Source organism: Rhodoferax sp. (assembly GCF_030646845.1).
In the GTDB taxonomy this organism is placed as follows: Bacteria; Pseudomonadota; Gammaproteobacteria; order Burkholderiales; family Burkholderiaceae_C; genus Rhodoferax.
Window position 1 is genome coordinate 1 of the sequence record NZ_JAUSLE010000020.1, and the last position, 57,165, is coordinate 57,165.

At 61.8% G+C, this 57,165-nt stretch carries 49 protein-coding genes and 3 pseudogenes (1 of these 52 only partly in view); 18 read left to right on the top strand and 34 right to left on the bottom strand.

Annotated features, from left to right (window positions below):
• The 6 genes from Q7T10_RS04935 to Q7T10_RS04960 all read right to left on the bottom strand — a co-directional run.
• Positions 1-829, bottom strand: an 829-nt coding sequence (locus tag Q7T10_RS04935) for an AI-2E family transporter (protein ID WP_304746569.1), incomplete at its 3' end; no start/stop codon positions are given.
• A 30-nt stretch (positions 830-859) separates the two neighbouring features.
• Positions 860-1,813, bottom strand: a complete 954-nt coding sequence (locus Q7T10_RS04940; RefSeq protein ID WP_304746571.1) for an OmpA family protein — start codon at positions 1,811-1,813, stop codon at positions 860-862.
• A gap of 39 nt (positions 1,814-1,852) precedes the next feature.
• Positions 1,853-2,230: a DUF4398 domain-containing protein gene (locus Q7T10_RS04945; RefSeq protein WP_304746572.1), complete on the bottom strand. Its 378-nt coding sequence runs from the start codon at positions 2,228-2,230 to the stop codon at positions 1,853-1,855.
• A gap of 232 nt (positions 2,231-2,462) precedes the next feature.
• Positions 2,463-3,683 (bottom strand): EAL domain-containing protein, encoded by a 1,221-nt coding sequence (locus tag Q7T10_RS04950; protein WP_304746574.1) that lies wholly within the window; start codon positions 3,681-3,683, stop codon positions 2,463-2,465.
• On the bottom strand, positions 3,670-6,654 hold the full coding sequence (locus Q7T10_RS04955; RefSeq protein ID WP_304746576.1) for a PAS domain S-box protein: 2,985 nt from the start codon (positions 6,652-6,654) through the stop codon (positions 3,670-3,672). Before Q7T10_RS04955 ends, Q7T10_RS04950 begins: the two co-directional genes overlap by 14 nt.
• Before the next feature lie 280 nt (positions 6,655-6,934).
• Complete coding sequence (locus Q7T10_RS04960) at positions 6,935-7,654, bottom strand: Crp/Fnr family transcriptional regulator (RefSeq protein ID WP_304746578.1); 720 nt, start codon at positions 7,652-7,654, stop codon at positions 6,935-6,937.
• A gap of 182 nt (positions 7,655-7,836) precedes the next feature.
• Here Q7T10_RS04960 and htpG point away from each other — a divergent pair, with 182 nt between their 5' ends.
• Together htpG and Q7T10_RS04970 are read left to right on the top strand one after the other, a co-directional pair.
• Complete coding sequence (htpG, locus tag Q7T10_RS04965) at positions 7,837-9,825, top strand: molecular chaperone HtpG (protein ID WP_304746580.1); 1,989 nt, start codon at positions 7,837-7,839, stop codon at positions 9,823-9,825.
• 205 nt (positions 9,826-10,030) lie between these two features.
• The gene (locus tag Q7T10_RS04970) at positions 10,031-12,058 is read left to right on the top strand and encodes a penicillin-binding protein 1A (protein ID WP_304746582.1); all 2,028 of its coding nucleotides are present in this window, start codon (positions 10,031-10,033) and stop codon (positions 12,056-12,058) included.
• A gap of 66 nt (positions 12,059-12,124) precedes the next feature.
• Here the strand turns inward: Q7T10_RS04970 and Q7T10_RS04975 are convergent, their stop codons facing one another.
• Positions 12,125-13,633, bottom strand: a complete 1,509-nt coding sequence (locus Q7T10_RS04975) for a bifunctional aminoglycoside phosphotransferase/ATP-binding protein (protein WP_304746584.1) — start codon at positions 13,631-13,633, stop codon at positions 12,125-12,127.
• A 103-nt stretch (positions 13,634-13,736) separates the two neighbouring features.
• On the opposite strand from Q7T10_RS04975, the gene Q7T10_RS04980 reads away from it, so the two are divergent.
• Positions 13,737-14,180, top strand: a complete 444-nt coding sequence (locus tag Q7T10_RS04980; RefSeq protein ID WP_304746586.1) for an FKBP-type peptidyl-prolyl cis-trans isomerase — start codon at positions 13,737-13,739, stop codon at positions 14,178-14,180.
• Positions 14,181-14,228: 48 nt separating this feature from the next.
• Here the strand turns inward: Q7T10_RS04980 and Q7T10_RS04985 are convergent, their stop codons facing one another.
• Complete coding sequence (locus Q7T10_RS04985) at positions 14,229-15,197, bottom strand: tripartite tricarboxylate transporter substrate binding protein (RefSeq protein ID WP_304746588.1); 969 nt, start codon at positions 15,195-15,197, stop codon at positions 14,229-14,231.
• 182 nt (positions 15,198-15,379) lie between these two features.
• On the opposite strand from Q7T10_RS04985, the gene Q7T10_RS04990 reads away from it, so the two are divergent.
• Positions 15,380-16,252 carry a fumarylacetoacetate hydrolase family protein gene (locus tag Q7T10_RS04990; RefSeq protein ID WP_304746590.1) on the top strand — a complete coding sequence of 291 codons (873 nt, stop codon included), beginning with the start codon at positions 15,380-15,382 and terminating at the stop codon, positions 16,250-16,252.
• On the opposite strand, the gene Q7T10_RS04995 is transcribed toward Q7T10_RS04990, so the two are convergent.
• The 3 genes from Q7T10_RS04995 to Q7T10_RS05005 form a co-directional block, all read right to left on the bottom strand.
• On the bottom strand, positions 16,253-17,308 hold the full coding sequence (locus tag Q7T10_RS04995; RefSeq protein WP_304746592.1) for a serine/threonine protein kinase: 1,056 nt from the start codon (positions 17,306-17,308) through the stop codon (positions 16,253-16,255).
• Positions 17,309-17,392: 84 nt separating this feature from the next.
• On the bottom strand, positions 17,393-18,868 hold the full coding sequence (locus Q7T10_RS05000; RefSeq protein WP_304746594.1) for a bifunctional serine/threonine-protein kinase/universal stress protein: 1,476 nt from the start codon (positions 18,866-18,868) through the stop codon (positions 17,393-17,395).
• Positions 18,865-19,617: a metallophosphoesterase gene (locus Q7T10_RS05005; protein WP_304746596.1), complete on the bottom strand. Its 753-nt coding sequence runs from the start codon at positions 19,615-19,617 to the stop codon at positions 18,865-18,867. The genes Q7T10_RS05000 and Q7T10_RS05005 overlap by 4 nt, the downstream gene beginning before the upstream one ends.
• Before the next feature lie 130 nt (positions 19,618-19,747).
• Between Q7T10_RS05005 and Q7T10_RS05010 the strand changes: the two genes are divergently transcribed.
• Positions 19,748-20,155, top strand: coding sequence for a potassium channel family protein (locus Q7T10_RS05010; RefSeq protein ID WP_304746598.1), 408 nt, complete (start codon positions 19,748-19,750; stop codon positions 20,153-20,155).
• On the opposite strand, the gene Q7T10_RS05015 is transcribed toward Q7T10_RS05010, so the two are convergent.
• From Q7T10_RS05015 to Q7T10_RS05030, 4 genes are all read right to left on the bottom strand, one after another.
• Positions 20,152-21,288, bottom strand: a complete 1,137-nt coding sequence (locus Q7T10_RS05015; RefSeq protein WP_304746600.1) for a DUF2855 family protein — start codon at positions 21,286-21,288, stop codon at positions 20,152-20,154. The two genes, Q7T10_RS05010 and Q7T10_RS05015, sit on opposite strands and share 4 nt — an antisense overlap.
• An 87-nt stretch (positions 21,289-21,375) precedes the next feature.
• Positions 21,376-21,804, bottom strand: coding sequence for an organic hydroperoxide resistance protein (locus Q7T10_RS05020; protein ID WP_304746602.1), 429 nt, complete (start codon positions 21,802-21,804; stop codon positions 21,376-21,378).
• 81 nt (positions 21,805-21,885) lie between these two features.
• Positions 21,886-22,341, bottom strand: coding sequence for a MarR family winged helix-turn-helix transcriptional regulator (locus Q7T10_RS05025; protein WP_304746604.1), 456 nt, complete (start codon positions 22,339-22,341; stop codon positions 21,886-21,888).
• Between the two features lie 87 nt (positions 22,342-22,428).
• On the bottom strand, positions 22,429-23,238 hold the full coding sequence (locus Q7T10_RS05030) for a crotonase/enoyl-CoA hydratase family protein (protein WP_304746606.1): 810 nt from the start codon (positions 23,236-23,238) through the stop codon (positions 22,429-22,431).
• Between the two features lie 166 nt (positions 23,239-23,404).
• On the opposite strand from Q7T10_RS05030, the gene Q7T10_RS05035 reads away from it, so the two are divergent.
• Together Q7T10_RS05035 and Q7T10_RS05040 are read left to right on the top strand one after the other, a co-directional pair.
• Entirely contained in the window at positions 23,405-24,997 is a 1,593-nt protein-coding gene (locus tag Q7T10_RS05035) for a GMC family oxidoreductase (RefSeq protein WP_304746608.1), read from the top strand.
• A 219-nt stretch (positions 24,998-25,216) separates the two neighbouring features.
• Complete coding sequence (locus tag Q7T10_RS05040) at positions 25,217-25,957, top strand: hemerythrin domain-containing protein (protein WP_304746610.1); 741 nt, start codon at positions 25,217-25,219, stop codon at positions 25,955-25,957.
• A gap of 4 nt (positions 25,958-25,961) precedes the next feature.
• Here the strand turns inward: Q7T10_RS05040 and Q7T10_RS05045 are convergent, their stop codons facing one another.
• Both Q7T10_RS05045 and Q7T10_RS05050 read right to left on the bottom strand, forming a co-directional pair.
• Positions 25,962-27,308: a GAF domain-containing protein gene (locus Q7T10_RS05045; protein WP_304746612.1), complete on the bottom strand. Its 1,347-nt coding sequence runs from the start codon at positions 27,306-27,308 to the stop codon at positions 25,962-25,964.
• A complete protein-coding gene (locus tag Q7T10_RS05050; RefSeq protein ID WP_304746614.1) occupies positions 27,305-27,814 on the bottom strand; it encodes a pyridoxamine 5'-phosphate oxidase family protein in 510 nt (169 codons plus the stop codon). Before Q7T10_RS05050 ends, Q7T10_RS05045 begins: the two co-directional genes overlap by 4 nt.
• A gap of 337 nt (positions 27,815-28,151) precedes the next feature.
• Between Q7T10_RS05050 and Q7T10_RS05055 the strand changes: the two genes are divergently transcribed.
• A complete protein-coding gene (locus Q7T10_RS05055; protein ID WP_304746617.1) occupies positions 28,152-29,153 on the top strand; it encodes a PHB depolymerase family esterase in 1,002 nt (333 codons plus the stop codon).
• On the opposite strand, the gene Q7T10_RS05060 is transcribed toward Q7T10_RS05055, so the two are convergent.
• Positions 29,150-29,887, bottom strand: a complete 738-nt coding sequence (locus Q7T10_RS05060) for a Crp/Fnr family transcriptional regulator (RefSeq protein WP_304746619.1) — start codon at positions 29,885-29,887, stop codon at positions 29,150-29,152. The genes Q7T10_RS05055 and Q7T10_RS05060 overlap by 4 nt on opposite strands.
• Before the next feature lie 215 nt (positions 29,888-30,102).
• On the opposite strand from Q7T10_RS05060, the gene Q7T10_RS05065 reads away from it, so the two are divergent.
• The 7 genes from Q7T10_RS05065 (at position 30,103) to Q7T10_RS05095 (ending at position 37,388) form a co-directional block, all read left to right on the top strand.
• The gene (locus Q7T10_RS05065; RefSeq protein WP_304746621.1) at positions 30,103-31,164 is read left to right on the top strand and encodes a GGDEF domain-containing protein; all 1,062 of its coding nucleotides are present in this window, start codon (positions 30,103-30,105) and stop codon (positions 31,162-31,164) included.
• A gap of 13 nt (positions 31,165-31,177) precedes the next feature.
• Complete coding sequence (locus Q7T10_RS05070) at positions 31,178-31,915, top strand: Crp/Fnr family transcriptional regulator (protein ID WP_304746623.1); 738 nt, start codon at positions 31,178-31,180, stop codon at positions 31,913-31,915.
• 82 nt (positions 31,916-31,997) lie between these two features.
• Entirely contained in the window at positions 31,998-33,113 is a 1,116-nt protein-coding gene (locus Q7T10_RS05075; protein ID WP_304746625.1) for a phosphoserine transaminase, read from the top strand.
• A 49-nt stretch (positions 33,114-33,162) separates the two neighbouring features.
• Entirely contained in the window at positions 33,163-34,335 is a 1,173-nt protein-coding gene (locus Q7T10_RS05080) for a phosphoglycerate dehydrogenase (RefSeq protein WP_304746627.1), read from the top strand.
• Positions 34,336-34,397: 62 nt separating this feature from the next.
• Entirely contained in the window at positions 34,398-35,747 is a 1,350-nt protein-coding gene (locus Q7T10_RS05085; protein WP_304746629.1) for an NAD(P)/FAD-dependent oxidoreductase, read from the top strand.
• Positions 35,748-35,813: 66 nt separating this feature from the next.
• Complete coding sequence (locus tag Q7T10_RS05090) at positions 35,814-36,602, top strand: 1-acyl-sn-glycerol-3-phosphate acyltransferase (protein WP_304746631.1); 789 nt, start codon at positions 35,814-35,816, stop codon at positions 36,600-36,602.
• 18 nt (positions 36,603-36,620) lie between these two features.
• Positions 36,621-37,388 (top strand): glycosyltransferase family 2 protein, encoded by a 768-nt coding sequence (locus tag Q7T10_RS05095; protein ID WP_304746634.1) that lies wholly within the window; start codon positions 36,621-36,623, stop codon positions 37,386-37,388.
• On the opposite strand, the gene Q7T10_RS05100 is transcribed toward Q7T10_RS05095, so the two are convergent.
• From Q7T10_RS05100 to Q7T10_RS05170, 15 genes and pseudogenes are all read right to left on the bottom strand, one after another.
• Positions 37,341-38,663 (bottom strand): cation:proton antiporter, encoded by a 1,323-nt coding sequence (locus tag Q7T10_RS05100; protein WP_304746636.1) that lies wholly within the window; start codon positions 38,661-38,663, stop codon positions 37,341-37,343. The genes Q7T10_RS05095 and Q7T10_RS05100 overlap by 48 nt on opposite strands.
• Positions 38,664-38,681: 18 nt before the next feature.
• The gene (gene fabG / locus Q7T10_RS05105) at positions 38,682-39,401 is read right to left on the bottom strand and encodes a 3-oxoacyl-ACP reductase FabG (RefSeq protein WP_304746638.1); all 720 of its coding nucleotides are present in this window, start codon (positions 39,399-39,401) and stop codon (positions 38,682-38,684) included.
• On the bottom strand, positions 39,398-39,808 hold the full coding sequence (locus Q7T10_RS05110; protein ID WP_304746672.1) for a 3-hydroxylacyl-ACP dehydratase: 411 nt from the start codon (positions 39,806-39,808) through the stop codon (positions 39,398-39,400). The genes fabG and Q7T10_RS05110 overlap by 4 nt, the downstream gene beginning before the upstream one ends.
• Before the next feature lie 56 nt (positions 39,809-39,864).
• On the bottom strand, positions 39,865-40,683 hold the full coding sequence (locus Q7T10_RS05115; RefSeq protein ID WP_304746640.1) for a beta-ketoacyl synthase chain length factor: 819 nt from the start codon (positions 40,681-40,683) through the stop codon (positions 39,865-39,867).
• A gap of 3 nt (positions 40,684-40,686) precedes the next feature.
• Entirely contained in the window at positions 40,687-41,880 is a 1,194-nt protein-coding gene (locus Q7T10_RS05120) for a beta-ketoacyl-[acyl-carrier-protein] synthase family protein (RefSeq protein ID WP_370653730.1), read from the bottom strand.
• An 18-nt stretch (positions 41,881-41,898) separates the two neighbouring features.
• Complete coding sequence (locus Q7T10_RS05125; RefSeq protein WP_304746644.1) at positions 41,899-42,567, bottom strand: phosphatase PAP2 family protein; 669 nt, start codon at positions 42,565-42,567, stop codon at positions 41,899-41,901.
• A gap of 49 nt (positions 42,568-42,616) precedes the next feature.
• Entirely contained in the window at positions 42,617-43,414 is a 798-nt protein-coding gene (locus Q7T10_RS05130; protein ID WP_304746646.1) for a polysaccharide deacetylase family protein, read from the bottom strand.
• Positions 43,407-45,755 carry an MMPL family transporter gene (locus tag Q7T10_RS05135; protein WP_304746648.1) on the bottom strand — a complete coding sequence of 783 codons (2,349 nt, stop codon included), beginning with the start codon at positions 45,753-45,755 and terminating at the stop codon, positions 43,407-43,409. The genes Q7T10_RS05130 and Q7T10_RS05135 overlap by 8 nt, the downstream gene beginning before the upstream one ends.
• Positions 45,752-46,342, bottom strand: coding sequence for a LolA-related protein (locus Q7T10_RS05140; RefSeq protein ID WP_304746650.1), 591 nt, complete (start codon positions 46,340-46,342; stop codon positions 45,752-45,754). Before Q7T10_RS05140 ends, Q7T10_RS05135 begins: the two co-directional genes overlap by 4 nt.
• A 5-nt stretch (positions 46,343-46,347) precedes the next feature.
• Entirely contained in the window at positions 46,348-47,292 is a 945-nt protein-coding gene (locus tag Q7T10_RS05145; RefSeq protein ID WP_304746652.1) for an acyl-CoA synthetase, read from the bottom strand.
• Positions 47,289-48,934 (bottom strand): annotated as a pseudogene (locus Q7T10_RS05150) (AMP-binding protein). Before Q7T10_RS05150 ends, Q7T10_RS05145 begins: the two are co-directional and overlap by 4 nt.
• Before the next feature lie 5 nt (positions 48,935-48,939).
• Complete coding sequence (locus Q7T10_RS05155) at positions 48,940-49,602, bottom strand: hypothetical protein (protein ID WP_304746654.1); 663 nt, start codon at positions 49,600-49,602, stop codon at positions 48,940-48,942.
• Positions 49,602-49,892: a phosphopantetheine-binding protein gene (locus Q7T10_RS05160; RefSeq protein ID WP_304746656.1), complete on the bottom strand. Its 291-nt coding sequence runs from the start codon at positions 49,890-49,892 to the stop codon at positions 49,602-49,604. Before Q7T10_RS05160 ends, Q7T10_RS05155 begins: the two co-directional genes overlap by 1 nt.
• A gap of 107 nt (positions 49,893-49,999) precedes the next feature.
• Positions 50,000-50,821 carry an ABC transporter permease gene (locus Q7T10_RS05165; protein WP_304746658.1) on the bottom strand — a complete coding sequence of 274 codons (822 nt, stop codon included), beginning with the start codon at positions 50,819-50,821 and terminating at the stop codon, positions 50,000-50,002.
• 1 nt (position 50,822) lies between these two features.
• Complete coding sequence (locus tag Q7T10_RS05170) at positions 50,823-51,746, bottom strand: ATP-binding cassette domain-containing protein (RefSeq protein WP_304746674.1); 924 nt, start codon at positions 51,744-51,746, stop codon at positions 50,823-50,825.
• 88 nt (positions 51,747-51,834) lie between these two features.
• Here Q7T10_RS05170 and purT point away from each other — a divergent pair, with 88 nt between their 5' ends.
• The 3 genes and pseudogenes from purT to Q7T10_RS05180 form a co-directional block, all read left to right on the top strand.
• The gene (gene purT / locus Q7T10_RS05175; protein ID WP_304746660.1) at positions 51,835-53,049 is read left to right on the top strand and encodes a formate-dependent phosphoribosylglycinamide formyltransferase; all 1,215 of its coding nucleotides are present in this window, start codon (positions 51,835-51,837) and stop codon (positions 53,047-53,049) included.
• Between the two features lie 373 nt (positions 53,050-53,422).
• Positions 53,423-53,962: pseudogene (locus Q7T10_RS20790) on the top strand (diguanylate cyclase); the annotation flags it as partial.
• 27 nt (positions 53,963-53,989) lie between these two features.
• Positions 53,990-55,684 (top strand): annotated as a pseudogene (locus tag Q7T10_RS05180) (putative bifunctional diguanylate cyclase/phosphodiesterase); the annotation flags it as partial.
• Positions 55,685-55,728: 44 nt separating this feature from the next.
• Here Q7T10_RS05180 and Q7T10_RS05185 read toward each other — a convergent pair.
• Positions 55,729-57,165, bottom strand: partial view of an AMP nucleosidase gene (locus Q7T10_RS05185; protein WP_304746662.1) — the 3' portion only. Its footprint extends 57 nt past the window's final position; only the last 1,437 of its 1,494 coding nucleotides appear in the window; its start codon lies off the right edge, out of view; it ends in the stop codon at positions 55,729-55,731.

The window sequence follows — 57,165 nt, forward strand, 5'->3', positions numbered from 1 at the left end:
CCGCGTGCTCCAGACCGAGGGCCATGAAGCACAACCAGGTGGCCAGCCCGACCAGCACACTGGTGAACAACTGCACCAGCATGTAGCGCTGGATCTGGTCGTGAATCTGATTGAGGGCTTGCAAGGTGACTTTTTTCCGGCTCAGCGTGGGTCCCGCCAGCTTCACCATCTTGCGCCGGAAGCTGTCGCCCGAAGCCATCAGGAAGAAAGCAATCAAGGCCATGATCCCGAGCTGTCCCAGCATCCCCAACAAGCCCAGGGTGCCGCTCCAGAGATGATCCTTGACGTCGAATTTAGGTTTCTCTATCTGTACCCGTTGCACACCGCGCCCGGCCGGTGCCGTATGGTTGGTTTCTTCGGCCGCCTGCTCCAGTTGGGTGGCGGCTTTTTGTACCGTTGCCAGCGCACTGTCGGGCTTGCCCGGCGCGGCGCGCACCGAGTCGCGCAATTTTTCCGCCGCCGCCGGCAGCAACTCGACCAACTTGCTGGCGTCCTCGCTCAAGGAATAGGCGGCCACACCGGCACCGCTCAAAATGCCCAGAATCAACAAGGCAGCGCTCAAGGCGCGTGGAATATGGCGCAACTGCAGCCAGTCCACCAGCGGCGACAGCGCATAGCTGAAAAGCAGACCCACCATCACCGGAATAGCCACCGCGCTGGCCCAGCGCAGTGCGAACACACTGGCCAGCGTCGCCAGCAGCGCCAACGACACACTGCGCACATCCACCGGCATGTGCAGCAACACACGCGCCGGCTCGGTGGCTTCGAGGGCCGGGGCCAGTGGGTCGGCGCCAGGATGAAGCAGCGACGGCGAAGTGGGGTTCATCATCACCGGCTCCCATCACCTCTCATGCCGCCATCAACGCGGCACTACCCGGCCGCTGTCGTCCGAGAGAACAATTTCGACGCGCCGGTTCAACTGGCGTGTCTCGGCCCGGTCGTTGGACGCCACCGGGTAGGACTGGCCATAGCCACGCACCGCAACCCGCTCCCGGGCGATGCCCAGGTCCAGCAAGGCGGATTGCACGGCGCCAGCACGCCGCTCCGACAAATCCTGGTTGTGCGCAGCGGTCCCGGTGCTGTCGGTGAAACCTTCCACCAGCACCGTGCGCCGCGGATTTTGCTGCATGACATCCGCCAGCTTTTGCGCGGTGCTCATGCCTTGCGCATTCAGGCGCGCCAGATCGGTTCCGAACAACACGTCGCCCAAGGTGATGACGATGCCACGCTCCGTCTTCTTTGCCGCCAGATCAGCCAACTGGGCTTCCAGTTGCGTGGCGCGCGCTTGCGCTTCCTGCGTCTTGCGCTGGGCCTCGGCGGCCTGCCCCTGGGCAAGCTGCGCCTGACCCTGGGCAAGCTGCGCCTGGCGCTGGGCGTCGACAGCTTCGACCTTGGCTGCCTGGGCTGCCAGCCTGGACTGCTGGGCCCGGGTGGTGGCCAGATCGGCCTCCCGGGTGCGCTGATCCAGGCGCATTTGATCGCGCAGCTTGCCGGCATTGGCAACTTCTGCCTCGGCCGATTTCTGCTTCGCCACTTCCTGTGTCAGGGCAATCTTTTGCCGCGCCAGGTACGCCAGCTTGTCGACTTTTTCACCGCTCTCATTGTGACTGGCGGCCGCGTCGGCCTGCGCTAGGGCCTCGCCGGCTTGCTTGAATTCCAGGGCAGCGTAACTCGCGACGGCAGGGTTGCTTTGCGCGGCCCGGTAGTCGCTGCGCGTCTGATCCAGCATGGTGGTGCTGGTCGGTGTCGTGCCGCAAGCCGCAATGAGCGCGGCAACGGCCAATAGAACGGGTGTCAGGTAACTATTTTTCATGATGAAATCCTTGGTGAAACAGTGGCGTCGGAAGGGGGTTTATTTGCGGCTGCGTTCCAGCTCTTCACGCAAGACACGGATGTCGTCTTGCAAGACATTCGCCGCCGCTTGCGCCTTGGCCGAGTTGGCCTTGCCTTGCGCCAACTTCGCATCGGCTTGCGCCTGTGCCGCCAAATCAACGGCCAGTTTGTAGTTCTTGTCGGCCATGGCCTTGTTCGCCAACGCCATTTTTTCGCGCGCCGAATTCATCTCGACCGGCGCAAATTCGACACCGCCAGCGCCGGCGGCATTCTCCAGCGCGGCCTTGGAGACCGCCACATCGGCGGTCGCCGGGGTCTTCAGGCTGCTACAGCCGACAGTCAGGATAAGCGCTGCGCCGCACAGGACCGCCAAGCGCATCTTTGTAATTCTCGTCATTCTTTTTCTCCAGTAAGTTGTTGATCAAATCCAATCTTCTTGCGGGACAGACCGAATTCCTAGACTTTGCGGGACAGACCGCAGTTACGCGAAGCGAACCAGCTCTGTCCTCAACCGTCAAAAGAACCAGCTCTGTCCCCAACATTTCTAGCTTTTGATGAGAACGGTTATAGGCTTGGTATTTGGCTGCGTCTGTACGCTATCGAACGCTGCACTGGCGTTGTGCTGGCGCCTACTTGTGTGGTGCTAACTGAGCGCGACGCTCTTCCCAGTCAGCCAGCCATGCGGGAAGATCCTCGGCTGGCATCGGTTCGGCGATGAAGTAGCCCTGGGCCAGATCGCAGCCTCGTTGGCTGACAAAATTCCAGTCTGCCCGGTCCTCCACCCCTTCCGCCACCGATTCCATTTTGAGCTGCTTTGCCAGGCCCAGACTGGCGTCGAACATCGCACGTTGCCGCTCGTTGCCCCAAGCCCCATGGACAAAACTCTGATCGATCTTGAGTTCATCGAATGGAATATCGCGTAACTGGGCGAGAGAGGAATTGCCGGTGCCGAAATCGTCAATCGAGAGGCGAAAACGTTTCAGATGCAGGCGCGTCAAAATTTCAAGCGGTACCCGCTGGTCCAGCATCAGCCGGCTTTCCGTCACCTCCAGCACCAGTTCCTGAGGCGGCACGCCGGCCTTGCTCGTCAGGTCCACCACGTAGTCCAGAAAGCTCAAGGCAACCAGGTTGTCCATTGACAAATTGACTGCTACCCGCAACGACAGGCCGGCGTCCCGCCAGGCCCGGGCCTGCGCCAGCGCGCCGGTCAACACCACTTCGGTCAGTTGGTCAATCAGTCCGTGGCGCTCGGCGATGCCAATGAACTGGTCTGGGGAAACCATCCCGTCTTTCGGATGACGCCAACGCACCAGGGTCTCCACACCGACAACCTCACCGCTGGCCAGCGTCACTTTGGGCTGGTAATAATTGAGCAACTCGCCCCGGACCATGGCAGCCCGGAGTTGATCCGCACTGTAGCTAATTCTCGTGCTGCTGACAGCCCCCGGCAGCGGCGCCCGCCAGCGCTCCAGCACGGCCGCCAGTCGCTCCGGACTGACCGGTTTGCTCAGTCGGCCCAGTACCTTGATCTTGTGCGCCCGCACCAATTTCTCGACCGATTGCACGACACGCTCATCTTCGCCACTGACCAGAATTACAGCGCCCGCGTAATCATGTTCGACCAGATGCCGCACGAACTCAACACCGTCCATCTGAGGCATGTTGATGTCCAGCAAAATCAGATCCGGACGACATTCCGGACTATCGACCAACATCAGGGCGGCGCGTCCGTTGTCGCAGGTCCGGACCGAGGTAATTCCCAGGTTCGTCAGCATGCGCGCCAGCAGCTTGAGCATGAAGGGCTCGTCATCAAGCACCAAAATCTTGATTGCCGAATTATTCAATAGCACGGGAGACTCCCATTATTCGTTGCAGGAAACCGTCAACGCGGGCCCATTCTTGTTCAAATTGGGGCATTAGCTGGGCCATGTTTTGAACTTCGCCGGCCTTGCCCGAGCGCTCCATCGCTTCGCACAGTTCCCCCAGCGCGAGCGCCCCGACCGAGCGCGCAGCCGACTTGAGTTTGTGCGCCAGGGCGGCGCTGGCCGCGGGCTGGCCCGCCGCGCAGACTCCGCGCAACTCCGCGGCGATGTCTGCCGCGCTGGCGCGGAAGTCACCCAGGAACTCGCGCAGCACCGCCTCGTCGTTGCCGATCAGGGCTTTGAGAACACCCACATCAACGGCGGCAGAAGTCTCGGCAGAGGAAACGGCGGACGCCTGGGCTGCGTTCGATCCAGTCTCTTTGGCCACCGGTACCGAAGGAGCCACCGGCAGCCATTTCGCCAGCATTGCCTTCAAATTGACCAGTTGCACCGGTTTGCCCAGGTAGTCGTCCATGCCGATTGACAGGCAATGCTCGGCCTCGCCCTTGAGCGCATTGGCGGTGAAGGCAATGATCGGCATGCGTGTCTTGCCAGCCTCTTCGGTGCGAATGGTTGTGGTGAGCTCGTAGCCATCCATTTCCGGCATGTGCAGGTCGGCGAACAAGATGGCGTAATCGCCGCTGCGCCAGCGCTTGAGTGCCTCACGGCCATTGTTCGTGATGTCCGCGGTGTACCCCAGCAGCAGGAGCTGTTGCAGGATGACTTTCTGGTTGGTCTCGTTGTCTTCCGCGATCAGGATCAGCCGGCCCTGCTGGAGCGCCTTCTCACGCGACAGCGGCTTCGGTGCCGCCAGGGCAGCGTCGGGCAGGCTTTCCCGGTCCGGCACTTGAGCTCGACCGCTCGCAATCGCGATCGCCCCCAGCAGCGCCTTGTGCGTCAGTACATTGCCATCCACGAACACCAGATCGGCGCCCTCCAGGCGCGGACCACGACGCTGTCCACGCCCGATGACGACGAACCGGGCTTTTTGTTCCGGGCGCAGTCGGGCTGCACTGCGCAGACCATCGAGCAGCGGATGGGCGGCTTGCGAGTCAATGACGACTATCCACAGGCCCGAGGGTTGGCCGGCGGTCCATTGCAAGGCGGCCTCCAGATTCGATGCGCGTTGCACCTGTGCCCCGTCGTGGACCAGGTAGGCGGCAAGGTCGTCGCCCATTCCATCTTGCAGGCCCTCGTCCACCACCAGACAGGACAAACCGGCCACCAGTTGCCGGTCCGGATTCGATCCGGCACGGTTCGGCTCATTCTCGTCCGACTGATGCTGTTCCGGTACCAAGGCGAACGGTATGCGCACGGTGAACAACGAGCCCTGGCCCACGTCGCTGCGTACCGCGACCTCGCCGCCCATGATGTCGACCATGCGGCGCGAGATGGCAAGGCCCAGCCCAGTCCCGCCGAAATTTCGGGTCGTGGAAGCGTCGGCCTGAATAAAGGCCGAGAACAAGCGCGCCTGGGTTGCTTCATCAATGCCGATACCGTTATCGAGCACTCGAAACTCCAGCGTGACCTGCTCTGGCGTACTGGCAAGCACCACGGCACGAAGCGACACCTTGCCCGGGCGCTGCATCTTGGCCGAGAACTTGATGGCGTTGTTCGTCAGATTGATCAGAATCTGGCGCAGTCGCCCGGCATCGCCCATGACCAGGGCGGGGATGGCCGGATCGGTAAACAGGGTCAATTCGACCTTCTTTTCCAGCGCCATCCGATCCATGGCTTCGCAGACCCCGTCAACCACATCGGCAACGCTGATCGGCACGGAGTCAATCTCAAGCTTGCCGGCCTCGATCTTGGAGAAGTCGAGAATATCGTTGATGACGGCCAGCAGCGCAAACGCCGAGTCGTGAATGATATTGGCCATTTCCATCTGCGAAGCATTGAGGCTGCTCTGCTGTAGCACATCGATCATGCCAATCACGCCATTCATCGGCGTGCGGATCTCGTGGCTCATGGTGGCAAGGAATTCTGATTTGGCGAGGTTGGCCTTTTCCGCCGCGATCTTGGCCCTCTCCAGTTCCGCATTGGTTTCCTGTAGCGCCTGATCGAGGCGTTTGCGCTCCGTGACGTCGCGTGCGGCGGCGAACACGCCCTGGAGCCTGCGGTCCCGGTCGTAAAAAGTCATCGCGTTGTAGGAGACTACGGTTTCCTTGCCGTCGCGGGCACGCACAGTGAGTTCGTAGTTGGAGACTTTCTTTTCACTCAGCACCAGCTTGATGCTGGTCTCGGCCCGCTCCGGATCGGTGAAGTGGTCCTTGAACGGTGCGCCAATCAGCTCGTCGCGCGTGCAACCGGTCAGCGCCTCCATCTGCTTGTTGACGTCAGAAACGATGCCGGACGGATCGGTGGTCATGATCGCGTCCAAATTGAATTCAATCAGTGAGCGCGTGTAGAACTGTTGGTCCCGCAGCCTCTGATCGAGCAGTTTTTGCTCGGCTTCGATCTGCTTGCGCACGGTGTTGTCGGTGCCTATCAGCAGGTAGCCGATGATCAGGTCATGCGCGTCTCGCAGCGCGGTGACCGACACCACCGCCGGGAAGCGGCTGCCGTCCTTGCGGATGTAGGTCAGCTCGTAGATGTCCTCGATGCCGCGCGAGGCCTTGAACACCAGGGCCTCGAAGCCCGGCTCAATCGGCGTGCCGAGCTCCACGCTCAAGGCTTTGGCACGGGCGATTACTTCCTGCGGATCGGAAATGTCGGCCGGCGTGATCTTGTTCAGGACGTCGTCGGCCGCGTAGCCCAGCATGCGCTCGGCACCCACGTTGAAAATCTGGATGACACCCTTCTCGTCAGTGGCAATACTGGAGAAGTTGGCGCTGTTGAGAATGGCGTTCTGCAAAGCCCCAGTCTTGAGCAAGGCCTCCTGGCGCCGGAACTCGGTGATACCTTCTGCTGTGCCAGCGGCAAGACGGTGGTTGGCGGCATCGCGGAGTTTTTCTATCATGATGGATCTCTGTTATCGCGCGAAGGAGTCTGACGGACCGCGTGGCCGAAGGTGCGACTGGCGCCCCACCTGCTGCTTATACGCTCATCCTGCAAAAAAGCTGCCCGCTTTTGCCGGCAGACCTCTGAATGAGGTGAATTTGACCCGCCAATGGGTTCTTCAACGACCGCTATTCATGGTAGCGACCAAGCCTGCTGCTCTCCGTGCGCTATCGCACATAAGGGCAGTTTTTGCGCAAAAGGTACTCAGATAGATCAGCCGCAACTGACCGGGGGCAGCCCTACCGGGGCCGGACATCGCCCAGCAAACGTTCGCGTTCTTTCTTGACCACCCCATAGCATTCGCAGGCGCGGGACTCCAGCCCCGAGCGGTTCAGCACGGTGATGTGGCCGCGCCGGTAACTGATTACCCCTTTTTGCTGCAAATGCCCGGCGGCCTCGGTAATGCCTTCGCGCCGCACGCCGATCATGCTGGCAATCAGCTCCTGCGTCATGGTCAAGTCATTCGAGGACAGGCGATCGAGGGTGGACAACAGCCAGCGACTGAGCTGCTGCTCCACCGAATGATGCCGATTGCACACCGCAGTCTGGGATATCTGCGTGATGAATACCTGGGTGTAACGCAGCAGCAAACGCATCATCGGCCCGGCGCGATTGAATTCCTCCATCATCAGCCCGGCTTTCAGCCGGTAACCCTGGCCCCCGGTCTGCACTGTGGCCCGACTGGGCGTGGTATTGCCACCCATGAACAGGGATACGCCCAGCACACCCTCGTTGCCGACTCCCGCGACTTCCGCCGATGCGCCGCTCTCGGTCACGTAATGCAGCGACACAATAGCGGTCGTCGGAAAATAGACGTGCTGCATCTGGCTGCCAGATTCGTAGAGAACTTCGCCCAGCGGCATCGCGACCAGCTCCAGATGGGGCGCAATGCGCTCGAATTCTGCGCTGGGCAGGGCGGCGAGAAGGTAGTTTTGATGGGGGCTCTGCGGGTTATCCAAATGCGGTCTCCGAGTGATCGCCTGCGGGCAAGAGCATCTCGCGGCCAGCATACACGATTTGCACTGGGGCATCTCCCGGGCCTGTCTCCGGCCCTTGAAACCGGGGGACATCGCCCATAATTGAGGGTTGGCGGCGCCGGTTCCGGGACGCCGGTTTCATTTGTCAGACCCTCAAAACCAAAATGACCAAACAAACCCTTTCCTTCCAGGCCGAAGTGGCGCAGCTGCTGCACCTCGTGACCCACTCGCTGTATTCCAACAAGGAGATCTTCCTGCGCGAGCTGATTTCCAACGCCTCGGATGCCTGCGACAAGCTGCGTTATGAGGCCATCAACGACAGCGGCCTGTATGAAGATGCACCCGATCTCGAGGTGCGCGTGTCCTTTGACAAGGACGCCAGGACGCTGACCATCACCGACAACGGCATTGGCATGAGTGCGCAGGAAGCCATTGAGCACCTCGGCACCATTGCCAAGAGCGGCACCAAGGATTTTGTGAGCAAGCTCTCTGGCGACCAGAAGGCCGACTCCCAACTGATCGGCCAGTTTGGCGTGGGCTTTTACTCCGGCTTCATCGTCGCCGACAAGATCACGGTCGAGTCGCGTCGCGCTGGCATGAAGGAGACGGAGGGCGTGCGCTGGATCAGCGGTGGCGCGGGCAACTTCGAGGTCGAGACCATCACCCGCCCCCAGCGCGGCACCAGCGTCATCCTGCACCTGAACGACGACGCCCTGGACTATGCGTCAGCCTGGAAGCTCAAGGGCATCATCAACAAATACTCCGACCACATCAGCCTGCCCATCCTGATGGAAAAGGAAGAATGGAAAGACGGCGAACTGATCAACCCGGGTGATGAGGCCGGCGGGCGCCAGCCTGGTGGCATGGTCAAAACCGGCGAGTGGGAAGCGGTCAACAAGGGCAATGCCATCTGGGCGCGCGCCAAGAAGGACATCACATCCGAGCAGTACACCGAGTTCTACAAACAGATCAGCCACGATTTTGAAGCGCCGCTGGCCTACACGCACAACCGGGTGGAAGGCAGTACCGAGTACACCCAGCTGCTGTACATCCCGGGCAAGGCGCCGATGGACCTGTACAACCGCGAGAAATCAGCGGGCGTGAAACTGTATGTCAAACGCGTCTTCATCATGGAGGACGCAGAGGCGCTGTTGCCGACCTACCTGCGCTTCGTCAAGGGCGTGGTGGACTCGGCCGACCTGCCGCTCAACGTGAGCCGTGAGTTGCTGCAGGAAAGCCGCGACGTCAAAGCGATCCGCGAAGGCTGCACCAAGCGCGTGCTCGGCATGCTGGAAGACCTGGCCAAGCACGACAAGCTGCCCGAAGCCGAAACACCGGCCGATGGGGTGACCGATGTCGTCAGTGCCGAAGACAAGGCGGAAGCCGAGGCCAGCGCGGGCAAATACAGCAAGTTCTACGCTGAGTTTGGCGCGGTGCTGAAAGAAGGCTTGGGCGAAGACTTTGCCAACAAGGACCGCCTGGCCAAGCTCTTGCGCTTTGCCTCCAGCACCACCGACGCGGTCAGCGTGAGTTTTGCCGACTACAAGGCGCGCATGAAGGAAGGCCAGGAGGCCATCTACTACATCACCGCCGACACACTGGCCGCCGCCAGGAACAGCCCGCAGCTTGAAGTGTTCAAGAAGAAAGGCATCGAAGTGCTCTTGATGACCGATCGCGTGGACGAGTGGGCGCTGAACTACCTGCATGACTTTGACGGCACGCCGCTGCAAAGCGTGGCCAAGGGCGCGGTGGATTTGGGCAAACTGCAGGACGAAGCGGAAAAGAAAGCGGCTGAAGAAGCCGCAGAGACCTTCAAGCCGCTGCTGGCCAAGCTGAAGGAAGCACTGAAGGACAAGGCCGAAGACGTGCGCGTGACCACCCGCCTGGTCGACTCCCCGGCCTGTCTCGTGGTGCAGGACCACGGCATGAGTACGCAACTGGCGCGCATGCTCAAGCAGGCGGGGCAGGCCGCGCCGGATGTCAAGCCGGTGCTGGAAGTGAATGCCGAACACCCGCTGGTGAAAAAGCTGGATGGCTCGGTGCACTTCAACGACCTGGCCCACATCCTGTTCGACCAGGCCCTGCTGGCCGAAGGGGGCATGCCAGCCGACCCGGCCGCCTACGTGAAGCGGGTGAATGCGCTGCTGGCTTGATATCTATTGATCAAATCAGCCTCCAGCCCTCGCAGGTACTGCGCAAGCAGCTATTAATACGATAGCATCAGAACGCCACAGCGCCCCGCAGCCTCATCGGCTTGCCGGGCTCTTCTCTCTCATGCTGGCGCGCTGGAATGAGTCGCCGCCTCTGTGCGCTGCGTCCGTTTCATCGTTGCGCATCGCACGCACTTAAACTCCGCCCATGACCATGGCCTTCCACCGCGCCGCCACGTTCGCTGGCGTGCAGCTTCGCCGCCTCATGGGAGCCATCCGGCGACACCCGTTTCGCTCGGCTATGGTGCTTCCCACGCTGATGCTGCTCTACGGACTGGTGTTGCTGCCATTCACCCCCAGCATTGGCGGCCTGCGCAAAGCGAAGTCAGAAGCGCCGTCTGTGCTGCTGGCGTCCGACGGGACCGTGCTGGCCGAGTACAAGCGCATCAACCGCCAGTGGGTGACTCTGGAGAAGATTTCGCCCCACGTGGTGAATGCATTGATCGCCACCGAGGACCGCCGTTTCTACGAGCACCATGGCATTGACGTTCGCCGTACCGTCGGGGCGGTACTCAGCACCTTGACGGGTGATCTGCAGGGCGGCTCCACCCTTACCCAGCAACTGGCGCGCAACCTCTACCCCGAAGAAATCGGCCGCGCCACCAGCATCACGCGCAAGGCCAAGGAAGCCATTACGGCGCTGAAGATCGAGGCGGTGTATTCCAAGCGCGAAATTCTGGAGACTTACCTCAACACCGTGCCCTTTCTCTACAACGCCTTCGGCATCGAGATGGCGGCGCGCACCTACTTTGACAAGTCGGCCGACAAGCTCGATGAGCTGGAGAGCGCCACCCTGATCGGCATGCTCAAAGGCACGAGCTACTACAACCCGGTGCAAAACCCCGAACGCGCCTTGCAGCGCCGCAACTTGGTGCTGACGCAGATGGCCAAATACGGCAAGCTGGATCCGGCCCGGGTCGAGGTGCTGGCCAAGCGTCCGCTCAAGCTGGATTTTGAGCGGCAGGACGAGTCGCTGGGGCCGGCGCCGCACGTGGCCCAGCACCTGCGCAAATGGCTGATCGCCTGGGCCGACCCTAGGGGCTATGACATTCAGGCCGACGGACTGCGGGTGCACACGACCCTGGACGCCAGGCTCCAGAAGGCGGCCAACCAGGCGGTGGAACGGCAGATGGCGCAACTGCAGACCCTGGCCGACAGACGGCGCAAGGCGGGGCAGGAGCGCCCCGTGCTGCAGGCCGGCTTTGTGGCGATGGACCCGCGCAGCGGCGCGGTACGGGCCTGGGTCGGCAGCCGCGACTATGCCCAGGAGCAGTTTGACCATGTGAGCCAGGCGCGGCGCCAGCCCGGCTCGACCTTCAAGCCTTTTGTGTATGGCGCTGCGTTCATGCAGGGCTTCAGCCCGTCAGACACCTTGATGGACGAACCCGTCGTCATCACCTCGCCCGGCGGCGCGGTGTGGACGCCCAGCGATGCGACGCCACCCAGCTACCAGCCCACCACCCTGCGCGACGGGCTGGCGTATTCCAAGAACACCATCACCGCCCAGCTGATGCAGAAAGTGGGGCCCGCCCGCGTGGGGCAACTGGCGCAGGCCATGGGGGTGCGTCAAAGCAAGCTGGACCTGGTGCCCTCTCTGGCCCTGGGCACCAGCCCGGTCACACTGATCGAGATGGTCACAGCCTACGGGACCATCGCCAATGGCGGCAATTACATGGCGCCAGTGCTGGTGCTGCGGGTGGAAGACCGCAACGGCCGGTTGCTGGAACAATTTGAATCGGCGCCAGAGCGCGAGCCGGCCATGCCGCGCGCGCACGCGCTGACCCTGGTCAACGCCATGCGCGGTGTGATCGATGAGGGCACAGGCACAGCGATTCGCCAGCGCTACGGCATCCAGGCCGACCTGGCGGGCAAGACCGGCACCACCCAGGACAACACCGACGGCTGGTTCATCATGATGAATCCGCAACTGGTGGCGGGCGCCCGGGTCGGCTTCAACGACAACAGTGTCACCATGGGGTCCTGGGGCCAGGGCGCACGCAGCGCGCTGCCGATGGTGGGAGAGGTGTTTCAGCAGGCATTTCGCAGCCGCTGGCTGGACCCGAAGGCTGAATTCGCCATTCCCCGCCCACCACCGCCAGGACCGAAGATCGAGCCGCTGGCGGACATCGTGAACGATGTGCTGGAAAAATTCTGGCGAACGCTGCAGGGGAAGTGATCGCCGCCGACCGGCAGCATCTTGAACCCGGTCAGGGGTTGATGGCGTTCATGCGGTACTCCTCCGTCAAAAACGCCCTTCAAAAGACTCTTCATCCGGCCCCAGCGGCTCGACCGTGCGCATCTGTTGCGCCAGCACCTCCAGCGTGGCCTCGGACGCGTCGCGCCCGCTGGCACTGCGCGCCAGGATGCGTTCCCGCAGCTGCGCCGGCGTGGCCTGCGGCGCCAGGATGCCAAACGCCGCTCCGGCGTCTCGGGCCAGCGCACGAAAGTCATCCCGGTCAGCGCGTCTCAGAAAGGTGGCATCCACAATGACCGACCAGCCGGCGCGCAACAACATCTCGGCCAGCTCGCGCAGGCGGCCATAGGTCAGGGCATGGGCGTCGGGCGCGTAAATGCCGGCGTTCGTACTTGAGCCGCTGTGCGCGCCAGCGGCCAACCCAAACAGGCGCTTGCGCTCGACATCCGCGCGCAGGCGCAGGGTCGATGCATGGCGGTCGTGTTGCAGCAGTTCGCTCGAGACGACTGTCTTGCCGCAGCCCGACAGCCCGTGCGTGATCACGAGCCGCACCGGCGGTGGTGCCACCAGCCGTTCTGTCAGCGCGATATAGGCCTGCGCCTCGCTGTCGTCCGTCTGGGTCTGATGCTGTCGAATCGCCGCCACCTTGGCACGCACCATGGCCCGGTACACCGCATAAAAGCGCAGCAGCGGCGCCGCCTCGTAATCACCACTACGGCTCAGCACCTCGTCCACCCACCAGTCGGCCAATCCCGGCTGACCGTGCGCAAGCAGGTCCACATAGGTGAAGGCGATCTCGCTTGACACGTCAATCCAGCGCAGGTCTTCGTTGAACTCGAGGCAGTCGAACATTCTCACGCGGTGGTCGATCAAGACAAGATTGGCCAGATGCAGGTCGCCGTGGCATTCGCGCACGCGCCCTGCCCGCTTGCGCGCTTCCATCAGCGGTGCAAGATGCCTGAATTGCGCTTCGGTCCAGACCTGCAAGGCCTGAAGCCGGGTCCGCATGGCCGCCTCGGGCAGCAGCCGCAACAGGTCGTGAAAGTTGTCCTGTGCCGGCGCCAGCACGTGCTCAGGAGACCCGAAGCGCGACGCTACCGGTGCTGTCGCGGCGGCCGCATGAAAGGCGACCAGCGTGCCAGCCAGATCGGACAGGTGCATGGGTTGCAACTCGCCACGGTCGCAAACCCGGTCCAGTCGTCCGGCTTCATCGAAGCGCCGCATCTTGACGGCGTATTCGATCGGCGCACCCGGCCCGCCAAACTGCGGATCCTGCGGCGTGTTGAAGATTCCTACGACATCCAGGTAGATATCGGGCGCAAAGCGGCGGTTCAGGCGCAACTCGTCAAGACAGCAGGCCTGGCGTTGCGCCAGCGTGCTGAAGTCCAGAAAAGGCAACTGCAGTGACTTCTTGACCTTGTAGGCGAAATCGCCGGCCAGCAACACCCAGGAGATATGGGTCTGCACCAGCTCGACCCGCTGCACCGGATGCGGATAACGCTGCGGCTCCAGCAGGGCCTGGATGAGCGGTGGCAAGTCGGGGTCCATAAAGCTCATGATGCCAGACCCAGCCCGGGGAAGCCATGACAAGCAACAAGGTCCGCGTGGCGGCCCGGGCTGCGACAATGGCCGCTCTGCTTCAACTCAATGAAAAAATCTCATGAAAACTGTTTTGCGCATCGCCGCCCTCGCCGCCACGCTGGCCACCCTGCCCGCCGCTTGGTCCGCTGACGCAGTCAGCACAGCCGCCGCCAAGGAAGAAGGGGCCGTGGTCACCGCGACCGGTCTGGTCTACCGCTCACTCAAAGACGGCACCGGCCCCAGCCCCGCCGCCAGCGACAAAGTCAAGGTGCATTACCGCGGCACGTTTCCTGACGGCCGTGAATTTGACAGCTCCTACAAGCGCAATGAAGCGATTGAGTTTCCCTTGAGTGGCGTCATCAAATGCTGGACCGAAGGCGTGCAACGCATGAAAGTGGGCGGCAAAGCCAAGCTGACCTGCCCGGCATCCATCGCCTATGGCGAACGCGGCGCCGGCGGCCTGATCCCGCCCAACGCCACGCTGCTGTTTGAAGTCGAGTTGCTGGCGATCAACGGCAAGTAGGCCAGCCTGCCAAAACGCATGGCGGGTCTCTGAATTGAGAGGGGCTGATCAGTCCAGCTTGCCGATACGCTTGACCACATCGACCATGCGTTTGGCATCCGCCTGCACATATTTTTCAAAGTCAGCCGAGTCCTGGTACAGCACCGGGCTGCCGGCGTTCTGGATGACCTCCTTCACCCGCGCGTCCTGCGCGGCGAACCTGGCCGCAGCCCGCAGCCGCTGGGCCACAGGTTCAGGCGTGGCCTGCGGAATGAACATCCCGGACCACTGTGCGTACTCGGCGTTATAGCCGGTCTCTTTCATGCTGGGCACCTCCGGCATCGACGCCAGCCGCTCGTTGCCCCAATGGGCCAGCACGCGCAGCTTGCCCGCCTTGATGTGTTGCAGCACGGTCGCCGGACCGCTTGATACGGCGTCAATCTGGCCGCCCAGCAGCGCCACCACAGCGGGGCCGGCCCCGGTAAAAGGCACATGCGTCATCTTGACGCCAGCCACTTGGGACAGGATTTCCATCGGCACATGCATGGTGCCGTAGTTGCCGGATGAACCGTAGTTGATGGCCCCTGGCCGCGCTTTTGCATCGGCCATGAATGCCTGCAGCGTCTTCCATGGCGCATCGGCCCGAACGGCCAGAACGGTCGGGTCCGCCGTGAAGCGGGCGATCGGACGCAGGTCAGGCAGCGTGAACATTGGCGCACGGCCCAGCACGACGTCCGCTTCAGGAATAACCGTCAGTGAGGACAACGCCAGCAGGATGGTGTAGCCATCCGGCTTGGCTTTGGCCGCCGCGCCCATGCCAATGCCACCGCCCGCCCCCGCCCGGTTTTCAATGACCACCGGTTGTCCCAGGTCGCGCGACATGGCCTCAGCCACGGGGCGCGCCACCAGATCTGCCAGCCCACCCGGTGGAAACGGCACGATCATGGTGATAGAGCGGCTGGGCCAGGCCGCCTGCGCGGCACACCAGCTGCTGGCGGAAATGAGAATGCTGGCCACCAGGGCGGTACGGCGTTTCATATTGTGTCTCCTGATTTTTGTGAACGGTAGGGCATCATGCCGCGTCCACCGGGGCGCGGCATTTTGCCCGTGTCATGCTAGCATCCCGGCGCAAGTCGCGCATGCGTAAGACCCCTCATCCGGTCAATGCAAAACACAGGCTAAATTCGCAGGTCATCCACCGAACAATCCCCCACAAAATCATGAAAATAGTTGTCTACCGTCACAAGGGCCAAGCTGGCGTCGGCCTGGTATCAGGCGATCTGAAAACAGTCACGCCGTTCGATCTGCCTGCAAATGAGCGAGCGCTGGGTGCCCTGCCCATCATTGAAGCGCTGGCTGGCGGCGCCGCACTGCCCGCCGCACTGGCGCCCCTGGCCTTGAGCGATGTGCAGGTCGGCGCGCCCCTGCCCAAACCACGTCGCAATATATTTTGCGTGGGTAAAAACTACCACGCCCACGCCAAGGAGTTCGCAGGCAGCGGGTTTGACAGCAGCGCCGCAGCTGGCGACATTCCCAAGGCGCCGATCATCTTCTCCAAAGTGCCGGAGTCCGTGATCGGACCCACGGACACGATCGAACTCCCGGTCGGCGTCTCCGAGGCGATCGACTACGAAGGCGAACTCGCTGTCATCATCGGCAAGGGTGGTAAAGGCATCAAGGCGCAGGACGCGATGCAGCATGTCTGGGGCTACACGATCGTCAACGACGTGACCGCCCGCGACTGGCAAAGCCGTCACTCCCAGTGGCTGATGGGCAAGTCCTTCGACACCTTTTGCCCGATGGGGCCCTGGCTGGTCAGTGCCGACGAACTGGACGGCAACAACACCACCGTGCGCTGCTTCGTCAACGGCGAGCTGCGCCAGAACGCCAGCACCACCGACCTGATCTTCAGCATTCCGACCCTGATCGAAACCCTGTCTGCCGGCATCACCCTTTACCCCGGTGATGTGATCGCCACCGGCACGCCGGTCGGTGTGGGCATCGGCTTCAAGCCGCCCAAGTACCTGCAGTCAGGCGATGTGGTGCGGGTGGAGATCGACGGCATCGGCCACCTGGAAAACCCGGTACGCTGATCACACCACCAGCGGCTCTTCCTGCATCGCTTCCATCTGTTCTTCGAGCATCTGCACCTGGCCCTGCCAGTAGTCGCTGGAGCCAAACCAGGGGAAGTTGATCGGGAAGGCCGGGTCGTCCCAGCGCCGGGCCAGCCACGCGCTGTAGTGAATCAGGCGCAGGGTGCGCAACGGTTCGATCAGCGCCGTCTCGCGCCGGTCAAACTCGCGGAACTGCTCGTAGCCGTCCACCAGCGCGCCGAGTTGGCGCGTGCGCTGCTGGCGGTCGCCGCTGAGCAGCATCCACAGGTCTTGCACCGCAGGGCCGCTGCGGGCGTCATCCAGATCGACAAAATGCGGGCCGGGGCCGGCACTGGTCGGCGAATCCAGCGGCGTCCAGAGAATGTTGCCCGGATGGCAGTCGCCGTGCAGCCGCAACCGCCTGATCGGCTCACCTTCGGAGCCTTTTTGGCCCTTAGCCCCCGTCAAACATGCATAACCAGCTATCAAACCAATAGCATCCTGCGACGCCTTCGCCCAAGCCGACTGGACGTCCAGCGGCACCTTGTCGTTCTTGAGTAGCCATTCGCGCGACTCGATGCCAAAGCTCTGCAGGTCCAGCGCCGGCCGGCTGACAAAGGGCTTGGCGGCACCCACGGTGTGAATGCGCGCCAGAAAACGGCCAATCCACTCCAGCACATCCGGGTCGTCCAACTCCGGTGGACGCCCGCCGCGGCTGGGGCTGACGCTGAAGGCAAAGCCGCCAAAGTGATTCAGCGTGTTGCCGTTCAGGGTGAGCGGCCCCACCACCGGAATTTCGGCGGCCATCAGCTCGTCGGAAAAAGCGTGCTCTTCCAGAATTTGGGCCTCGCTCCAGCGCTCGGGGCGGTAGAACTTGGCCACCACCACCGGGCCGTCTTCCAGGTGCAACTGGTAGACGCGGTTCTCGTAGGAACTCAGCGCGAGTTGCCGCCCGTCGCCATAAAGGCCGACGCTGGCCAGCGCGTCCATGACCACGTCGGGCGTGAGCGCCTCGAATGGGTGACGGGCAGATGAAGTGGGAGAAAGTAAAACCATGCCCGCATTGTCGTGCCTGCACGCCCGAAGCGCAGGCGAGCGAGCTTGCGCAGTGGGTGACGCTGCGGTGTATCCCTCGGATGGCTAGAAAGGTGCGTCCAGTTCCGGGTCCCAGGCCGGTTTCAATTTCGCTGCCTCATCCACCAGCCGCTCAAACGGCAGGACCTGTTTCACCAGAATGACGGTGCAGGGCGCGTCCATTGCCACCTTGATGGGCACGGTGGCCACGAAGCGCTGCGTCTTCAGACCGTGCGTGGCCGCCCCCATGACGATGACACTCACATGGTTGCCCACCGCATAGCTCACCAGCGCCTGCGCCACATCACCCGACTCCAGCACGTGGTACGAGGTTTGGTGCCCCGCCAGATCCAGCGGTTGTGCCCACTGGCGCAGGCTGGCAAGGTAGCGGCGATGGACGCTGGTTTCGCTGGTGGCGTCACTGGAGGCACTGGTCTGCGCGGATGAAATAACCGTCACGCAGGCCAATCGGGCACCGGGGCGCGTTCCCAGCGTGCGCGCCACCGCCTGGCGCAGGGAATACAGCGTGGCGTCACTCACGTCCTTGTGCGGCAGGGCCACCATGACGATCGGCACCTCTTCAATCTGCTGGGCCGGCAGGGGGCTGGGCTGGTAGTGCATGCCGGCGGCCTTGACCCAGCGCTTGAAATGGGTGCCAAACCCGGTGCCTTGCGCGTTGCGGCCACGCTCGGTCACCGTGACCTGATCGGGGTGCCGCAAATCAAACGCCAGATGGGCCGCCGATGGATAGCGTCTCGCCGCCTCGGGCTCCAGGCAGCGCAGGATGATTTCCTGCAGCCATTCGGGCAGCTGCGGCTGCAGCTTGCGCGGAGGGGTCGGGTCCATCCACAGCCGTTGGCGCAGCCCACCTGCAGTCTGGGGGGCGCCAAACGGCAACTCTCCGGTGGCAAGCTCATACAGCATGACGCCAATGGCGAAAATGTCGCTGCGGGGATCTCCCCTGACGCCGACCACTTGTTCCGGTGCAATCCAGGTCGGCGACCCGACCGCTTTGCGCAACTGCTCGGCCAGCAGGTCGGGGTAGAGGGCATTGCAGGACAGGCCAAAGTCCAGCAACACCGCGCTGCCATCGGGCCGGATCAGCACATTGGCCGGTTTCAAATCCAGATGGACCGTGTTCTGCTGGTGCAGGCTGTGCACCGCCAGCGCCATGGCCGCGCCAAGGCGGGTCAACTCATCCACGCTGGGGCGCTGGGGGGCATCCAGCCAGTGCTGCAGCGTTTGCCCCTGGACGTACTCCATGACGAGATAGGGCACGTTTTCCAGGTCGCCCGCCGCCACAAAGCGCGGCACGTGCGGACCCGTCAGGACCTGCAGGATCTGGTGCTCCACCTCAAAGCTGACGATGTTCTCGGCGCCGTCGCCAGCCGTCATGCGGGGAATTTTCATGGCCATGGGAAAACCGGGATCGCTGGCCCCTTCGGTGTAGTGCACACGGTAAATGTGGGCCATGCCACCCGAATGGATGCACTCGTCGATCGTGAAACCGTCCAGCTGCGTACCCGGCTCCAGCAGCTTCATCGCCCCAGCTCCAGTCGGTCGGCAAAGAAGGCCGGCAAGCCCGCCTGCCGGATGGCCGTGGCAGCAGCCTGATGGTCGTAAGAAACCCGTTGAAAGGCCAGTTGCAATTTGTCAGTGTCAAACAGGGCGTACATGGCCTGCGGATTGCCATCCCGCGGCTGTCCGACCGAGCCGATCGTGGCCAGCCAGTGGCGATGCCTGGGCACTGGCACGGCGACACCGGGCGTCGGCATGAACTTCATCAAGCCCGCCCCCGCGCCCCGGTAATACAGACTCTGCATGTGCACATGGCCGCCAAAAACATAACGCACCTCCGGCAAGGTGGCGGCGGCGTCCAGACTCGCGGTGGCAGCACGCTGGTCATAGACGTAGCGCCAGAGCCCGGGGTCGTCCACGCTGGCGTGCACCAGCAAGATCGTGCGCTGCTGCAGAGTCAGAGGCAGGCCGTCCAGGAACTGCCGCTGGCTCGCATCGAGTTGCGCGTGGGTCCAGGCGGCGGTGCTTTCCCCCACCGTGTTGACATCCGCCGGCGGCAGGACGGCCATCGCGTCATGATTGCCCTTGATCAGCAACGCGCCGCCTTCGGCGAGATCCTGCGCCCGCTCGACCACCGCAGCGGGATCGGCACCGTAACCGACCAGGTCTCCCAACAAGGCGTACTGCTCGGCGCCCAGCGCACGGGCGTGCGCCAGACAGGCGTCAAATGCCTGAACGTTCGCGTGAATGTCTGACAGCAACGCCAGCTTCATGGTGCTCCTTGTGTGCGTGACCGGACATCATGCCCTATCGCGCTGACGACAGGTTTGCAGCGTATCAAGCGGACGCTCTTTGATGCAAGTCAAGCATCTCCGGCATCAAGGCCATGTACAGTCCCCGAGTATGAAATGGCAACAACGTAAACGATTCATTACCCGACGCGGCCTGATTTACTCGCTGGTTCTTTGTCTCTTCATCCTGGGCTTGGGCGGCGTTGGCTTCTGGATCCTGGAGCCCACCGCCATCACCCTGAGCGACGGACTGTGGCTGGCCTTCACCACGGCAGCCACCGTGGGCTATGGCGACATTGTGCCCAGCACCCACGCGTCGCGCGTGTTCTCGGTGCTCGTCGTGTTGCTTGGCCTGGCGGTGCTCTCGCTGGTCACAGCCTCGGTTGCTGCCATGTTCGTCGAAGTTGAAGAGCGGCAAATTGAGCGCGACCTGATGCACGAGATTGGCGCGCTGCGCGTTGAGGTGCGCAGCCTGCATGACGAATTGCGTGAATTCCAGGCCCTGCGCAACGCCCCCTAGCGATTGCCCTGGCCTGAGCTCAGCGACAGCATGTGGCCCCGGCGCGGGTCTCCCCGCCCACCCAGCACCTGACGGTAAGCCTCCTCGACTGCCACGGGCCCCTGATGCTGCTCGACCACCAGCCACGCACCGGCCGGATCACTGACTTTCGCGACAAAAGCCTGCCAGGCCTGGACCAGGCGCTGCCCCAGTCCCTCGGCACCCCAGTCCGAATTGCGCTTCTTGATCTGTGCCGGGGCAAAGAACAGGGTGGCCCGGGGACCGGGCAGGTCTTTGGCACCCCCGAGCTGGTCGACGTGCGTGCCGCCGATGGAGCTGCTGTACTTCAGGTTCGCAAACCGGCTGTGAATGGCACGGCGCAGGTCGGCGTTACCGGCAAAGTCGACGTAGAGGCATGCAGCGGCTGCGTCGAGCTGGTCGAGCTGGTCGTAGGTCAGCACGCGGTGGTAGCACCCCAGGCTTTCGCAAAACCCGACATTCGCCGCTGAGGTCAAACCCACCACGTCAATACCCGCGCGCTGCGCCAGCTGGAACGCGGTGCCATACGCAGTTTTGCTGGAGGCACTGGACAACAACATAAGCGCAGGTTGGCCGCCCGCCACGACGGCACCAAAGAAATCGTTGTCGGCGAGAAAGTCATCGATGAGCCACGAGGTGATGAACAGCGGTCGCAGCAGGGCCTGCGTGTCTTCGGTGTCGGCTGTGTAAAACGGGTCGGCGCTGCAGCGCAAATACTGGTTGTATACCGGGTGCAGACTGGCCCGGTGCGCGGCGCCATCCGAGAACCCGGCGGGCGACAGACGCGCTGGTTTTAACACCACACTGCTGGACATAGGGTAATAACCATAAAGCTTCTCGCCCACCGCCACACCGGGATGCAGTGACTGCATCACCGTCCCGAAACCCCAGACCGGGATACGTCCCCAATTGCCGTCGTCTGACGGGCTGGCCGGGAAGAAAGACCAATAGTTCATCGCGTCGCCAAAGGCAGCGTAGGTGATATTGTTGGATGTCAGCGCGAACTTGTCGATGCGCAGGCGGATCTCGCCGTCGCTCAAGGGCAGGTCCTGTGTCCAGCGAAGTTCGGTGGTGGCGAGCTGGTCTTTTCGAACCAGAAAATCAAGTGTGGTCATGGCGCCACCTTAAACGAAACGACCCGCGCCGACAATCGGGGCGGGCCACCAAGGTGACAGGGTGATTACGCCAGCACCACCTGGAAATTACGCCAGCGTAAGAGTCACTTCAATGTTGCCGCGCGTCGCGTTGGAGTAGGGGCAAACTTCGTGTGCCTTGCTGATCAGGGCCTGGGCGACTTCACGGTCCATGCCCGGCAGGTTCACCACCATTTGCACCTCAATGCCGAAGCCCGCAGGAATCTGGCCAATGCCCACTGTGGCATTGATGGACGCATCGGCGGGCATGGCGATCTTTTGCGCACCGGCGACGAATTTCATGGCTCCAATGAAGCAGGCGCTGTAGCCCGCCGCAAACAGCTGCTCGGGGTTGACGCCACCGCCCGCGCCGCCCATTTCCTTGGGCACCGTGAGCTTGAGGTCCAGCAATCCATCCGATGTTTTGGTGGTGCCGTCCCGACCGCCGGTGGAAGTGGCGTGGGCTTGGTAGATGACTTTTTCGACTTTGGTGACCATGGTGGTTCCTGAAAATAATGCTTCTTGAATTGAAGCGGTTGAGAAGAGAACGGTTGAGGGGATCAAGAGATCCGTGCGGCTTCAGACAGCCAAGTGGCGGCGCAGGGCCTGAACCTTTTGGGTGAGTGCCATCAGGTCAGGGATAGGACAGTGGGTGGCGCTGACCACGCAGCCCGGCACCCTGGCGGCCCGCGCCTTGAGCTTGCGGCCCACGGCGGTCAGGGATATATGCACCCGACGCTCGTCCTGCTTCGATCGGGTGCGTGCCAGCAGATCGGCCGCCTCCATGCGCTTGAGCAACGGCGTCAGCGTGCCGGAGTCCAGAAACAGGCGCTCGCCGAGTTCCGACACGGACACATCATCCTGCTCCCACAGCACCAGCATCACCAGGTACTGCGGGTAGGTGAGCCCCAGGGCTTCGAGCAGCGGCTTGTAGAGCTTGGTCATGGCCAGCGACGTGGAATACAGCGCAAAACACAACTGGTTGTCCAGCAGCAGGGCGGGATTGGGTTGGGAGGCTGGGTTTGGCGTTGACATGGCGTTAATGTATCACGCAATTAAATTGCGTGCAATTTAATTGCGTAAACCAGAAGATGCCGGCCACTGATTCGAGCTTGAAAAAAGTCAGCGCCCCGTAAACCGGGCGGCGCGCTTCTCGAGAAACGAGTTCACCCCCTCAGCCGCGTCGTCGCTGTTCGACAGCCTTTGCTGTACATCGATGAAGTCATGCATCGCCACCAGCGGGCCATGCTCGATGGCTTTGAGCACATTCAGCCGTGTCGCCACGACGGCCAGCGGCGCCTGCGCGGCAATCAGGTCCGCCAGGCGCAGCGCTTCGGCCAACTCGTCACCGGCGGGCACCACCTTCTGCACGAAGTTCAGACGCAGCGCCTCGGCGCTGCCAAACTCATCGCCGGTCAACAGGTGCAGCATGGCATTGCCCTGCCCTGCCCGCTCGGCCATGCGCAGCGTGGCGCCACCGGTGGCCATGATGCCGCGCTTTACCTCCAGCTGGGAAAACCGGCAGTCGTCGGCCGCGACCACGATATCGGCGGCCAGCATCAACTCGATGCCCAGTGTGTAGGTGATTCCCTTGACCGCCGCCACCATGGGCTTGGTACGGCGCCGATAGCCCGGCAAACCCAGATTGAGCGGGTCCACCAGGCCCAGCGGAATGGCCTTTTCGCCGCGGCGCATCAGGGGCGCAATGGTGGGCAGATCCAGCCCCGCCGTGAAGTGCGCGCCAAAAGCGTGAAGCACGCCGACGCGCAGTTCGGGGTCGTCGTCCAGTCGGGTATAGGCCTCGCCGAGTTCACGGAACATGGCGGGCGTAAAGCCATTGAGTTTGGCCGGGCGATTCATGCCGATCAGCAGCACATGGCCGCGCCGCTCGCAGGTGATACAACCTTCAAAAGGAACCGGAGTGTCATTCATGTTTGTCTTTCCTCAATGCGTACCGAGTTGGAAATCGTATCGTGATCTGCCGTCGTTCGTTCGTGCGTCGCCCCGGTGACAACCCTGTACATGCCTTCCCGGGTTTGCGGTAGCGTACATTTCCGACACACCGCCAGACGATCACCAAAGTGCCCTGGAGACACACATGTTTGACTACATCATCATCGGCGCAGGCTCGGCCGGCTGCGTGCTGGCCGCCCGGCTGAGCGAGAACCCTGACGTCACGGTGGCGCTGCTGGAAGCTGGCCCCGCCGACAGCAGCGTGCTGATTCACTGCCCGGCGGGGCTGGCCCTGATCGCCAAGAATGGCCAGGCCAACTGGAAATTTGACACCGTGCCGCAACCGGGCCTCAATGGCCGTCAGGGCTACCAACCCCGCGGCAAGGTGCTGGGTGGCTCCAGTTCGGTGAACGCCATGATCTACGCCCGCGGGCACCGCGCTGACTACGACCACTGGGCGGCCGAAGGCAACCCCGGCTGGGGGTATGAAGATGTGCTGCCCTACTTCAAACGCGCCGAGCACAACGAGCGCGGTGCCGACGCCTTTCACGGCACCGGCGGCCCACTCAATGTGATGGATTTGCGCAGCCCCAACCGCTTTGGCCCGGTGTTTGTGGAGGCCGGGCAACGGGCCGGCTTTGCCCGCAACCCCGACTTCAACGGCGCGGACCAGGAAGGGGTGGGCATGTTCCAGGTGACGCACAAAAATGGCGAACGCTTCAGCGCAGCCAAGGCCTACCTGACGCCCAACCGCTCCCGCCCCAATCTGCGCGTGTTCACCGGTGCCCACACCACCCGCATCCTGCTGGAGCGCAAGCGCGCGGTGGGGGTGGAATTCCATCACGAGGGCGAGGTGAAGCAGCTCAAAGCCAAACGAGAGGTCCTGCTGTGCGCGGGCGCCTTGCAGTCACCCCAGATCCTCATGCTGTCCGGCATTGGTCCGCATGACCACCTGCTGAAAAACGGCATTGCCACCCTGCACGACCTGCCCGGCGTGGGGCAAAACCTGCACGACCACGTCGATGTGGTGCTGGTGGCAGAGGCCCCGCAGGCGAAAGATTTGTTTGGCCTGTCACTGCCCGGCATGGTGCGCGCCATCAAGGGCATTTTCGAATGGCGCAAGTTGCGCAGCGGCATGCTCACCACCAATTTTGCCGAAGCGGGCGGCTTCATCAAGAGCCAGGCCAGCGAGCCCATCCCGGACCTGCAACTGCACTTTGTCATCGGCATGCTGGTCAACCACGGCCGCACCACCACCTTTGGCCACGGTTACTCCTGCCACGTGTGCCTGCTGCGCCCACGCAGCCGCGGCAGCGTCAGGCTGGACAGCAAGGACCCGCTGGCACCACCATTGATCGACCCCAATTTTCTGGGTGTGCGGGACGACATGGACCGCCTGATGCGCGGCTTCAAGCTGATGCGCCACATTCTGTCGCAGCCCGCACTGGCGACCATTCACGGCAAGGAACTGCCCGCCTCAGCAGCCGCGCAGAGCGACGCCCAGATCGAGCACTTCATCCGCGACCACGCCGACACCATCTACCACCCGGTCGGCAGTTGCCGCATGGGCAATGGCCCGCTGGACGTGGTGGATGCGCGCTTGTGTGTGCGCGGCATCGACGCCCTGCGCGTGGTGGACGCGTCCATCATGCCGCGTATCGTGGGCGGCAACACCAATGCGCCCGTGATCATGATTGCCGAGAAGGCGGCGGACATGATCAAGGCGGCGCAATACTGAGCCGTTTGAATCTGCAACAGAGCAAAAACGTGGGCAGTCATTGGCTCCCTGAGCGCGTGCCTTTGCTGTTTAAGATATTTTTAGGAAAACGGTAAGCAATTCTTAGCAGCGGCGCGGGTGGCATTTTTTTAGACTTCTTTTCAGGTTGACGGCACATGGGGTGTCGTCCGCCTCGAAACCACCGCCGGGCCTGCACCAGGCCGGGAAAAGAAGGAAACCATGAAAATTGACCCTAAAGAAATGACTGAACTGATGGCTGCGCAGGCCACTCCACGCCTGGATATCTATGTGGGTATTCACAAGGCGCTGCGGGCCTGCATGGCCGATGCACTGCTGAGCGCGGGGCGAATGGACCCCGACGATGAAAATGACGTCGCCCAGGTTAGCCAGCGTGTACTCGCACTGCTGGACTTTTGCGCAGCACACCTGCAGCACGAAAACGAGTTCATTCACACCGCCATCGAGGCCCGCGCTCCAGGCGGCAGTGCAGCTGTGACACATGAACACCAGGAACACGAGCAGACCATCACCGAACTCAGGGAGATGGTGGCAGAGCTGAACGGTCGACCCGGGACGGCACGCGCGTCTGCCGCGTTGGATCTTTACCGGCGGCTGGCTCTGTTCGTCGCCCATAACTTCCAGCACATGCACACGGAGGAGACCGCCCTCAGCGCCGTTCTCTGGTCACGCTACACCGATGCCGAACTGGAAAGCATCCACCAGGCGCTGGTCAGCTCAATTCCACCGGACGAGCTGATGCGCGAAGTGAGGTGGATCGTGCCCTTCATGAACCCGGCCGAGCGCACCGCAATGCTCTCCGACATGCAACGCCATGCGCCGGCGCCGGCTTTTGCCGCCGTCATCGACATGGTTCGACCGCACCTCAAAGACCCCGAGTGGCTCAAGCTGGCTCGCAGCCTGGCTTTGCCGCCGGTGCCGGGACTGGTTGGCTACCAGTAAAGCCTCAGGCGGGAATTTCAGCCAACTGCACCGGGCGATTCACCGACAGCCGAAAACGCCCCCGGCCGGTCTTTTCGATCCGGATGTGCAGACTGTGCTCAACCAGGCGGCGCTGCAGCAAAAGCAGGCGCGCCTCCAGGTTGTCCGTGACATCAGGCAGGTGAATGGAAGGATCCAGCCGCAACTCTCGATTGGAAAACTCGGTGCGGCCGTGCTGAGCGTAGTCAGTCAGCAACTTCCAGAAGATCGCGCCAGCCACACCCTTCACCAGATACGTGTCGTTGATGAAGACGCTGTCGTTGGCGTTGTAGCGGCGCAGCTGCAGAGGGATGCCGGGTGCGGACACTGCCGATGGCCCGACCGCCAGGGCGACCTCGGCCACGTCGCTCGTCGCCTGCAGCAAATCAATGGCCGCACCCAGATGGCCAGCCACGGCGACCAGCACGTCTTCGTCTTCAAAGCTGAACTGCAGGTCGTCAGGGCTTTCGACAAACAGGACCCCCAGCAAACGCCCGGCCGACATGATGGGGACGGCAAGCTGGCTGTGCGGCTCGCTCAGACCGGGGTAAGGAATGTCCACATCCAGCGGGAGTCCGGGGCTGTCGGCCCGCAGGCTGCTGCGCACCGCCCGGCTGTAGAGGTAGGCGCTGGTCACATGCATGATGCGCACCGGTGTGCGCTCGCGCGCCGCCACGCCAATCACACCGTCGCCCATGTCGATCTCCGAACCCACTCCCGACGTGGCATACCCGCAACTGGCCACGGTGTACAGGCGCTGGGTGACGGGGTCGAGCATCAGCACCATGGCATGACGCACCGCCATGAAATCAGTCAGTGTGGCCAGCGCCGCATTCAACAATTCGTCCAGGGCCGTGCAGTTCGACAACCGCTCGCTGCAGCGACGCACGACGCCGAGCATGCCGCAGCGCGCTGGCGGCGCGGGCAGCGGCTCACCTTCCAGGGCTTCAATGGCCTCCACTTCGTAGACGTCGGAGCCCCGCAACCGAAACACACTGGCCATCCCACTGTGCGACGCAATGCCCGCCAGTTGCGCCTTCATGCCTTCAAATAGCGGGCCCTCAGTTTCGGTACGCAGGTAACGGATACCGAGCCGGAAAAACTCCGCCGTGACCGGGTGCAGCACCAGCACGCTGGCATACGGGTTGGCCAGTATGTTCTGGCGCGTCTTGTTGAAGAACTGGAAGGACAGGGCCACGTGACGCTCATCCACGTAATACACCTGAGAAATATAGGCCACATTGGGCGTGCCATCGGCGGCGCAGGTGGCCATCATTGCCGGAATGGCCCCTTCCAGACAGGGCCGGATGGCGCCCAGCGCCGGGCCGCTCATTCAGCACTCCCGGTGGCAGCCGCAGACAGGGAAGCACCGGCCCTGGGGCCTGGCGTCTGGTCAAACGCCTGTGCAGGCTCGAAGCTGATGGCCACAAGGTCATCGAGCTGGCAGGCCAGCATGGCCCGCGTGAAAGCGTGGCCAAAGCCCACCTCGCTGATCTTCTCCTGCATCGCGGCCAGGTAACGTTGCAGCAGCGGCTGGTCCGATGGCAACGCACTGCGGGTGAGCACGCTGGCGGCCTTGACCTGCACGGTGCGGTGGCTGGATGGCTCGCTGAACACCACGGCAATGCGCCCGTTGGCGGCCACGTCCTGCAGCAGCTGGCGGGACTGCCGGCGCGACAGGTACACCGTGATCGACCGGCCGTCTGGCGTGATGGTGCTGCCGACCGCCCGCATGATGCTGGGGCGCAGCGCGGCATCGCATGAGCTGACGATAGCGGACACGCCCCCATCCACCAAGGCAATCAGGTCCGGCGACAGCAGGGAAGACGGCGGGCTCATAAGGGCGAAGTATAAAAGCAGCCACCCAGTCGTGAAACCGCACCCCTGAGCCGGCCCTCATCATGGCTGAGACGGCGGTGGACATGATCCATGCAGCACAGATTTGATGAAACCACAGGGTGCCAGCGCACATAAAAGGGCATTATCAAAGGCGGTTTGAATCAGCAAGGTCTGGACTAGACTTGTTCTGATTCACAGGGACTACAGCAGGCTGTCGCCGCTGGTCCATCGACCCTCAAAGACCCGCAGCACCAGGTCCGGACTGACACTGAAAGACATGGCAAGGCGCCAAGCAAACCCTTTTTTGAGTCGCTCATTCCAGCGCACACTGAGCGCGATGACGCGCACCGCTGTGCGCGCCGGCTCCAAGGCGCTCAAGCAGACGCTACGTGCTGCGCCGAGCGCGCGCAAATCCACCCTGGCGAAGCGGACACCCGCCGCAGGAACGAGCTGGAGCGCAGGCGTTGCCGTCGGCGCAGCAGGCGCGCGACGCTACTGGCTCTTCAAGCCGCCTGGCGTGCGGCGCACCGAGCGTCTGCCGCTGGTGGTCATGCTGCACGGCTGCGGCCAGGACGCCCAGGCGCTGGCCGCGAGCAGCCAGATGAACCGGATTGCCGCTCGCGAGCGTTTCTTCGTGCTCTATCCGGAGCAGGACCGCCTCTCCAACGGGCAAGGCTGCTGGAACTGGTACGACACGCGCACGGGCCGGGCCCAGCGCGAGGCCGACACGATTGACGCCGCGATCAGTCACGTTCGCCTGCTGCAACCGGTGGACCCGGAACGCATCGCGCTGGCTGGTCTTTCGGCGGGCGCCGGGATGGCCGCGCTGCTGGCGACACGCCATCCGGAGCGCTATCAGGCCATCGCCATGCACTCGGGCGTCGCACCGGGCGCCGCGCATTCTTCGGCGACGGCGCTCAGTGCGATGCGCGGACGCCGGGCCGCCAGCGTGCCGCTTGTGCCCCTGGCGACCGGTGCGCACCTGCCCGCGCTGCTGGTGATCCAGGGCAGCGCCGACCACGTCGTCGCGCCCAGCAACGGTGCCGCGGTAGCACGCTTGTGGGCCGCCCGGGAGGGCGCGCAACCGCGTGCGCCGCGTACCGTTCAACGCGGCGCACGCTACGCCGCCACGATTACCGACTACCGAACGCGCGACCGGCTGGTCGCGACCCTGTGCGAAGTCAACGGGCTAGGTCATGCGTGGAGTGGCGGCGCCGCCGGGCAGGCGTACAGCGATCCGAAAGGCCCGGACGCGTCGCGCATGATCTGGGCCTTCGTCGCCCGGCAATTCGCACTTGGCCGGGCTCCGGCCCGGATGCCTGACCCGCCAGCCGCCTAAACCAGCGGACGCTGCGGCGGACGGCCATCGCCGTACAAGTCCGCCAGGCGCGCGAGCGCCTTGACGTCACGCATGTACAGCCGCCCATCACTGATGCGGTGCAGGCCGCGCTGCTCCAGCTTGCGCAGCGTCTTGTTGGTATGGACGAGCGAGAGGCCCAAACCGTCAGCAACGTGCTGTTGCGTCAGCGGGAATGGCACACCCGAGGTGCCACCATCTGCCTGCAGCGCCGCGGCGCGCTTGAAAAGCAGGATCAATAGCGTTGCGATGCGCTCTTCCGCGTTTCGCCGCCCGACGGACAGCAATGTGTCGTCGACGAGAGACTCCTCGTGCGCGGTCAGCCAGGTAATGTTGAACCCCATTGAAGGCGACTGCCGGTGCAGCTCCCACAAGGAATCACGCTGGAAGACGCACAACACAGCCTCGGTCAGCGTCATCACGCCATGGGCAGCCGCGTCGCCCATTTTTTGCTGGACACCAATGAAGTCGCCCGCGAGCAGGAAACTCAGAATCTGGCGGCGCCCGTCGCTCAGGGTCTTGAAGCGAAAGGCCCAGCCACTGAGCAGCGTGTAGAGCGGGGCATCGGTCTGACCCTCGTGGATCAGCGTTTCGCCCGCGCCCATGCTGAGCTCGCGTCGTTTCAGCGACTGCACCAGAGCGAGTTCCTCGGGGCTATGCGCGATGTACAGCGGAAGGGCCCTGAGAGGGCACTCGCTGCAGCGAACTTCGGTCATCGAATTTTCCTTTCTGTTGTACGAAAACCATACATGCATCGCAGCATGTCTTTTCACACAAGGGGCATGGAACGGCACGCTTACATTGCAGTCCGGTGTCCTGCCCGGCGCGCTGTAGCCATGTTATCAGTTGAAGTCAGCGCGTTGCGTCGGGTGCCGGGCGGGCCTCCCCCTGGGGGGCCTATCCATCAATCTATTCCAGCAAGGACGCCGACATGTTCCGACTCGCTCCCGCACACGCCTCCGTGGCCGTGAACCTGACGCATACAGCGCGGACGATGGCAAATTCCGTCAGCCCTTTCCCGGAGTTGAAATCTCGCTGTATGGAGGCCCGCAGTGCCGCCGTCGACAGGCCCTGGGCCCACGCCCAGTTCGATGACGTCGGCGTCGCCGGCCGCGTGACGCCGCTTGCGCGCGAACCGCTGCCACCCCAGGCATCCGATGTCGCCATCGAGGATTGGGACGCCCTCTTCTGCGCCGTCAAAGAGCGACTGCGGCTGAGCGTTGGCGACCACCTCGGGGCAACACCCGGGAGCCAGCCACAGGAAACAGCGGACAGGGTCCGCACAAGCGTGCTGGAATGCGTCGAGGCATTGGACCAGCTCCACAAAACCCAACAACAGGAACTCAGCCGGCGCCAGCGACTGGAACTGGAGATTTTTGACACGCGAACCGCTCTGGTGCAATCCCGTGCAGAACTTGCCGGTACGCAGGTCCAGGAAAAGCGTGCACGGCACCTGGCTCAGCATGACAGCCTGACCTCACTGCCAAATCGGGGCCTCTTCGGCGAGCGACTCAATCAGGCATTGGCCGACGCCAACCGCCCGCGCCAGTCGCTCGCCGTGCTGTACCTTGACCTTGATGGCTTCAAGCCGGTCAATGACACCTACGGGCACGCCATTGGCGACGAGCTGCTCCAGATTGTCGCGGGCCGGTTGACCCAGACGCTGCGTTGCGAAGACGTGGTGAGTCGCCTGGGAGGTGACGAGTTCGCGTGTCTGCTGTGGGATTTTCCCAATCAGGAGCAACTGCGCCATCTGGCCTGCAAGTTGTTCGACGCCGTGTCGGCGCCCGTCAAGATCGGGCCACTCAAGCTCACTGTGCGCCCCAGTATCGGCATCGCGATATGTCCCGCTGATGGCGCGACCGCCGAGTCACTGCTCAAGAACGCCGATGCAGCGATGTACCGCGCCAAGCGGCAGCAGATCGGCCATGCCTTCTATGAGGCGAGTGCCGACGCGTGGGCCCACGAAGTCGAAGAACTGTCAAATTCATAGGCCTCTGTATCGTATGTCTTCATTCCACCATCCAAATCAGAATCAGCTTCTCGCCGCGCTGGCTGCGGCGGAATACGAGCCCCGGACTGCCGGGCTGGAGCTGGTCCCGCTGGCACTCGGTCAAATGCTCTATGCGCCCGGCGGCCGGTTGCAGCACGCCTATTTTCCAACCACGGCCATCGTGTCCCTGCACTATGTCACGGAGTCTGGTGCCTCAGCCGAAATCGCAGGGGTAGGCAATGAAGGCATGGTCGGCATTTCACTGTTCATGGGCGGCGACACCACCTCCAGCTCAGCGGTGGTCCAGACCGCCGGACACGCTTATCGCCTGGAGCACCGGACGCTGCAGCAGGAATTCCATCGCGGTGGCTTGATGCAGCGTTTGCTGCTGCGTTACACCCAGGCGCTGATGACACAGATATCCCAGACTGCGGTCTGCAACCGGCACCATTCGGTGCAGCAGCAACTATGCCGCTGGCTCCTGTTGACCCTGGACCGGGTTCCCTCGCATGAGTTGGTCATGACGCAGGAACTGGTAGCCAGCATGCTCGGCGTGCGACGCGAAAGCGTGACGGAGGCCGCCGGGAAGCTGCAGCGCGCAGGCTTCATCAGTTACCGGCGCGGCCACATTGCCGTGATTGATCGACCCAAGCTGGAGACTCACGCCTGCGAATGCTATGCCGTGGTCAAGAAGGAACTGGGCCGCCTTCTATCCGATGCGCACCACAGCCAGGACGGATTGCTACAATGATTTTTCGCCTGGAGACTGCTCGCCTGCGCTGCGCAAGCACTCCTCCAGTCCCGTCTCATTTGCTCTCTGGAAGCGAGTCCCCATGCAACCCACGGTCAAACCCAAAAATCCCAATTTCTCTTCCGGCCCGTGCGCCAAACGCCCCGGTTACAACGTGGCGGACTTGCAGCTCGACACCTTGGGGCGCTCGCACCGCTCCGCATTGGGCAAGAAGGCCCTGGGCCTGTGCTGTTCGGAGACCGCACGCATTCTGGGCTTGCCTGAAGGCTACCGGGTCGCGGTGGTGGCGGGCTCGGACACCGGCGCGGTCGAAATGGCGCTGTGGTCCCTGCTCGGGCCACGCGGCGTGGATGTGCTGGCCTGGGAATCGTTCGGCTCGGGCTGGGTAACGGACATCGTCAAGCAACTCAAGCTGCCCAATGTGACGAAGCTGGAAGCCGGCTACGGCGACATCACCGATTTCTCAAAGGTCAACTTCGATCACGACGTGGTGTTCACCTGGAATGGCACCACCTCTGGCGTCAAAGTGCCCAACGGTGACTGGATTCCTGCCAATCGTGCCGGCCTGACCATATGCGACGCCACCTCCGCCGTGTTCGCCATGGAACTGCCTTGGGACAAGCTGGACGTCATCACCTACTCCTGGCAAAAAGTGCTGGGCGGCGAAGGTGCGCATGGCATGCTGATTCTCAGCCCGCGCGCGGTGCAGCGACTGGAAAGCTATACCCCGCCCTGGCCCATGCCCAAGCTGTTTCGCATGACCTCCGGCGGCAAGCTGACCGAAGGACTGTTCAAGGGCGAGACCATCAACACGCCGTCCATGCTGTGCGTGTCCGACTATCTGGACGCACTGGCCTGGGTGGAGCGCATTGGTGGCGTCCAGGCCACCATGGCGCGAAGTGAAGCCAACTTGAAGGTGATCTCTGACTTTGTCGCGGCCAACGACTGGATTTCCTTCCTGGCCAAAGACCCCGCCACGCGCTCCAACACCAGCGTCTGTTTGACCTTGAAGCTCGGTGACGACCAGGTCAAGCAGGTGGTGAAGCTGCTCGACACCGAAGGCGTGGCCTGCGACATTGGCGCCTACAAGGATGCACCGGCTGGCATTCGCATCTGGTGTGGCGCCACCGTGGAGGCGACTGACCTTCAAGCCCTGATGCCTTGGCTGAGCTGGGCCTACCACAAGGTCAGCGCCTGACCTGAGCTTGTCCGTCCTGCCCCGCCTGCTCTTCTGGAAAGCACTGTCCATGTACAAAGTCAAGACTTACAACCAGATCTCGGTCAAGGGCCTGGAGCGGTTTGCGCGCCAGTCCTATGAGGTAGGCAGCGACATGACGCACCCGGACGCGTACCTGCTGCGCAGCCAGAAACTGCATGGCGAGCCGGTGCCCCCGTCCCTGGTGGCGGTGGCACGCGCGGGAGCCGGTGTCAACAACGTGCCAGTCGTCGACTATGGCAAACAGGGCATCGTGGTCTTCAACACGCCCGGCGCCAACGCGAACGCCGTGAAAGAACTGGTCATGGCCGGCATGTTGCTGGCCACGCGCGGCATCCTGGCCGGCATCGACTATGTGCAGTCGCTCACCAGCATGACCGACGCCGCCGAAATGTCGCAACTGCTGGAGAAAGAAAAAGCCCGCTTCGCCGGCGGCGAGATCAAGGGCAAGACGCTGGGCATTGTGGGCCTGGGTGCGATTGGCTCGATGGTCGCGGACATGGCCCTGGCCTTGGGCATGAAGGTCGTGGGCTTCGATCCGGCCCTCTCCATTGACGCGGCCTGGCGCCTGTCCAACGAGGTCACACGCATGGAAAATCTGCCGGCGCTGCTGGCGCGCTCGGACTACATCTCGTTGCATGTGCCGGCCATGGACGCCACGCGCCACATGATCAACGCCGACGCACTGGCCGGTGTCAAGCAAGGCGCCGTCCTGCTCAACTTTGCCCGCGAGACGATCGTGGACTCCGCCGCCGTGCTGCACAGCCTGGATGGCGGCAGACTGGGCCGTTACGTGTGCGACTTCCCCGAGCCGGCCCTGTTGGGCCATGCCAGGGTGATTGCGATGCCACACATTGGCGCCAGTACCGAGGAGTCCGAGGAAAACTGTGCCGTGATGGCAGCCGACCAGCTGAAGGATTACCTGGAAAACGGCAACATCACGAACTCGGTGAATTTCCCCAACGTCAGCATGGGACGCACGCCCGGCACCACACGCATCACGTTCTCCAACGACAACGTCTCAGGTGTGCTGGGCCACGTGCTGTCGGTACTGGCAGACAACCAGGTCAATGTGATCGACATGGTGAACAAGAGCCGTGGCGAACTGGCTTACAACATCATCGACGTCGAAACCCCGCCGGGTGAAGCTGTGGTCAAGGGGATTCAGGCTATCGACCACGTGATTCGCGTCCGGGTGATCTGACTGCCTCTGGCTGACTCACCCCCGAAACCGCTGGCAAATTCGCCCGAGGGAGTCGCTCAAGAATGCATACCAATAACAACATGATGCCTCCACTCATAAAACCATCCGAATGCGATGTTCTTGTCATAGGCGGAGGGCCCGCTGGCTCCACTGCCGCCACGTTACTGGCGGAGCGTGGCTACAAGGTCACCTTGCTGGAAAAAGCCCATCACCCGCGGTTTCATATTGGTGAATCTCTGTTGCCCGCAAATTTGCCTTTGCTGGAGAAGTTGGGAGTCGCCGATGCTGTGCGCGCAATTGGCATGGAGAAATGGGGCGCTCGATTCGTGTCACCTGTGCATGCGCATGAGCAGACGATTGAGTTTGCTGATGCGTGGGATAAATCAATGCCCATGTCCTACCAGGTTCGACGGTCTGAGTTCGACGAGATATTGATTCGCAATGCGGCCCAAAAGAACGCAAATGTCATCGAAGGCTGCCAGGTCAAGGAAGTGGTTTTCCTGTCGGACTCAAAGGGTGCACTGGTGCAGGCGCGCCACGACGACGGACGGCTGGAGTCCTGGAACACCCGCTTTGTGCTTGACGCGTCCGGACGCGACACCTTTCTCGGCAATCGCCTTAAAATAAAAAATAGCAGCAAGAAACACAACAGCACGGCCATTTACGCGCACTTTACCGGTGCCAAGCGAGATGCTGGAAAACAAGAAGGCGACATCACGATTTTCTGGTTTGCGCATGGTTGGTTCTGGTTTATTCCGCTGACGGATGGTTTAACCAGCATCGGTGCCGTGACCTGGCCGTATTACCTGAAAACACGGGCTCAAAAGCCACTGGATGAATTCTTTGAAGAAACCATCGCCCTGTGCCCACAACTGGCGCAACGCCTCGAAGACGCGCGGATGCAAACTGCGGCGGAGGCGACGGGCAATTTCTCCTACGCGTGCGAGCGCACCCATGGCGATAACTATCTGCTGCTTGGCGATGCATTTGCGTTTATCGATCCGGTCTTTTCATCCGGTGTGATGTTGGCGATGCAAAATGCTTTTGATGGCGCCGATACGGTGGACACTTGCCTGCGCCATCCCGACCAGGCGGCAGCGGCTTTGAAGAAGTTTGATCAGCGCCTGCGCCACGGACCCAAAATTTTTTCCTGGTTTATCTATCGCGTGACCAATCCCACCATGCGCGATATGTTCATGAATCCGGCCAATCCATTTCGAGTCAAAGAAGCCTTGCTCTCCGTGTTGGCAGGTGACGTCTACGGCACCACACCCACGCGGCGTTCAATCGTGATCTTCAAGATAATCTACTATCTCGGCTCCCTGTTCACGCTGAAACGCACCTTCCTGGCCTGGAAGATGCGCAGGCGCAATATCAGACCGGTTGACGGGGCGGTAGCGACCGTGCGCTGATGGGGAAGAAACTCGCCTGTCTGAAAAATGGAGCCAGTGTGCCGCGTCCGGCGTAGTCGTTACTACATGCGCAGATTACTGGGACTCTACGACTATCTGGTGCTGTACCTGGGCTTGACCTGGCTTGGGTTGCTATGTCTGGGTTGGACCTTGATCGCGGCAATCCTCTACCCTTTGTTACCCGTAGATCGGGGTCGTGCACTCGGACGCTGGGTGGTCATGATGGCTTTTCGCTTGTACCTTGCCAGCCTAAGTGCGTCGCGACGCTGTCATTTCGACTTGAGCGCGCTGGACGCCTTGCGCCATGAAGGCCCCCTCATCATTGCGCCCAACCACCCCAGTTTGCTGGACGCTGTGATGGTGATCTCGCGCCTGCCCAACGTCGCTTGCGTGATGAAATCCAGCCTGATGGACAATGTTTTTCTCGGTGCCGGCTCACGTTTGGCGCGCTACATCGGAAGCGAACCCTTACGCCAGATGATTCATCTGGCGGTCCAGGACTTCCAGTGTGGCAGTCACCTGTTGTTGTTTCCAGAAGGTACGCGCACCACGCACGACCCGGTGAACCCGCTCAAAGGCAGCATCGGCCTGATCGCCCAGCAGGCGCAAATGCCGATTCAAACCGTTTTGATCGAAACCGATACCCGATACCTTGGCAAAGGGTGGCCACTGTTTCGCAAGCCAGTCATGCCCATCACCTATCGGGTGCGTTTGGGACGTCGTTTCGATCCACCGTCAAACACCCAGCGCTTCATGGTTGAATTACATGACTACTTTGCCAACGAATTGATCCACGGTTCCGCCTTTTATGCAACCGGCGAGCTGTCCGCATCGGATGCGGCCCCGCCAATCTAACCTCATTACCGAATCTTTATGACCGCATCCAGCACCCATGTCGTCATCATTCCCAGCTACAACCCTGGCAGCAAAGTCTTTGAAACCGTGCGCGATGCACGCCAATACTGGAATCCCGTGTGGGTGATCATCGACGGCAGTACCGACGGTACGGCAGCCGGCTTGCAGGCCCTGGCCGTGGACGACCCCGGCTTACGGGTTGTCCATTTGCCGCGCAACCAGGGCAAGGGCGCGGCGGTCCTGCATGGCTTTCAACTGGCCGCCGAGGCCGGCTACACCCACGCCCTGACGATGGACTCCGACGGTCAGCACCCGGCCGACCGCATCCCGGCGTTCATGGCTGAATCGACCAGGCAGCCGCAGGCCATGATCCTGGGCGTGCCCGTATTCGACGCCAGCGCGCCGAGTTTGCGCGTCAAGGGCCGACAGGTGTCCAACTGGTGGGCCAATCTGGAGACCTTGTGGGCGGGCATTGGCGACTCGCTGTTCGGCTTTCGTGTCTATCCGATTGCGCCGCTGTGCAAGGTCATGCAGCGTCAACCCTGGATGCGCCACTTCGATTTTGACCCTGAAGCGGCGGTGCGGCTGTGCTGGAGCGGCGTGAAACCCGTCAATTTGCCGGCCCGTGTTCGCTACCTGAGCGCTGACGAAGGCGGGGTCTCGCACTTCCGCTATTTGCGCGACAACGTCTTGCTGACCTGGATGCACACGCGGCTGTTCATCGGTTTTGTCTTGCGCCTACCCATGCTGCTCATGCGCCGTGCGAGCCAACTTTTCCGAGCGTGACGGCATCGGGATGCCGATACGCGGCAGCCAGACACGCAGCAACGGCGAGGTCACCACGGTGCTGAAAATAGCCATGATGACGAGGATGGTGAACATCTGTTGCGAGATCACGCCGAGGTCGTAGCCGACATTGATGACGATCAGCTCCATCAGCGCGCGCGTATTCATCATGACACCCATGACCTTGCCTTCATGGTGGTTCATGCCCGCCGCCCGTGCGGCAAGGTAAGCGCCACCAAATTTGCCTACTGTGGCGAGGAAGACGATGAGCGCGCACCAGCCCCAGGCACCCAGGGTATCGAGGCTGCCGATGTTGGTGCGAAGGCCGGTGTAGGTGAAGAAGATGGGCAGAAAAAACACCATCACAAACGGGCTGATGCGCGTGGTCCATGCGCGTACAAACGCATGTTCATCGTGCAATAGAACGCCCATCATGAAGCCGCCGAAAATCGCAAATATCCCCAGCTGGTAGGTGGTCATGGCCGACAGGAAAATGCCCGCGAGCACGATGCCCAGCAGGTTGTGCGACAAGGCGCCGGATTGTGCGTCGCAGCGGTGCAGGATGCGTTTCATCAGCGGGCGAATCAAGAACCAGCTGGCCAGGAAAAAGCCCAGCACCAGCACCACCTTGAGCGCAAAGCTCGGCGCATCGAAATTGGACAGTGTCAGGGTCGTGATCAGCGCCAGCAGCAGCCAGCCGATGACGTCATTGATCGCCGCCGCACTGATGGCAATGACGCCGATCGGGGTGCGCGTCATGTTGAACTCCATCATGATGCGCCCGAGGATAGGCAGCGCCGTGATGGAGAAAGCGGTCGCCACAAACAGCGCCGTACCCAGCGGATGCGCGCCGGGTGACAAAGTGGCGGCACTGGCTTGACCAACGATGAAACCCAGTACAAACGGAGCTACCAGGCTGAAGCTGGCGATCCACATCACCGCCCTGCGGTTGCGTTGTGCGCTCAGGTGCGAAAAGTCGAATTCCAGACCAATCTGAAACATCAGCAGCACCAGCCCGATCTGCGACAGCATCTGCATCGGCTCAGGTGCACCGGAGTGAAACACGTACTGAAATAGGTCAGGCGCGAGCAGCCCAAAAAGCGAGGGCCCCAGCAGGATGCCGATGACAATTTCGCCCACCACCATCGACTGACCAATGCGCAGCGCAACGCCGCCGCCAATGCGGGCGGCCAGCACGATCACCGTGAGCTGCATCAGAGTGAAGAACAGCAGCGCTTCGGTTTTTTGGGTGCTCAGTGTGTTGGCGATCGTCATGAATGCTTGTGGTTGCCGTTAGATCATGCCGCCATTAATCGAGATGATCTGGCCGGTGATGTAGGCCGCCTGTTCGGAGGCGAGAAAGCCAATCAGATCTGCCACCTCCGAGGGCTTGCCCACCCGCTTCATCGGCACCAGTCGGACTATGTCTTCCGCCTTGAATGTCGAGGCGATCATGGCTGTATCAATGATGCCGGGCGCCACGGCGTTCACCGTGATGCCGCGGCTGGCCACTTCTTGCGCCAGCGATTTGGTGGCCGAATTGATCGCGCCTTTGGCTGCCGAATAATTCACCTGGCCGCGGTTGCCGGTGAGGGCCGCGATGGATGAGACATTCACGATGCGGCCCCAGCGGCTGCGAATCATGGGCATCATCAAGGTGTGGGTGACGTTGAAAAAGCCATTCACCGACACGTCAAGAACCCGATGCCATTGTTCGGCCCGCATGCCCGGGAAGATCGCGTCGTCATGAATGCCGGCGTTATTGACCAGAATCTGGATGGGCTGGTGTTCGATCACCGGATTGAGTGCTTGCGCGACGGCCGCACTGTCGGTCACGTCAAACACCAGGGTTTCGGCACTGCCACCACTGGCAAGAATGCTGTCAACCACCTCTTGCGCCGCCGCCACGCCATGATGGGCATGCACATAAACATGACAGCCATCGGCCGCGAGACGGCGACAGATGGCGGCACCCATGCCGCCGCTGCCACCGGTAACCAGTGCAGTTTTCATGAAGACGCTCCAGTGATGTGCAGTGCTGCGGCATCCAGCACCACGGCGGCGCGGCCTGCCAGCAACAATTGGCCGGCAGCGCTGATGTTGAACTCGTACAGAATGTTGTTGGCACTGGCCGTGACGCAGCTGGTCTCGATCAGGAGGTCGGCAGCAATGTCGTCCAGGCGCGCTGTATACAAGGTCGCGCTGCGAACACTGACCAGGTAGCCGACGCGGGGGCAACTGAGGGCTGGCCCGGCCTGCAAAGCGCCGTGTATCGCCATGGCCTGTGCCGCGTATTCGATGCCGCACACGGCGCCCAGTCGACCGTGTGCGCGCAACGGATTGGCCGGGTCGCGGTGGCTGACGGCGTCACACTGGATCCTGACCTGGTCCCACGCCTGCACGCTGTTGAGCAGGCACATGGTGCCGTGGTGTGGAATATGCGCGGCAATCCAGGTGTGGTCGAGTGCGGTGGAATTCAACACGGGTCCATGTGCGAAGCAATGCACGGCGTAAGGGTCACCAGGAGACGACAGCTGTCAAAGTAATCCAGCACCACTTGTTCTCGTGCGCGCAAGGCCAGGGCCCGCAACAAGGGCAGACCGCGTGCAGCTGGTATCCCCAGACGCAGATTTTCAAGAGCCGTGTCTTCAAGCGTATGTGCTGCCGCGTCGGTCAGTTCAACGCTGATGCATGCCAGGCTGTGTTCGCTGGCCTGTGGCGCCAGGACCAGCGCCATGCCAAAGGCATCGCTGATCGGGCGGGCGCTGTGCAGGGGTTCCGGATAGGGTGTGTCATAGGCCAGCAACACCGTACCCGTCTGATCGACAACGACCTGGCTCATGGCTTCGAGCAGACCGGCACCAAAACTTGCATCGAACGCACTCAAGACGGATGCACTGGTCATTGCACCGGTGGCGATGCCCCAATAGCCGGCGGCCGCATTGTGGGTTGAGTTATGAAACCGGGTTGGGGAGATGGCCCGGTCATCCGAGGCCAGCGCTTCACAGATGGCATGGCAGTTTTCACCATCGCCACTGGACGCGGAAAACACGCTGCTCAGTTGGGTGGCGTCTCGCGCCGCCATGGCAACGGCCTCCAGGCCAATCGCCAGGGTGAGCCGGACAATCGCACCACTGCGCCGGCGCTCGGCGGGTGGCAGCAAGGTCGGCGTTGGCAACACGGTCTTGCTGGGGGCATAAGCCTGCTGACCCAGCAAAATAGCCTGCGCACTCGGCCAGTTATTCAAACCCGGCCCCAGCAGACCAATTCCTTCAATGTAGGCGGTGAGTGTCATGGCTTAACCTGCTTTTCCAAAAACCAGGCTGCAGTTGGTACCGCCAAAGCCGAATGAGTTGCTCAGTACATGGGAGACGGCCTGTTCGCGATTGGTCAACAGGTAGTTGACGCCCAGCCTGGGATCAATGCGCGTGGTATTCACGCCGGCTGGCAGCAAACCGTGTTGCAGTGCCAGCGCACAAATCACCGCTTCCAGGCCGCCGGCCGCGCCCAGTGTGTGGCCGCTGGCACCTTTGGTCGAACTGCACGGCGTATCTGGCCCAAACAGGGACATCACCGCTTTGCCTTCGGCCTCGTCGTTGCTCTGGGTGGCGGTGCCGTGGAGATTGATGTAGTCGATATCAGCGGGGCGCAAACCGGCCATCGTCAGCGCATCCTGCATCGCCATGCGGGCACCCAGGCCTTCCGGATGCGGCGAGGAGATGTGATACGCATCGCTCGACTCGCCGACGCCGAGCAGCAGCACGGCATTGGCGGCAAGATGATCGGGCACGCGTTCCAACAGGGCAAACGCGGCGGCTTCGCCGATCGAAATGCCGTTGCGATGTTCGTCAAATGGGCGGCAGGCCTGATCCGACAGCAGGCCCAGCGAGTTGAAGCCATACAGGGTGGTCAGGCACAGGGAATCGACGCCACCAACCACCGCTGCATCGATCAAGCCGGCCGCCAGCATCCGACGCGCTGAACTGAACACTTTGGCGCTGGACGAACAGGCCGAAGACACCACGACGGCTGGCCCTGTCAGGTCGAAATACCGGCGTGTGAAGTCGCCAACGGAAAACGTGCTGTGTGTGCCGCGATAGTTGAAATCGGCCGGCAAGGCACCAGTCAGGGGGGCACGCCGACGGTAGGCCAGTTCGGTTTGCAGAATGCCCGCCGTGCTGGTTCCAATAAAGACGCCGACCCGCATCGCGCCGTAGCGCTCGATCGCTGTTCTGACGGCTGTCACGAAGCCATCTTGTTCCAGCGCCAGTTGTGCGAGCCGGTTGTTGCGGCAGTCAAATGCAGCGAGCCTGGGGGGCAGTTTGACGGCATCCACGTCCGCCACTTGTCCGATACACGTTTTCAAATCAACGTCATCGAAGGCACACGGCAGCAGCCCACTACGGCGCTGGCGCAAGGCATCCAGCGTTTGCGCCAGTCCACGCCCCATCGCGCTGGTAGCTGTAAAAGACGAGAGGTGCAATGCTTTCAACATGAAATCCAGGCAAAGTCAAAGAGGAATTCGAACATAACGACGCCGTAACGAGAGGTGAGCAGCCAGGATACCCAAAACCAGGCCCGCGACGACGTCAACCACGACATGTTGCCGTGTAGCGACTGTCGAATAAACAATCCCGGCGCACCAGGCCCAATTCAGGCCCAACACCCAAGGCGGCGCCCCAAAACGGCTCAAAATAAAACTGAACCAGAGGGCTGAAAAAGCAGCTGTGGCTACGTGCAGTGACGGGAAGGCATTCCCCCCTGCGTCCATGCTTTTGAGGAAGTCCATGCCGGGATGCAGTGCCCAATCCACCTGAGCGGCTGGAACAGCGGTTGGCCAGAAATAAAAAATCGCCAGACCCATCAGGCAGGTGGCAGCCATCGCGGCGGCATAGTCAAAGAGTTCACGCCGGGTGCCCAATAGGGCCGGTGGCAAGGAGACGTAGACCCAGAGCGAAACGTACAGCCAGATGGCCCTGGGTTGAAAACCTATGTATTGGTCCAGCACCGTGAAAGGCATCACGGTGATTGGATAGACCGGGCTCTTGAGCAAATATAGATAGGCCCCGAAAAACACGGCAATGAACAGGGGCGTCACCGTTGCCTTGAGCCAGATGTGCTGCGTCACGACAGCGGCAAGCTGGCGATACCACGCTAACGGAGGATGGGAATCACGCACTAGGCATTCCTCATTGGTTTGTCATGTGAATGTGTGGGCTGCAAGCAAATTACACCTGCCGCAGCGTAACAAACCGCAACTGGCGCGCCGCGGCGGCGTCAAACAGTGCCGGCAACACCTCCAGTATGACCGGCTGGCCCGCAGGCGTGCGGGCGGCATTGCCATCATGCAAGAGCACGATGGCACCTGGGCGCAGCCCCGCCAATAGCTTGCGTGTCACTTGCTGCGCATTGTTCACGCGCGTGTCGAAGCCGCGTACGGACCAACTGACCAGCTGCAATCCCAGGCGACTCAGGACGGGGTCAAGAAAGGGATTGCGAAAACCGGCCGGGGCTCGAAAGAACAAGGGGCGTTGCCCGGTGATCGCGGTCAAGGTGGCTTGCGCCGCCTGCAGTTCCTGGGTGATGCCGTTCAATCCCATCAGCGCGAAATTGTGGCGATGACGTTGACTGTGGTTTTCAATCGCGTGACCACGTGCCACGATGTCGCGGCACAGCTCGGGATAGCGCTCAGCGCGCGCACCAATGACAAAAAAAGTCGCCTGAACACCATAGCGCGCGAGCACCTCAAGGACCTGTGGCGTCACAACCGGATCGGGGCCGTCGTCAATCGTCAACGCAATTTCACGGCGCGCCGCAGCTGCGGCGGGCAGCTCTGTCCAGTTGGCACCCATCCAGTGGCTGCGCGGCCACAGCCCCACCAGCATGAGAACGAAGTGGTTGGCAACCAGTGCCGCGAGGACCCAACGCCAATGCACGGGCGAGACCGCCACAAGCGCCACGGCCGCACCATGCAGCAACAGCGTGGCGCGTATCAGCAAGGTGGGGCGCCAACGTATTTCAGACACGGGAATGGCGGGCAAAAATTGCTGCGTAGAGCAGCGCCAGGATCACACCCGGTGCCACCGTGATACCCATCGCCTGCAAAATGGACACATTGGAAAATGCCAGCAGGCCAAAACCGGCGACAGTCGTGAGATTGGCAAACAACATGGACGCCAGCGTACTGGGGGTGATCTTTGAATCAGCATCGGTTTGATCAAAAAACAATGCGTAATTGGAGCCGACGGCCGCCACCAGCAGCAAGCCAATCAGATGCAAAATCATCAACTGCTGGCCCGACAGTGCCAAGCCGGCGGTGACCGTGATGACCGCGGCCAGCAGGGGGGCAATGACACGTGCCACACGCGTGCCTGAGCGAAAAACAACGAGCAACAAAGCAACGATGACCACCAGCCCCGCCAGGGACAACACAATCGCCTCGTTCAAATAGCCGGAATACAGGCGATCCGACTCCGCCTTCATATCCATGAACAACACTTTGGGCAGCTTGGCGGTAGCCAGTGCCGCCCGGATGCTTTCGGCGTTGAGCTCTTTGTCCGCCAGCGCCGTCAGCGGCAACAGCGCACTCCAGTGGCCGTCTCGCTGAACCAGAAGCGCGTCAACGGCCATTGCCATGGACGTTTTTTCAAGATCGGCCGCTTGCAGCAGCGGTTGTTGGCGTGCAGTCTCAACATCCGCCAGAAAACCTGAAAACAGGCTTGATTTGACGGGCAGGCCCTGTACCGCTTGCGCCAGATTGGCTTGCAGTACGGTGCTGGCGGGGAGACTGGCCTGCCGCAAACCTTGCGTCGCGAGACTGGGCAAATAGCGGCTGGGACTTTCAAAGCCGGCCAGATTGCCTTGGTCGATCTGGGTTTGCAGCACGGCGGAGACCTTCTCGCTGGCCTGCAACACGTCTTCACGGCTGGCGCCCGATACGACCACCAGATAACGCACATCGGGCGCGCCGGTGTCCGAGCGCAAGCGGGTATCGAGCTGCACATCGGCTTGCGAAATCGGACTTAGCGAAGAGATGTTGCTGCTCCACAAGTCATTGCGGTGCTGGACGAGGACCACCAGCGCCAGCGTCAGCACCATGAGTGCGGGCCAGCGCAGGGCGCCAGCGCGCTGCACCAGCCGCGACAGCGTGTGCCCCACGGCCGATACATCGCGAATGCGGAAATTGGCTGGCAGCAGGTGCGGCAACACATAGCGCGTCACGCCGGCAGCGGTGATCAAACCCACAATGGCATACAAGCCCAGCTGGGCCAGCCCGGGAAAACCTGACCACAGCAAGGAGGCAAAACCGACAATGGAGGTCAATACGCCCAAGCGAATGGTGGGCCAAAATTTCTTGATCCACTGCTGGCGATCACTGGCATTCTGTTCCGATTGCACAAACAGGTAGATGGAGTAATCCACTGCCTCGCCAATCAGTGCGGTGCCGAACCCCAGTGTGATGCCGTGCACGGCACCAAAGCCCAGGCTCACGGCCGCGATGCCCGCCAGCGCCCCACTGATGACGGGTAAGAAACCCAGCACCAGCGCCAGCAGCGACCGGTACACCAACAGCAGCAGTGTCGCTATCAAAACGATGCTGATGAGGGACAGCCACGAAACCTGCGCCTTGATGGTGTCACGCGCTTTCACGGAAAAGACCCCGGGCCCGGTCATGTTGAGCCTGATGCCCGGGCTGGCCCCAGCGACGGCCTCGAAGGCCTGTTGAATTGTCGTGATGCTCGTGTGCTGGGCGTCTGTATCGGCGCCGGAGGCACGGGTTTGGATCAGGAGCAGTGCACGCGTCCCGTCGGGTGAAGTCCACGCCCCCTCGAACATCGCGGGTTGTCTCTTGCCCTGGAGCTGGCCGAGCAACTGCATCATTTCTCCGGTCGGATCGCGCGGCAGCATGGACTTCACCATGAGGCCGGCCGGCGACGCGAGCAGATCAACGCTCTCGCTCAACGCCGCATGGAGTCCGTCAGCGCTGAAACGCTCCGGGGTCACCGCCGGACTCAGCAAATAGCGGTTATTGAAAAGGTAAGCGCGGTCACGCTCGGCACTTACGGCCTCACCATTGTTGACGCTTACAAATGCCGGATTCAGGCGCAGGTTCTGGGCGAGCTGTTTGGACAGGCTGGCGCGGGCGGGTGCATCGGCGCCTTCTACGCTCACCAGGATCAGCCGCGAGGCCAGACCGTCGCGTATTTGGTCCAGCAACAGTTGCTGCTCCGGTGTCGGGCTGCGCGGCAGGAAGGCCGACAAGTCATTGGTGAACTGGCTGCGGCTGATGATGACGCCACACACCAGGACAAATGCGAGCCATGCCAGGATGGCCAGACGGCCATGACGGCCAAGAGCCGTCCTCATAGCGGGGCCACTTTTTCAATCAGCATGAGAGAGCTGTCACCATCGACCTGCGTGACATGGATGCTGCGAATTTCATCGCGCACCCCAGTAATGCGGATAAGGGAAACGACTTGTTTCATATTGCTGCCGACCGGCACCAATTTCAGCGTCCAGCTTTGTGTCGAGCCTTCCAGGCTGAGCTGGTAGCTGCGCTCCAGCGCCTTGCGATCGCCGGCCAGCGTGCCGCGAATGCTGTCGATGAAAGCGGCCAGTTCGGGATAGGTTTGCAGCTGCAGTTGAATTTTTTGCCGACCGCGTTCAATCTGCAGATTGTCACCATTGACCACCATGGTTTCGGGCTTGGGTTTGATGGTGCGCTTTTCAAGTCGATCGGGCGCGGTGTAAAGCAGCTCACCCGAGGACTCCACCGGTTGATCGAGGATGGCGATCGATTTCTTCTCCACGAAGCGGGCCTGAGCGGAGCGGGTTTGCGCCAGGCTGTGCATCAGTTGGTCAATGTCCCAATCGGCCGCATGGCTGGGCGCTGCAAACGCAGCCGCGAGCAGCCACGCGAACAACAGCAAATAGGGGTGGCTAGGCCAACGCATGGGAATCATTTGGGTTGTGTGTCCGAAACGGCAGCAGGGGCCTGCCAGAAATCAAAGAAATTGAACCAGTTATAGGGCGCCTGCCGAGCATATTGATCGAGCAGGGCGGCGTAGCGCTGGACGGCGGCTTCCACTTCAGCGCCGCGCTGGCCGGCCGGGGTTTGGGAAAAATCTGCCAGCGGTTCGAAGTTGATCTGGTAACGGTTGCCGCCCAAATAGAGGCCCACCATGAACACCACGCGACGTCGCAGCAAGGCCGCCATCCGGAACGAGCCGGTGGGCAGGTAGGCCACGCCGCCGAGCAAGGGGGTCGGCAACAGCGCATCGTCGCCGATCGAGCGGTCTGCCAACATGCCGACCATCGCGCCTTGATTGAGCTTGTCGCGCACCCGGAGCATGGAATCGATGCGCCCCAGACCGATGATGTCTGTCGACGCCTGTGGATTGATGGCCGCGAGCATGGCATTGATTTTCATGGCATTGTCCTCATGCATGACCATGCTGACGTGCAGGCCGGGTATCTGCCGTCCCAGGGCGCGAATGACTTCAAAGCTGCCCATGTGGGCGCCAATCAAAAACAAGCCATCGTCGCCGGCGCGTGCATCATGCAGCGCGGCCTGCCCCTGAATCTCAATATCAAACAAATCAAAGCGCTGGTTGATCAGGTAGATGCGGTCGTGAATGGTGGCTGCAAAACTGAAAAAATGCCGGTACAGGTCCGCCCAGGTGACCGGGCGGCCCAGCGCGCGGCGTAAATACGCTTTGGAGGCGCGTCGGCTGGCGGGCGCAAACAACAGAAAATACGCCGCGATGAAATGCAATACCACCCGCCCGGCCGGGCGACCCAGGCGCAGTGATATCCAGGTCATGACGCGCAGCATGGCCATATTGCTGCGCTCGGGCGTACGCATCCAGGCGGATGCATGGGGGTTTGACGATGGCGAGCTCATGCGGCCCTGCCAATCAGCACGCTGCCAGTGGCGATCTTGCGTTGATCCGCCAGAATCTCGAAGCGGATGGCGCCATTGGCTAGAACCTCGGTCGCCAGCACGACAGCCACACCGGGTCCCAGGGGGCTCAGGAATTTGACCGCGCGCAATTCGCAAGCGGCCAGGGATACGCCTGTGGCACAGGCAATCGCATGCAAGGCCTCGTCCAGCAATACCACGCCGGGCACAATCGGCGCCCCCGGGAAATGCCCTGCAAAAGCCGGGTGCTCGGGGTCAATAGGTAAGGCAGTGTGGGTGATCATGGCCGCCCTTCAAGCTGGGCCTGAATCAGGTTTTTTAGCGCATCGTGCGGCAGCTTGCCCGTGCTGTTGCGCGGCAAGGCCGCAACCAATAGCAGGGGGCGCGGCAAAAACACCGGGTCCAGATGCGCACGCAAGGCCTTCAATATGTGCTGGGCGCTCAACGCCGGTGCTACAACGCATGCTGCCAGCCGCATGACGTGATCGGGCGATGTTTCGTTCGGCATGTAGAAAGCGCCGTCGATAACGCCGTCAATGGTATTCAGCACATGGTTCAGGTAGGCAAGGGAGCTGCGCTTGCCGGCGATGTTGATCATCTCCGCAGTACGGCCATGCAGCAAGAATTCGTCATCCTGGGTCAGCTCAATCACGTCATTCAGCACGATGGGCTGGCTCACATGAGCACCCGATGCCGTAACGACTTCGCCATCGCGACTGAGTTTCACCCCGGCGAACAAACGCCACGCTGGCGTTTGCGTCGATCGACGGGTGGCGATCATGCCAGTTTCAGTGCAACCGTAAATTTCCTGCAACTGCGCATCAAAATAGGCTTCGACCGCATGGGCCAACGGCAGTGACAGCGGCGCCGTCGCCGACAGGATCAGCGCAACTTCAGGCGCCTTGAGTTCCGCGTCGAGTAACATGCGCAGGTGGACTGGCGTGGAGACCAGAATCCGCGGCACAGGTACCTCATCCAGCGCCGCCACGATATCGGCCGGATAGAAAGGCTGGGCACCACTCAAGGCATGGCCACTGAGCAGGGGGAGCAAAACCGTCGATTCGAAGCCGTACATGTGTTGTGGCGGCACCGTGCCGACGACCGAATGGGCGCGGGCCGTCGCCGTCAGACCAAGACGCTCGGCTTCGGCAAGAACGCTTTGCACCAGAGAGCCCCAATATTTTTGATGCGGTACGGGCGTGCCGGTCGAGCCCGAGGTGAAGACCACGGCCACCAGCTGCTCGCTGTCAATCATAGGAACAGCATGGTCGCCGCCAGGCGCCGCAGGTACTTCTGGATAGCGAAACTGCGGCAGGGCAATGTTGCAGTTCAGCGCGTCATGCAGGCAAAACACATCGGGCGCAAACGCCTGCATTTGCCGTATCGTTTCCGGTGTGTGTGTGGAGGGCAGCAAGCTCACCTTGCCACTCATCAGGGCGGCGACCAGCCCCACGGTAAATCGATAGCGGTCAGCGCACATATTGAGCAAGTGCTGCCCGGGTGGGAGCTGACTGGCCAGGTCATCAACCTCCGACAAAAAGCGGGCGACGGTGATCGCCCGCCCCAGATGCCAGGCAACGATCTGATCCGGGTCCGTGTGGCCCAAAAGCGGCAAGCGACTCATGTTTGTCACTCTGCAGGCTGCGTTCTATGACCTGGCTTGCGCTGGTCTTTCCAGACCCGGAGCGAGTCGAGAATACGACTGCTGCCTCCCGCTGGCAACACCCTCCTGCGCACCCCAAACTCCACAATGAACATGAGCGCAATGAGTGGCAAAGTCAGGAAATTGGCAAACACTGACCAGACGGTTAGCGGCGCGAGGAAAAACAGCAAGGTGGAAACTGTCGCCATCAGCCCGAAGAAGACCGCCCAGGCCCAGGTAACCTGACGTGCGTATTGCGCGTGCTGCGGCGTGATGACCCCATGTGCCACTTCAGCAAAGTGTGTACACAGCGGTTTGCGTTCGCCAAACAGCGTTCTGCCAAATGTCATGAACAGAACGCACTGCATACCGGCGTCTAGCATCCAGTACAGCACGCCAAAGTGATGTTCAAGCAAAGTCCAGCTGGCGGCCCCTGCCCCGCCAGCCAACACGAATAGGGAGAGCCCGACCCACTGGGGTGACGATTTCCACGCGTATATCAGGCCGATGACAAACACCGGGGCAACTGCCACGACCGCGCCAAGTTTTCCGTTCTCCACATTCATCAGGGTGTAATGCGCCAAAACAGGATACCCAAGCAGCAGCAAGCCAATACCCAACCAGCGTGCCACGCGGACGGCTTGCGACATCAGCGCGTTCTCTGGCTGGCGATGTAGGCGGTCAGACTGCAGAGTGAGCTGAAAAAGCTTTGGTTGTCCTGATCGTCAGCACGCAGCTGCAAGCCGTATTGCTTGGAAATAACCAACGAGATTTCCAGTATGTCGATGGAATCCAGTCCCAGTCCATCGCCATACAAGGGCGCATCCGGTGCAATTTCACTCGCTTTGATATCCAGGTTCAAAGCCTCAACAATCAACTGAGCCACTTCAAGCTGTAGCGCTTGATCATTCGAACGCATCGGGGATGTAATTTCTGTCATAAGGATCGATTTGCCAGTAATGGCTGTATTTTATCTGCCACGCCTCGAAATGCCCGTCCATGCACCTGTCCCCGTTTGCAGGCTGGGTTGCTGAGGTGCTTCGTCGGTCACCCCCGAAACCGCCGCCGTGTCAGTGCCAGCGCAATCCAGAAGCCACCCGCCGCATAGGCCGCTAGCACCAGCGCATGACGCACTGGATGCAGCGGCCACTGGTCCATGAACAGCGGGCGCACCAGTTCAACGGCATTGGTCAGCGGCAGCCATTGCGATATGGTGCGCACCACTTCAGGCAATTGCTCCAGCGGAAAAAAAATGCCGCTCAGGAACATCATGGGCGTGAGAAACAACGTGAAATAGTAGGTGAAAAAATCATAGCCCCTGGCCAGCGCGTTGAAGATCAGCGCGATGCAGCTGAAGGTGATGCCCACGCCCAGTAACACGGGCCAGGCGACCAGCAGCTTGGGGGAATAGCTGATGCCCAGCGCCAGCATCACCCCCAGGATGGCCGTCACGGTGAACAGCGACTTGAACGCGGCCCACAGCATCTCGGCCAGCACCACGTCGTCCAGCGTCACCGGTGCGTTCATGATGCCATCCCAGGTCTTTTGCACGTGCATGCGCGAGAACGCGGAGTACAAGGCCTCAAAGGAGGCGGCCTGCATGGCGCTCATGCAGATCGAGCCGCTGGCCAGGAACAGGATGTAGGGCACCTGGGTACCGCCCACCGTCACCGTGCCAACCAGCGCGCCCATGCCGTAACCGAAGGCCACCAGCCACATCAGCGGCTCGGCAATATTGCCCACCAGGCTGGGAATGGCCAGCTTGCGCCAGACCAGGAGGTTGCGCAGGAACACGGGCCAAAAGCGCATGGACAACTGCGGCGCGCGCCACACGCTTTGCGCAGGGGCGTTTAATGTGCGGGTCTGCATGTCACGCATCCTCCCTGATTTGCCGGCCGGTGAGTTTGAGGAACAGGTCCTCCAGATTGGCCGGGCGGTGCAGCGTGCGCAGTTGCGGGTAGGCGGTCAGGGCCTGGAGCAAAGGCTTGGCATCCTGCGTGTAGAAAAACACCGTCTCGCCGCTCACCTCCACGCGGGCCGCCAGTGTCTTGAGTGGCGCGTCCAGCAGCGTCTGGGCGCCGTTGCCATAGACCTCCACGACGTCGGGCTCCAGATGCTGTGCAATCAGGTCACGCGGCCTGCCTTCGGCAATCTTTCTGCCGTGGTCCAGTACCAGCAAGCGCGAGCACAGTCGCTCCGCCTCGTCCATGAAGTGGGTGGTCAGCAGGATCGACTTGCCCTGCTGCAACAGCAATTGCAGGCGCTCCCACATCAGGTGGCGCGCCTGCGGGTCCAGCCCGGTGGTGGGCTCGTCCAGCAGCAGGAGCCGGGGGTCATTCACCAGCGCGCGCGCCAGGCTGAGGCGGCGCTTCATGCCGCCCGACAGCTCGCCCGGCTTGGCATTCGCCTTGTGCGTCAGTGAAGCAAACTCCAGCAGCTCCGGAATGCGGGCCCGTATCTGCGCGTCTTTCATGCCGAAATAGCGGCCATACACCAGCAGGTTTTCGGCGCAGCTGAAATCGGGGTCCAGCGTGTCCATCTGGCTCACCACACCAAGCTGGGCCTTGATCGCCAGCGCGTCATGCGGCATCTGCAGGCCGAAGGCGGTGATACTCCCCGCGTCCGGCATACTGAGCCCCAGGCACATGCGGATGGTGGTGGTTTTGCCGGCACCGTTGGGACCAATCACTCCCAGACACTCACCTGGCTGAATGACGAACGAGACATCATCGACCACCGTGCTGTCGCCGTACTGCTTGCGCAAACCCTGCACAGATAAAATTGACGTTTCCATGGTTTGATTGTGACCCAGGCCGTAGCCCAGGGGCAATGCATCCCCGACTTTCTCATCCATTTTTCGGACGCAGCAATGCGTTTATGACATGACCACACTCGGCACTCCTCTCTCCCCCCGGGCAACCAAAGTGATGCTGCTGGGCTCCGGCGAACTGGGCAAGGAAGTTCTCATTGCCCTGCAGCGCCTGGGCGTCGAAACCATCGCGGTGGATCGCTACGACAACGCACCGGGACAACAGGTGGCGCACCACTCACGCACCATCACCATGAGCGACCCGGCGCAGCTCAAGGCCCTGATCGAGGCCGAGCGGCCGCACCTGGTGGTGCCCGAGATTGAGGCGATTGCCACGCCCATGCTGGAGCAACTGGAAGCCGCCGGTGTGGTGCGCGTGATTCCCACCGCCCGCGCCGCACGCCTGACGATGGACCGCGAAGGCATCCGCCGTCTGGCGGCCGAGACGCTGGGCCTGCCGACCAGTCCTTACAAATTCTGCGACTCGCTGGCCGAGCTGCAGGCCGCCATCGACGGTGTGGCGGGCCAGGGCATTGGCTACCCCTGCGTGATCAAGCCGGTGATGAGTTCCTCCGGCAAAGGTCAAAGCAAGATTGACGGCCCGTCAGATGTGCAAAAGGCCTGGGACTACGCCATGGCCGGCGGCCGTGTCGGCGCCGGCCGCGTCATCGTCGAAGGCTTCATCGACTTCGACTACGAAATCACCCAATTGACCGTGCGCGCACTGGGCGCCGACGGTCAGGTCGAAACTCATTTTTGTGAGCCGATCGGCCACATCCAGGTCAGCGGCGACTATGTGGAGAGCTGGCAGCCGCACCCCATGCCCGCGGCCGCTTTGGAGCGCTCACGTCAGATTGCGAAAACCGTGACCGACAACCTGGGCGGCCAGGGTTTGTATGGCGTGGAACTGTTCGTCAAGGGCGAGCAGGTCTGGTTCAGCGAAGTGTCACCGCGCCCGCACGACACCGGCCTGGTGACGCTCACCACCCAGGTCCAGAGCGAGTTCGAACTGCACGCCCGCGCCATCCTGGGCCTGCCGGTCAACACTGCGCTGCGCAGCCCGGGCGCCAGCGCCGTGATCTACGGTGGCGTGGAGGCGCAGGGCATCGTGTTTGACGGTGTGGACGAAGCGCTGCGCGTGCCCAACACCGACCTGCGCCTGTTCGGCAAGCCCGAGAGTTTCATGAAGCGCCGCATGGGCGTGGCGCTGGCGTTTGCTGCGGATGTGGAGGTGGCGCGCACCAACGCCAAGCTGGCAGCGTCCAAGGTCAAGCCCCGCGTTGCCTGAAGATTTGCTATTGATTATGTAGCTACTTGTGCACAAGGGACAGGGGCTAGCGGCGTTTTCCCTATAAATCACCATGGTGGTGCCAGTCACTGAGGAAATGGCGTAACGGCCTCCTTGGCAGACGCTTGTCATTGATTGCGTGCTGGCAGCGGTGACCAATGACTGGGAGCGGGCCTACTGGTTTGCAGTGGTTACCGATGGCCGGTGTCGAATGCCCGCCAGGAGCGGACGGATGCGATGGACGCGCAACGCGCTCGGCCGGTGCACTTGGGCCACTGCGGTAGGCCGGCTATAGTGGTATCGACAGCCTTATCCTTGGGGTCAAGTCAAACCAGTAATTTCAGCAATTCTTGAAGAGGTCATCAAAATAACGGTGTTTCAATCCTTTCGTCGCACACTCTTCGCGGCCCAGGCTGATCTCGAAAACATCCAGAATTGGCGCGAACACGTCCTATCCACAGTCCTATTGGTCTTGGTGGTGCTGGGCTGTCTCGTCGCTGTACCCAGCGTTCTTGTTGCGTTGAGCGAGAGACTCTGGTCTGTTGCTTTGATCGATGTCCTTGCTCTCGCTACGATCGTTACCATCTGGCGCAAACGCTCCCTATCCTTCCTCATCCGGGCCTGGAGTCTTTGTGGCCTCCTGTACCTGCTGGGCCTCGCGCTTCTGTTGACGCTAGGCGTGCCCAGTCTGATCTATCTGATGGCATTTCCCGTGATGGCAGCGCTGCTGCTCGGGCTGAGGCCGGCTTTGTTGGCCCTCGCCTTGAATGCCGCGACGCTGCCAGGCGTCGGCTATATGGTCGATGCCAATCTCCACATCATTGGGTTTGAAGGTCGACCTCTGTTGAAGTGGCTCGTCATCACGATGAACTTCACCTTTGTCAACTCGATCATCACAATGGCCATCGCGATGCTTCTCCACGGCATGGAAAAGTCCCTGGAAAGAAAACGTGATAGCGAGGAACTCTACCGCACCACTTTCGAGAAAGCGTCGATCGGCGTGTCACGGCTCGATCTGAACGGTCGCTGGCTGCAGGTTAACCACAAGCTGTGTGAAATCACGGGGTACAGCGAGAATGAAATGCTCGGACTGACCTATGAAGACATCACACACCCTGAAGATGTCAGCTCCGAAGTTGCAGGAACTAGCGCATTAATCATGGGAGAGATTGAAAACCTGGAAAGAGAGAAACGCTATCTCAGGAAAGGTGGAAAATCCGTCTGGGTCCATTTGCGCACGTCCCTTGTTCGCGCTGCGTCGGGTGAACCCAAGTATCTTGTCGCGGTAACGACAGACATCACCGAACGCAAGAAGGCGGAGGAAAGGATCAACGAACTGGCCTACTTTGACCAGCTGACCGGCCTGCCCAATCGCACACTGCTGCTGGATCGTTTACAGCAAACCATGGCTGCCAGTTCGCGTGACGGCAGTTATGGTGCGCTGCTATTCATCGATCTTGACAATTTCAAAACGCTCAACGACACACTCGGTCATGACATGGGGGACCTGCTATTGAAGCAGGTAGCGCAACGTCTGGCCTCATGTGTTCGGGAGGGCGATAGTGTGGCACGCCTGGGTGGGGATGAATTCGTGCTGATGCTGACGCGTTTGAGCAGGCTCAACAATGAGGCCGCCGCCAGCACCGAAAAGGTCGCTGACAAGATCCTCGCGACGCTCAATGAAATCTACCAACTCGGCCATGTCGCGCACCACAGCACACCGAGTATCGGTGTGACCTTGTTCAAAGGTCAGCAGGTTGCGATCGATGAATTGATGAAACAGGCCGACCTCGCGATGTACAAGGCCAAGGCCGCGGGTCGCAATGCGGTTCGTTTCTTTGATCCGGCGATGGAGGCCACCGTGATGGTGCGGGCGGCGCTGGAGCACGATCTGCGCCAGGCCATTGAGAAGAAACAGTTCGTGCTGCACTACCAGGCGCAGGTTGTGGGCGATGGCCGGGTGACGGGTGCCGAAGTCCTGCTGCGCTGGCAGCATCCGCAACGCGGCATGGTGTCGCCGGCCGAATTCATTCCTGCGGCCGAGGAAACCGGGTTGATCTTGCCCCTGGGCCACTGGGTACAGCAAACCGCCTGCACCCAACTGGCCCTATGGGCCACCCGACCCGAGATGGCGCACCTCACGGTGGCGGTGAATGTCAGCGCCCACCAGTTCCGACAAGCCGACTTCGTGGCGCAGGTGCTGGACGTACTCAAGAGCACTGGCGCCGATCCCCGGCGACTCAAGCTGGAGCTAACCGAGAGCCTGCTGGTAGCGAATGTAGAAGACGTTATCGAGAAGATGTTTGCGCTCAAGGCCAAGGGTGTGGGCTTTTCGCTGGACGACTTCGGCACCGGATTCTCCTCGCTGTCTTATCTGAAGCGCCTGCCGCTGGACCAGCTCAAGATTGACCAGTCTTTTGTGCGCGACGTGCTCAGTGATCCCAACGACGCCGCCATTGCCAAAACTGTCATTGCGCTAGGCCAGAGCCTTGGTTTGGGCGTCATTGCCGAAGGCGTGGAAACGGCAGCGCAACGAGACTTCCTGTCCGATGCAGGCTGCCATGCCTATCAAGGCTATTTCTTCAGCCGACCGTTGCCACTTGAGGGTTTTGAACAGCTCGCGCAGCGGGTTTGACTCACGTCAGGAAGTCGCGACTTCTTTCTAATGTGCTGTCATTTTTACTGAAACGCCACTTCCGCAAAGCTGCGCAGCTTGCGGCTGTGCAACTGGTCCACGCCTTCGGCACGCAGCAACTCAATGGCGCGAATGCCGATGCGCAAGTGCTGGTCCACCCGTTCGCGGTAAAAGTGATTCGCCATGCCAGGCAATTTAATCTCGCCATGCAGCGGCTTGTCGCTCACGCATAAGAGCGTGCCATAGGGCACGCGAAAGCGAAAGCCGTTGGCGGCGATGGTGGCGCTTTCCATGTCCAGCGCCACCGCGCGGCTCTGGCTGAAGCGGCGCTGCGGGCCGTTGTCGGGCAAGAGCTCCCAGTTGCGGTTGTCGGTACTGGCGACGGTGCCGGTGCGAAACATGCGTTTGAGCTCGGCGCCCTTGAGCTGCGTCACCTCCCTTACCGCCCCTTCCAGCGCCACCTGGATTTCGGCCAGCGCCGGAATCGGCACCCACAGCGGCAGCTCTTCGTCCAGCACATGGTCTTCGCGCACGTAGCCATGCGCCAGCACGTAGTCGCCCAGCTGCTGCGTGTTGCGCAGGCCGGCGCAGTGGCCCAGCATGATCCAGGCATGCGGGCGCAGCACGGCAATGTGGTCGGTGATGGTTTTGGCATTGGCCGGGCCGACGCCGATGTTGACCATGGTGATGCCGCTGCGGTCGGCGCGCACCAGGTGGTAGCCGGGCATTTGCGGCAGGCGTGGCGGCATCTTGCCCAGCTCGTCACCCGCCACCGATGGCATGCCCACGCGGCGCGTCACCACGTTGCCGGGCTCGACAAACGCGATGTACTCACTGTCCGGGTTGGCCATCGCCTCGTGCCCCAGGCGCACGAATTCATCAATGTAAAACTGGTAGTTGGTGAACAGCAGGAAGTTCTGAAAATGCTCAGGCCCGGTACCGGTGTAGTGGCGCAGGCGCTGCAGCGAATAGTCCACCCGCGGCGCAGTGAACAGTGACAGCGGCTGCGGCTCGCCCGGGCGCGACTCATGGGTGCCGTTGGCGATGCCGTCGTCCATGGCGGCCAGGTCCGGCAAGTCGAATACATCACGCATCAACTGGCGACGCTCGGCACTCAGATTGCCTTCAATATGATCGTGCTCGGCAAACGAAAAGTGCACCGGAATCGGCTGCGAGCTGGTGCCCACCTCAAGCTCAACCTGGTGGTTTTGCAGCAGCAGGGTGAATTGTTCCAGGTAGTAGTCGGCGTACAGATCAGGGCGCGTGAGCGTGGTCTCAAAGCGGCCGGGCCCGGCCACAAAGCCGTAGCTCAGGTGGGCGCTCTCGGCCGAGTTCAAACGCGCCACGGTGTCGGTCTGCACGCGCACAAACGGATAACAGGCGCGCACATGGCCGGGCAAGGTGTCACCGGCCACAAAGCGTTGCATGGCCTCGCGCAGATGGGCGATGTTGGTGTCATAAATTTCACGGGCCTTGGCCAG

Excerpts from the sequence above, each read along its gene's own strand:
- Q7T10_RS04940 (WP_304746571.1), bottom strand. The coding sequence starts at position 1,813 with ATGAAAAATAGTTACCTGACACCCGTTCTATTGGCCGTTGCCGCGCTC.
- Q7T10_RS04945 (WP_304746572.1), bottom strand. The coding sequence starts at position 2,230 with ATGACGAGAATTACAAAGATGCGCTTGGCGGTCCTGTGCGGCGCAGCG.
- Q7T10_RS04955 (WP_304746576.1), bottom strand. The coding sequence starts at position 6,654 with ATGATAGAAAAACTCCGCGATGCCGCCAACCACCGTCTTGCCGCTGGC.
- htpG (WP_304746580.1), top strand. The coding sequence starts at position 7,837 with ATGACCAAACAAACCCTTTCCTTCCAGGCCGAAGTGGCGCAGCTGCTG.
- Q7T10_RS04970 (WP_304746582.1), top strand. The coding sequence starts at position 10,031 with ATGACCATGGCCTTCCACCGCGCCGCCACGTTCGCTGGCGTGCAGCTT.
- Q7T10_RS04975 (WP_304746584.1), bottom strand. The coding sequence starts at position 13,633 with ATGAGCTTTATGGACCCCGACTTGCCACCGCTCATCCAGGCCCTGCTG.
- Q7T10_RS04980 (WP_304746586.1), top strand. The coding sequence starts at position 13,737 with ATGAAAACTGTTTTGCGCATCGCCGCCCTCGCCGCCACGCTGGCCACC.
- Q7T10_RS04985 (WP_304746588.1), bottom strand. The coding sequence starts at position 15,197 with ATGAAACGCCGTACCGCCCTGGTGGCCAGCATTCTCATTTCCGCCAGC.
- Q7T10_RS04990 (WP_304746590.1), top strand. The coding sequence starts at position 15,380 with ATGAAAATAGTTGTCTACCGTCACAAGGGCCAAGCTGGCGTCGGCCTG.
- Q7T10_RS04995 (WP_304746592.1), bottom strand. The coding sequence starts at position 17,308 with ATGGTTTTACTTTCTCCCACTTCATCTGCCCGTCACCCATTCGAGGCG.
- Q7T10_RS05000 (WP_304746594.1), bottom strand. The coding sequence starts at position 18,868 with ATGAAGCTGCTGGAGCCGGGTACGCAGCTGGACGGTTTCACGATCGAC.
- Q7T10_RS05005 (WP_304746596.1), bottom strand. The coding sequence starts at position 19,617 with ATGAAGCTGGCGTTGCTGTCAGACATTCACGCGAACGTTCAGGCATTT.
- Q7T10_RS05010 (WP_304746598.1), top strand. The coding sequence starts at position 19,748 with ATGAAATGGCAACAACGTAAACGATTCATTACCCGACGCGGCCTGATT.
- Q7T10_RS05015 (WP_304746600.1), bottom strand. The coding sequence starts at position 21,288 with ATGACCACACTTGATTTTCTGGTTCGAAAAGACCAGCTCGCCACCACC.
- Q7T10_RS05020 (WP_304746602.1), bottom strand. The coding sequence starts at position 21,804 with ATGGTCACCAAAGTCGAAAAAGTCATCTACCAAGCCCACGCCACTTCC.
- Q7T10_RS05025 (WP_304746604.1), bottom strand. The coding sequence starts at position 22,341 with ATGTCAACGCCAAACCCAGCCTCCCAACCCAATCCCGCCCTGCTGCTG.
- Q7T10_RS05030 (WP_304746606.1), bottom strand. The coding sequence starts at position 23,238 with ATGAATGACACTCCGGTTCCTTTTGAAGGTTGTATCACCTGCGAGCGG.
- Q7T10_RS05035 (WP_304746608.1), top strand. The coding sequence starts at position 23,405 with ATGTTTGACTACATCATCATCGGCGCAGGCTCGGCCGGCTGCGTGCTG.
- Q7T10_RS05040 (WP_304746610.1), top strand. The coding sequence starts at position 25,217 with ATGAAAATTGACCCTAAAGAAATGACTGAACTGATGGCTGCGCAGGCC.
- Q7T10_RS05045 (WP_304746612.1), bottom strand. The coding sequence starts at position 27,308 with ATGAGCGGCCCGGCGCTGGGCGCCATCCGGCCCTGTCTGGAAGGGGCC.
- Q7T10_RS05050 (WP_304746614.1), bottom strand. The coding sequence starts at position 27,814 with ATGAGCCCGCCGTCTTCCCTGCTGTCGCCGGACCTGATTGCCTTGGTG.
- Q7T10_RS05055 (WP_304746617.1), top strand. The coding sequence starts at position 28,152 with ATGACGCGCACCGCTGTGCGCGCCGGCTCCAAGGCGCTCAAGCAGACG.
- Q7T10_RS05060 (WP_304746619.1), bottom strand. The coding sequence starts at position 29,887 with ATGACCGAAGTTCGCTGCAGCGAGTGCCCTCTCAGGGCCCTTCCGCTG.
- Q7T10_RS05065 (WP_304746621.1), top strand. The coding sequence starts at position 30,103 with ATGTTCCGACTCGCTCCCGCACACGCCTCCGTGGCCGTGAACCTGACG.
- Q7T10_RS05070 (WP_304746623.1), top strand. The coding sequence starts at position 31,178 with ATGTCTTCATTCCACCATCCAAATCAGAATCAGCTTCTCGCCGCGCTG.
- Q7T10_RS05075 (WP_304746625.1), top strand. The coding sequence starts at position 31,998 with ATGCAACCCACGGTCAAACCCAAAAATCCCAATTTCTCTTCCGGCCCG.
- Q7T10_RS05080 (WP_304746627.1), top strand. The coding sequence starts at position 33,163 with ATGTACAAAGTCAAGACTTACAACCAGATCTCGGTCAAGGGCCTGGAG.
- Q7T10_RS05085 (WP_304746629.1), top strand. The coding sequence starts at position 34,398 with ATGCATACCAATAACAACATGATGCCTCCACTCATAAAACCATCCGAA.
- Q7T10_RS05090 (WP_304746631.1), top strand. The coding sequence starts at position 35,814 with ATGCGCAGATTACTGGGACTCTACGACTATCTGGTGCTGTACCTGGGC.
- Q7T10_RS05095 (WP_304746634.1), top strand. The coding sequence starts at position 36,621 with ATGACCGCATCCAGCACCCATGTCGTCATCATTCCCAGCTACAACCCT.
- Q7T10_RS05100 (WP_304746636.1), bottom strand. The coding sequence starts at position 38,663 with ATGACGATCGCCAACACACTGAGCACCCAAAAAACCGAAGCGCTGCTG.
- fabG (WP_304746638.1), bottom strand. The coding sequence starts at position 39,401 with ATGAAAACTGCACTGGTTACCGGTGGCAGCGGCGGCATGGGTGCCGCC.
- Q7T10_RS05110 (WP_304746672.1), bottom strand. The coding sequence starts at position 39,808 with ATGTGCCTGCTCAACAGCGTGCAGGCGTGGGACCAGGTCAGGATCCAG.
- Q7T10_RS05115 (WP_304746640.1), bottom strand. The coding sequence starts at position 40,683 with ATGACACTCACCGCCTACATTGAAGGAATTGGTCTGCTGGGGCCGGGT.
- Q7T10_RS05135 (WP_304746648.1), bottom strand. The coding sequence starts at position 45,755 with ATGAGGACGGCTCTTGGCCGTCATGGCCGTCTGGCCATCCTGGCATGG.
- Q7T10_RS05140 (WP_304746650.1), bottom strand. The coding sequence starts at position 46,342 with ATGCGTTGGCCTAGCCACCCCTATTTGCTGTTGTTCGCGTGGCTGCTC.
- Q7T10_RS05145 (WP_304746652.1), bottom strand. The coding sequence starts at position 47,292 with ATGAGCTCGCCATCGTCAAACCCCCATGCATCCGCCTGGATGCGTACG.
- Q7T10_RS05155 (WP_304746654.1), bottom strand. The coding sequence starts at position 49,602 with ATGTCGCAAGCCGTCCGCGTGGCACGCTGGTTGGGTATTGGCTTGCTG.
- Q7T10_RS05160 (WP_304746656.1), bottom strand. The coding sequence starts at position 49,892 with ATGACAGAAATTACATCCCCGATGCGTTCGAATGATCAAGCGCTACAG.
- Q7T10_RS05165 (WP_304746658.1), bottom strand. The coding sequence starts at position 50,821 with ATGCAGACCCGCACATTAAACGCCCCTGCGCAAAGCGTGTGGCGCGCG.
- Q7T10_RS05170 (WP_304746674.1), bottom strand. The coding sequence starts at position 51,746 with ATGGAAACGTCAATTTTATCTGTGCAGGGTTTGCGCAAGCAGTACGGC.
- purT (WP_304746660.1), top strand. The coding sequence starts at position 51,835 with ATGACCACACTCGGCACTCCTCTCTCCCCCCGGGCAACCAAAGTGATG.